At 69.9% G+C, this 57,671-nt stretch carries 45 protein-coding genes, 1 pseudogene and 1 riboswitch (1 of these 47 running past the window's edge); of the genes and pseudogenes, 10 read left to right on the top strand and 36 right to left on the bottom strand.

Annotated elements, in window-relative coordinates:
- The 8 genes from ACFYY2_RS32905 to ACFYY2_RS32870 form a co-directional block, all read right to left on the bottom strand.
- A protein-coding gene (locus ACFYY2_RS32905; RefSeq protein ID WP_388749882.1) for an ABC transporter substrate-binding protein crosses the window boundary here: on the bottom strand, positions 1-537 show its 5' portion. The gene continues 1,044 nt to the left of window position 1, outside the view; 537 of the gene's 1,581 nt are visible here — the first part of the coding sequence; its start codon is at positions 535-537; the stop codon falls past the left edge of the window.
- A 119-nt stretch (positions 538-656) separates the two neighbouring features.
- Positions 657-1,412: an SDR family oxidoreductase gene (locus ACFYY2_RS32900; RefSeq protein ID WP_388749879.1), complete on the bottom strand. Its 756-nt coding sequence runs from the start codon at positions 1,410-1,412 to the stop codon at positions 657-659.
- A 22-nt stretch (positions 1,413-1,434) separates the two neighbouring features.
- Entirely contained in the window at positions 1,435-2,196 is a 762-nt protein-coding gene (fabG, locus tag ACFYY2_RS32895; protein ID WP_327120831.1) for a 3-oxoacyl-ACP reductase FabG, read from the bottom strand.
- A 201-nt stretch (positions 2,197-2,397) separates the two neighbouring features.
- Positions 2,398-2,781 (bottom strand): DUF3037 domain-containing protein, encoded by a 384-nt coding sequence (locus tag ACFYY2_RS32890; RefSeq protein ID WP_388749876.1) that lies wholly within the window; start codon positions 2,779-2,781, stop codon positions 2,398-2,400.
- Positions 2,778-3,662 carry a HipA family kinase gene (locus ACFYY2_RS32885; protein ID WP_388749873.1) on the bottom strand — a complete coding sequence of 295 codons (885 nt, stop codon included), beginning with the start codon at positions 3,660-3,662 and terminating at the stop codon, positions 2,778-2,780. The genes ACFYY2_RS32890 and ACFYY2_RS32885 overlap by 4 nt, the downstream gene beginning before the upstream one ends.
- Positions 3,663-4,080: 418 nt before the next feature.
- Positions 4,081-5,298: an alanine--tRNA ligase-related protein gene (locus tag ACFYY2_RS32880; protein WP_388749870.1), complete on the bottom strand. Its 1,218-nt coding sequence runs from the start codon at positions 5,296-5,298 to the stop codon at positions 4,081-4,083.
- A 523-nt stretch (positions 5,299-5,821) separates the two neighbouring features.
- Complete coding sequence (locus ACFYY2_RS32875; RefSeq protein WP_388749867.1) at positions 5,822-7,162, bottom strand: helix-turn-helix domain-containing protein; 1,341 nt, start codon at positions 7,160-7,162, stop codon at positions 5,822-5,824.
- A 136-nt stretch (positions 7,163-7,298) separates the two neighbouring features.
- The gene (locus ACFYY2_RS32870) at positions 7,299-7,748 is read right to left on the bottom strand and encodes a hypothetical protein (protein WP_388749864.1); all 450 of its coding nucleotides are present in this window, start codon (positions 7,746-7,748) and stop codon (positions 7,299-7,301) included.
- A 1,341-nt stretch (positions 7,749-9,089) separates the two neighbouring features.
- Here ACFYY2_RS32870 and ACFYY2_RS32865 point away from each other — a divergent pair.
- Complete coding sequence (locus ACFYY2_RS32865) at positions 9,090-11,135, top strand: BTAD domain-containing putative transcriptional regulator (RefSeq protein WP_388749861.1); 2,046 nt, start codon at positions 9,090-9,092, stop codon at positions 11,133-11,135.
- 416 nt (positions 11,136-11,551) lie between these two features.
- On the opposite strand, the gene ACFYY2_RS32860 is transcribed toward ACFYY2_RS32865, so the two are convergent.
- From ACFYY2_RS32860 to ACFYY2_RS32815, 10 genes are all read right to left on the bottom strand, one after another.
- Complete coding sequence (locus tag ACFYY2_RS32860) at positions 11,552-12,598, bottom strand: isocitrate/isopropylmalate dehydrogenase family protein (protein ID WP_388749858.1); 1,047 nt, start codon at positions 12,596-12,598, stop codon at positions 11,552-11,554.
- Complete coding sequence (locus tag ACFYY2_RS32855; protein ID WP_388749855.1) at positions 12,595-14,598, bottom strand: aconitase family protein; 2,004 nt, start codon at positions 14,596-14,598, stop codon at positions 12,595-12,597. Before ACFYY2_RS32855 ends, ACFYY2_RS32860 begins: the two co-directional genes overlap by 4 nt.
- Positions 14,582-15,838, bottom strand: a complete 1,257-nt coding sequence (locus ACFYY2_RS32850; RefSeq protein WP_388749852.1) for a LeuA family protein — start codon at positions 15,836-15,838, stop codon at positions 14,582-14,584. Before ACFYY2_RS32850 ends, ACFYY2_RS32855 begins: the two co-directional genes overlap by 17 nt.
- 147 nt (positions 15,839-15,985) lie before the next feature.
- Positions 15,986-17,875 carry a non-ribosomal peptide synthetase gene (locus ACFYY2_RS32845; RefSeq protein ID WP_388749849.1) on the bottom strand — a complete coding sequence of 630 codons (1,890 nt, stop codon included), beginning with the start codon at positions 17,873-17,875 and terminating at the stop codon, positions 15,986-15,988.
- Between the two features lie 23 nt (positions 17,876-17,898).
- Positions 17,899-19,074, bottom strand: a complete 1,176-nt coding sequence (locus ACFYY2_RS32840) for an acyl-CoA dehydrogenase family protein (RefSeq protein WP_388749847.1) — start codon at positions 19,072-19,074, stop codon at positions 17,899-17,901.
- A complete protein-coding gene (locus ACFYY2_RS32835) occupies positions 19,071-22,238 on the bottom strand; it encodes an amino acid adenylation domain-containing protein (RefSeq protein ID WP_388749844.1) in 3,168 nt (1,055 codons plus the stop codon). Before ACFYY2_RS32835 ends, ACFYY2_RS32840 begins: the two co-directional genes overlap by 4 nt.
- A 122-nt stretch (positions 22,239-22,360) precedes the next feature.
- Positions 22,361-23,707 (bottom strand): condensation domain-containing protein, encoded by a 1,347-nt coding sequence (locus ACFYY2_RS32830; protein ID WP_388749841.1) that lies wholly within the window; start codon positions 23,705-23,707, stop codon positions 22,361-22,363.
- A gap of 54 nt (positions 23,708-23,761) precedes the next feature.
- Complete coding sequence (locus ACFYY2_RS32825) at positions 23,762-25,342, bottom strand: amino acid adenylation domain-containing protein (protein ID WP_388749838.1); 1,581 nt, start codon at positions 25,340-25,342, stop codon at positions 23,762-23,764.
- Positions 25,339-26,589: an NAD(P)H-binding protein gene (locus tag ACFYY2_RS32820; RefSeq protein ID WP_388749835.1), complete on the bottom strand. Its 1,251-nt coding sequence runs from the start codon at positions 26,587-26,589 to the stop codon at positions 25,339-25,341. The genes ACFYY2_RS32825 and ACFYY2_RS32820 overlap by 4 nt, the downstream gene beginning before the upstream one ends.
- A gap of 95 nt (positions 26,590-26,684) precedes the next feature.
- A complete protein-coding gene (locus ACFYY2_RS32815) occupies positions 26,685-27,593 on the bottom strand; it encodes a TauD/TfdA family dioxygenase (RefSeq protein WP_388749833.1) in 909 nt (302 codons plus the stop codon).
- An 888-nt stretch (positions 27,594-28,481) separates the two neighbouring features.
- Between ACFYY2_RS32815 and hisC the strand changes: the two genes are divergently transcribed.
- Positions 28,482-29,573 (top strand): histidinol-phosphate transaminase, encoded by a 1,092-nt coding sequence (hisC, locus tag ACFYY2_RS32810; RefSeq protein WP_388749830.1) that lies wholly within the window; start codon positions 28,482-28,484, stop codon positions 29,571-29,573.
- A 258-nt stretch (positions 29,574-29,831) separates the two neighbouring features.
- Here hisC and ACFYY2_RS32805 read toward each other — a convergent pair whose 3' ends face one another.
- Entirely contained in the window at positions 29,832-30,299 is a 468-nt protein-coding gene (locus ACFYY2_RS32805) for a hypothetical protein (RefSeq protein WP_388749827.1), read from the bottom strand.
- A 1,051-nt stretch (positions 30,300-31,350) separates the two neighbouring features.
- Here ACFYY2_RS32805 and ACFYY2_RS32800 point away from each other — a divergent pair.
- The 3 genes and pseudogenes from ACFYY2_RS32800 to ACFYY2_RS32790 form a co-directional block, all read left to right on the top strand.
- Positions 31,351-32,601 (top strand): cytochrome P450, encoded by a 1,251-nt coding sequence (locus ACFYY2_RS32800; RefSeq protein WP_388749824.1) that lies wholly within the window; start codon positions 31,351-31,353, stop codon positions 32,599-32,601.
- Between the two features lie 179 nt (positions 32,602-32,780).
- A complete protein-coding gene (locus tag ACFYY2_RS32795) occupies positions 32,781-33,221 on the top strand; it encodes a Rieske (2Fe-2S) protein (RefSeq protein WP_388749821.1) in 441 nt (146 codons plus the stop codon).
- 293 nt (positions 33,222-33,514) lie between these two features.
- Positions 33,515-33,970, top strand: a pseudogene (locus ACFYY2_RS32790) (pyridoxamine 5'-phosphate oxidase family protein); the annotation flags it as partial.
- A 92-nt stretch (positions 33,971-34,062) separates the two neighbouring features.
- On the opposite strand, the gene ACFYY2_RS32785 reads toward ACFYY2_RS32790, so the two are convergent.
- Complete coding sequence (locus ACFYY2_RS32785) at positions 34,063-35,394, bottom strand: aminotransferase class I/II-fold pyridoxal phosphate-dependent enzyme (RefSeq protein WP_388749819.1); 1,332 nt, start codon at positions 35,392-35,394, stop codon at positions 34,063-34,065.
- 36 nt (positions 35,395-35,430) lie between these two features.
- On the opposite strand from ACFYY2_RS32785, the gene ACFYY2_RS32780 reads away from it, so the two are divergent.
- On the top strand, positions 35,431-36,117 hold the full coding sequence (locus ACFYY2_RS32780; RefSeq protein WP_388749816.1) for a pyridoxamine 5'-phosphate oxidase family protein: 687 nt from the start codon (positions 35,431-35,433) through the stop codon (positions 36,115-36,117).
- 151 nt (positions 36,118-36,268) lie between these two features.
- On the opposite strand, the gene ACFYY2_RS32775 is transcribed toward ACFYY2_RS32780, so the two are convergent.
- The 3 genes from ACFYY2_RS32775 to ACFYY2_RS32765 form a co-directional block, all read right to left on the bottom strand.
- Positions 36,269-37,345 (bottom strand): DMT family transporter, encoded by a 1,077-nt coding sequence (locus ACFYY2_RS32775; RefSeq protein ID WP_388749814.1) that lies wholly within the window; start codon positions 37,343-37,345, stop codon positions 36,269-36,271.
- Positions 37,346-37,429: 84 nt separating this feature from the next.
- Positions 37,430-37,972, bottom strand: a complete 543-nt coding sequence (locus ACFYY2_RS32770) for a Clp protease N-terminal domain-containing protein (RefSeq protein WP_388749812.1) — start codon at positions 37,970-37,972, stop codon at positions 37,430-37,432.
- Positions 37,973-38,171: 199 nt separating this feature from the next.
- Entirely contained in the window at positions 38,172-38,768 is a 597-nt protein-coding gene (locus ACFYY2_RS32765) for a PadR family transcriptional regulator (protein ID WP_388749810.1), read from the bottom strand.
- Positions 38,769-39,038: 270 nt separating this feature from the next.
- On the opposite strand from ACFYY2_RS32765, the gene ACFYY2_RS32760 reads away from it, so the two are divergent.
- Complete coding sequence (locus ACFYY2_RS32760; RefSeq protein WP_388749808.1) at positions 39,039-39,860, top strand: PhzF family phenazine biosynthesis protein; 822 nt, start codon at positions 39,039-39,041, stop codon at positions 39,858-39,860.
- A gap of 33 nt (positions 39,861-39,893) precedes the next feature.
- Here ACFYY2_RS32760 and ACFYY2_RS32755 read toward each other — a convergent pair whose 3' ends face one another.
- Both ACFYY2_RS32755 and ACFYY2_RS32750 read right to left on the bottom strand, forming a co-directional pair.
- Complete coding sequence (locus ACFYY2_RS32755; RefSeq protein WP_388749806.1) at positions 39,894-40,673, bottom strand: CPBP family intramembrane glutamic endopeptidase; 780 nt, start codon at positions 40,671-40,673, stop codon at positions 39,894-39,896.
- Positions 40,674-40,764: 91 nt separating this feature from the next.
- Positions 40,765-42,270 carry a glutamate-cysteine ligase family protein gene (locus ACFYY2_RS32750; protein WP_388749804.1) on the bottom strand — a complete coding sequence of 502 codons (1,506 nt, stop codon included), beginning with the start codon at positions 42,268-42,270 and terminating at the stop codon, positions 40,765-40,767.
- A 493-nt stretch (positions 42,271-42,763) separates the two neighbouring features.
- Here ACFYY2_RS32750 and ACFYY2_RS32745 point away from each other — a divergent pair, with 493 nt between their 5' ends.
- On the top strand, positions 42,764-43,360 hold the full coding sequence (locus tag ACFYY2_RS32745) for a hypothetical protein (RefSeq protein ID WP_388749802.1): 597 nt from the start codon (positions 42,764-42,766) through the stop codon (positions 43,358-43,360).
- Between the two features lie 284 nt (positions 43,361-43,644).
- Positions 43,645-43,851 (top strand): DUF5999 family protein, encoded by a 207-nt coding sequence (locus tag ACFYY2_RS32740; protein WP_388749800.1) that lies wholly within the window; start codon positions 43,645-43,647, stop codon positions 43,849-43,851.
- A 70-nt stretch (positions 43,852-43,921) separates the two neighbouring features.
- Here the strand turns inward: ACFYY2_RS32740 and gcvP are convergent, their stop codons facing one another.
- The gene (gene gcvP, locus ACFYY2_RS32735) at positions 43,922-46,807 is read right to left on the bottom strand and encodes an aminomethyl-transferring glycine dehydrogenase (RefSeq protein ID WP_388749797.1); all 2,886 of its coding nucleotides are present in this window, start codon (positions 46,805-46,807) and stop codon (positions 43,922-43,924) included.
- Between the two features lie 192 nt (positions 46,808-46,999).
- A riboswitch (glycine riboswitch) is annotated at positions 47,000-47,095 on the bottom strand.
- A gap of 134 nt (positions 47,096-47,229) precedes the next feature.
- On the opposite strand from gcvP, the gene ACFYY2_RS32730 reads away from it, so the two are divergent.
- On the top strand, positions 47,230-47,610 hold the full coding sequence (locus tag ACFYY2_RS32730; protein WP_388749795.1) for a PRC-barrel domain-containing protein: 381 nt from the start codon (positions 47,230-47,232) through the stop codon (positions 47,608-47,610).
- Here the strand turns inward: ACFYY2_RS32730 and ACFYY2_RS32725 are convergent.
- The 10 genes from ACFYY2_RS32725 to ACFYY2_RS32680 form a co-directional block, all read right to left on the bottom strand.
- Positions 47,523-48,980 carry a DNA polymerase IV gene (locus tag ACFYY2_RS32725; protein WP_388749793.1) on the bottom strand — a complete coding sequence of 486 codons (1,458 nt, stop codon included), beginning with the start codon at positions 48,978-48,980 and terminating at the stop codon, positions 47,523-47,525. The two genes, ACFYY2_RS32730 and ACFYY2_RS32725, sit on opposite strands and share 88 nt — an antisense overlap.
- Positions 48,981-49,055: 75 nt before the next feature.
- On the bottom strand, positions 49,056-49,673 hold the full coding sequence (locus ACFYY2_RS32720; protein ID WP_327120781.1) for a MerR family transcriptional regulator: 618 nt from the start codon (positions 49,671-49,673) through the stop codon (positions 49,056-49,058).
- A gap of 169 nt (positions 49,674-49,842) precedes the next feature.
- A complete protein-coding gene (locus tag ACFYY2_RS32715; protein ID WP_006123076.1) occupies positions 49,843-50,316 on the bottom strand; it encodes a bifunctional nuclease family protein in 474 nt (157 codons plus the stop codon).
- Between the two features lie 53 nt (positions 50,317-50,369).
- A complete protein-coding gene (locus ACFYY2_RS32710) occupies positions 50,370-51,113 on the bottom strand; it encodes a MerR family transcriptional regulator (RefSeq protein WP_388749791.1) in 744 nt (247 codons plus the stop codon).
- A 42-nt stretch (positions 51,114-51,155) separates the two neighbouring features.
- Positions 51,156-51,899, bottom strand: coding sequence for an FHA domain-containing protein (locus ACFYY2_RS32705; RefSeq protein ID WP_388749789.1), 744 nt, complete (start codon positions 51,897-51,899; stop codon positions 51,156-51,158).
- 190 nt (positions 51,900-52,089) lie between these two features.
- Positions 52,090-52,917 carry a DUF881 domain-containing protein gene (locus ACFYY2_RS32700; RefSeq protein WP_388749787.1) on the bottom strand — a complete coding sequence of 276 codons (828 nt, stop codon included), beginning with the start codon at positions 52,915-52,917 and terminating at the stop codon, positions 52,090-52,092.
- Positions 52,918-52,922: 5 nt separating this feature from the next.
- On the bottom strand, positions 52,923-53,255 hold the full coding sequence (locus ACFYY2_RS32695) for a small basic family protein (protein ID WP_003970459.1): 333 nt from the start codon (positions 53,253-53,255) through the stop codon (positions 52,923-52,925).
- On the bottom strand, positions 53,252-54,172 hold the full coding sequence (locus ACFYY2_RS32690; protein ID WP_388749785.1) for a DUF881 domain-containing protein: 921 nt from the start codon (positions 54,170-54,172) through the stop codon (positions 53,252-53,254). Before ACFYY2_RS32690 ends, ACFYY2_RS32695 begins: the two co-directional genes overlap by 4 nt.
- Before the next feature lie 97 nt (positions 54,173-54,269).
- On the bottom strand, positions 54,270-56,765 hold the full coding sequence (locus ACFYY2_RS32685; RefSeq protein WP_388749783.1) for a sugar phosphate nucleotidyltransferase: 2,496 nt from the start codon (positions 56,763-56,765) through the stop codon (positions 54,270-54,272).
- 109 nt (positions 56,766-56,874) lie between these two features.
- On the bottom strand, positions 56,875-57,483 hold the full coding sequence (locus tag ACFYY2_RS32680; RefSeq protein ID WP_388749781.1) for a CDP-alcohol phosphatidyltransferase family protein: 609 nt from the start codon (positions 57,481-57,483) through the stop codon (positions 56,875-56,877).
- Positions 57,484-57,671 lie beyond the last annotated feature (188 nt).

Raw genomic sequence — 57,671 nt, 5'->3', positions numbered from 1 at the left:
GGGGTAGTCGCCGGGCGCGACGAGCGACATCGCGGGAGTCGCGAGGATGAAGGGGAAGGTAGCGTCCGCCTTGCCGAGGTGGAAGACGACCGTCTCGTCGCCCTGGGCCTCCACCCGGTCGAGCGAACCGAGCAGGCCCGCCGGGCCACCCTTGACCTTGATCTTTTTGATACGATCGATCGAGTACTTGACGGCGTTCGCGTCGACCTTCTCACCGTTGGAGAATTTCAGGCCGGGCTTCAGGGTGCAGCTGTAGGCCATGCTCGTGGAATCGGTGAACCCGCACGACTCCGCGGCGTCCGGCTCGGGGCTGGTGCTGCCGGTCGGGAAGCTGACCAGGGTCTGGAAGACGTTCCTCATCAGTTCCCAGGAACCGTCCCAGGCGGCCGCCGGATCGAGGGTCGAGGGCGAGCTCGTCGTCCCGACGGATATCTGCTGGTCCGTCTCGGAAGCGCTGTCCGACAACAGGCCGCAACCGGCGAGGACGGACAGGGAAGCGAAAGCCGCAGCGGCCTGCAGACTGGCCCGGTAGAACACGCGCACGCTCCTCGATCGGCCTTTGGGTCGGCAGACCATACCGCAGCGCCCCGCCGGATCAATCCGTTGGCCCGGCGGGGCACTTGAGTCAATCAGGGCCAAACCGGCCCAGGCTTCCCTCAGGCGACGCCGGCATTCAGGAAAATGCCGCCGTCGACCACGAGCGTCTGGCCCGTGACCCAGTCGGACTGCGCGGACGTGAGGAACGCGGCGGCCCCGCCGATGTCCTCGGGCACACCGAGCCGGCCGAGCGGGTAGGCGGCCGCCGCCTCCGCCTCACGGCCCTCGTAGAGGGCTTGGGCGAACTTGGTCTTCACCACGGCCGGGGCGATCGCGTTGACCCGTACGACCGGGGCGAACTCGTGCGCCAGCTGGAGGGTCAGGTTGACCATGGCCGCCTTGCTCATCCCGTAGGCGCCGATGAACGGCGACGCCGAGACACCGGCGACGGAGGCGATGTTGACGATGGCGCCGCCCTTGTCCTTCTGCCAGGCCTTCCACGTCTGCTGGGCGAACCCGAGGGCCGAGATCACGTTCGTCTCGTAGACCTTGCGCGCCACGTCGAGGTCGAGCTCGGCCATCGGCCCGAACACGGGGTTCGTTCCGGCGTTGTTGACCAGGAAGTCGACCCGGCCGAACGCCTCCATGGCACGCTCGACGGCCGCCACCTGGTGAGCCTCGTCGTGAGCCTTGCCGGCCACGCCCACCGCCCGGTCGGCGCCGAGCCTCTCGACGGCCTCCTTCAGCGCGTCCTCGCCGCGTCCGGTGATGACGACCCGGTCACCCCGGGCGACGAACGCCTCGGCGACGCCGTAGCCGATGCCCCGGCTCGCGCCCGTGATGAGCGCGACCTTGCCACTGTCCTGCACAGTCATGGTGTCCGTTGCCCTTCCGGGATCAGTTGAGCGGTCCGCCGGCGACGTACATGACCTGTCCGGACACGAAGCCCGCGGCGTCACCCGTGAAGAACGCGATGGCGTTGGCGATGTCCTCGGGGTGCCCGACGCGCTGGACGGGGATCTGGGTGGCGGCGGCTGCCTGGAACTCCTCGAAGCCCATGCCGACCCGGGCGGCGGTCTGCGCGGTCATCTCGGTGACGATGAAGCCGGGCGCCACGGCGTTGGCGGTGACGCCGAACTTGCCGAGCTCCTTGGCGAGCGTCTTGGTGAAGCCCTGGAGGCCGGCCTTGACCGCGGAGTAGTTGGCCTGGCCGCGGTTGCCCAGCGCGGACGAGGAGGACAACGAGACGATCCGGCCGAACTTGGCCTCCACCATGTGCGCCTGGACGGCCTTCGCCATCAGGAACGCGCCCTTGAGGTGGACGTTCATGACGAGGTCCCAGTCGGACTCGCTCATCTTGAAGAGCAGGTTGTCGCGGAGCACACCCGCGTTGTTCACCAGGATGGTCGGAGCGCCGAGCTCGGCGGCCACGCGCGCGACGGCGGCCTCCACCTGCGCGCTGTCCGACACATCGCAGCCGACGGCGAGGGCCTTGCCCCCGGCCTCGGTGATCTTCTCGACCGTGTCCTTGCACGCGGCCTCGTCGAGGTCGAGTACGGCGACGGCACGGCCCTCGGCCGCCAGGCGTACGGCGGTGGCGGCGCCGATGCCCCGCGCCGCTCCCGTCACGATGGCGACGCGCTGCTCGGTGGTGGACATGCTTGGTTCTCCTCGCCCTTGGATCGCGGCTCAGCGGACGTCAGGAAGTTCCCGATAACTGAGCAACCGCTTAGTACCTTCAGCAGACGAGACGCTAGAAGCCCCGGCACCCGGTGTCAACGGCACACGGGGGCACGGGCGCATGTCACACCGGACTGCACTCCCGCCGGCCGCGCACCAAGCGCCGCCCCGCACCCCGCGTCAACGGACCAGCAGATCGAGCAGCCGCTCCACCTCGGCCGCCGGGTCCGTGGTCAGACCGCTGTGCACGACACCCGGCTGGACGACCGTGGAGCGTGGTGCGATGAGCCAGCGGAAGCGGCGTCCGGCGTCGTCCTCGGCGGCCTGACCTGCGGCTCGGCCGCCTCCGCAGACCCCTTCCACCGCGCGCAGGGCGGCTCGCACGCCGACCACGTCGGCCTGCGGGTCCAGGGCCCTGAGCTTGCTCTCGTCCAGGAGGGTCCGCGCCGCCACGAAGGACTTGGCACGGCAGTACACCAGTACCCCCGCGTTGAAGCACTCGCCGCGCTCGACGCGTGGGACGACCCGCAGGACCGCGTACTCGAAGACATCGCGCTGACTCATCGGCCGCCGTCCTTGCTGTCGCGTCCTGCGGCCGCCTGAGCGTCGCGGTCCTTCTTCGTGGGATGCGGCCAGGGGGCCGCGTGCTCGGTGAGCCAGCCGGGGGCCCGCGAGGGCTGCACCGGGGTCGGCTCCCCCACGGTGATCCGCTCGTGGATGCCGGCGGCGCGGGCCAGCAGGGGCTCCGCATAGGCGCGCCGCAGCTCGTCCGTCGTCCCGAAGCCGGGCTCGCCGGCCAGCCATTCGTCGGGGACCTGGGCGATCACCTCGGTGAGCAGCCCTTCCGTGACGAGGGGCGCGAGTTCGGCGGCGGCGGACGCGATGTCAGGGGAGAAGGCGGCCAGGACGTGGTCGGAGGCGTTGTACGGCTTGGCCGCGGAGGCCTGCGCGCCCGGCCAGTTGTGGTGCCAGATCATGGTGGCGCCGTGGTCGATGAGCCACACGTCGCCGTGCCAGACGAGCATGTTCGGGTTGCGCCACGAGCGGTCGACGTTGTTGATCAGTGCGTCGAACCAGACGATGCGCCCGGCTTCGACCGGGTCCACCTCGTAGGCGAGCGGGTCGAAACCCAGTGAGCCCGGGAGGTAGTCCATCCCGAGGTTGAGGCCGCCACTGGCCTTGAGGAGCTCCTGCACCTCCTGGTCCGGCTCCGCGAGCCCGATGACGGGGTCGAGCTGGATGGTCACCAGCTCGGGCACACGCAGCCCCAGCCGCCTGCCGAGCTCCCCGCAGATGACCTCGGCGACGAGGGTCTTGCGGCCCTGGCCCGCTCCGGTGAACTTCATGACGTACGTGCCCAGGTCGTCGGCCTCGACGATCCCGGGGAGCGATCCACCCTCACGCAAAGGCGTGACATAGCGGGTCGCTACTACCTCTTTCAACACTTTCCCAGGCCACCCATCTCTTCAGCCTTACAATCCATGGACGACTTCTGCGGAGCGTTGAGGCAGGAATCACGGGTCAACCGCGCTGGGGAGAATCTGGGGAGTTTCGGCCGGCGAGCCGGTCCCCCCGCTCCCCAAGCAGACCGTCGATGGTGCCGCGCCCCTTGCTGCCAGCTTCCCGCATGAAGTGAGCATAGTAACCGAGGGTGATCGCCGGCGAGGAGTACGGGGCGGGATGACGCCGGCCTCGGCCAAGGCGGGCTTACAGGTGCAGGTGTTCACCACGCTCGCCGGTGGGCGGTCCGTCGACGCAGGGCCGGCAGCCTCCCCTTCCACCACTACTGACACGTAGTGTCCGGATGCCACTCCGTTGCGATCGCATACACATGGCGCACCGGGCAGCCGGGATGCACCGTTACTACCTCTTGGGAAGTTCCTGAAGGAGCGCCACATGCCATAGCGACACGGCGAAGTCGTTCTGCTTGCACCACTCCACAGCGATGCCGAGAGGGACGCCATGCTCGTTTCTCAACTGCAGTAACGCGTGGGCACGCTCGGCAGGACGTTGAGAAGGAATCACTCGGCTGCGGAGAAGGGTCGGTGCTCTGGCGAGCAGGTACGCGAAGCGCTCTCGCTCCTCACGCACGAGGGCGGACATCGCACCGGTGAGCGATGCGAGACCCAAGGTGGTGCGCACGGAGCCGTCCGCCACTTGCATGAGGCTGTCGAGGTGGATCAACGGCACACCCGTGAGGGCCAGTTCGGTTCCCACGCTTCTCAGTAACCGGCGCACCACATAAGCGGTGCCGCGAGGGCCGGGCTCGAAGCCGGATCTGATCAGCAGTGCGGCGGTGAACAGGCGATCGACGACGAGCCGGACACGTTGGGCTCGCGCCGCCTGACCGCCCTTCGCCGGCAACGCGTCACGAACACTTTGCACGAGAGCCTCGCAGCGATGGACACCGTACGGCTCACGCGTGCCCTGCACGGCACCGAGAAGTTCGCTTTCCAGAACGGCGATCTCCAGCAAGGAGCGCGGCTGGGATCGTGGATTGAAACGCAAATGCGCCAGCACGCGGTAGCGGCCGCATCGGCATCCCGGGCGGCAGTTGCTGCCGCACGGAGGGCCGACCGGGAACTCGATGCTCATGTGTGGACCGTCGGCCAGCAAGGCGCTGCGCATCATTGCCGCAGTGTTCCCACCGGAACCGATTCGACGGGCATCGATATCAAGGTCCCCGAGCGCTCCGAGCAGGGACTCCGCGCCCGCGGGTGATGACGACACGACGAAGGCAAGTCCGTCGGAGTCCACTCCCGCGCTGGCGAGCGCCATGGCTACATCCCCGACCGGCACGTGGAGGGGGCGCGGTCCTGCCCAGAGAGCACTCAGCACGCGCTGCGCCGTGGGGGTCATGGCTGTTGGAACAGCGTCCCAGTGACGGAACGTAATGGACCAGCGCACCGCTTGAACGCCTCCTCGCGCGCGTGACAGCGGGGCGAGGAGTGGATCGATCCAGGAGGGGGTGACGTGATCGGCGAACAGTCCGGCTCGTGCGGGTGGCACGAGAGTCGAGGGCAACTGCCAACGATAGCCGCGGGCCGCCATCGCATCTGAAACCTTCTGGATGTCCGTCACGCTCTTGACTTCCTCGTCTGATTAGTGACTGAAATCTGACAGGTGACTATAACAAAAAATTTGCGATCAGATCGCCCAGTGCATTTTAATTGGACATAAATACACATACGCTCGCCCATCAATGCCATGAAAATGGTCAAAAGCATCTTTTCGAGCTCGTATTTCAATTATTGACTGCGCAAGTCATGTGCTGCGAAGATCACTGCCGTTGAGCTTTGCGACAGAAGGTCGCAACTACCGAGAGGTGTCTTCCGTGCGCACGATTACTGCCCTCTTACTTGTCGCCGTCGCCCTCTTCATGGCCGGCCGCCCGGCCGGGACAGTGGGGGCGGGATCGCATGGCGTGATTGCCGGCAATCACGTCGATGGCGATCTCCCCCTGTGTTGCTGAGGGACTCTCGTCGCTAAGAAGAATCCAGTACGGCCTGTCGGCGGGTCGACCCGCCGGGAAGCAGCGCAAAGCAGGAAGCAGCGCAAAGCGTCCCACAAGAGATCTTGTGGGACGCTTCGGGGCGGAGTGCTCCTACTTCTGGCTGCTCTTCCGATGGTTTTGGGTGGAGATCAGGCTGCTGCGGTGGCCCATGAGCCGCATACCCTGCCGATAGGCCCAGACAGCTCGCTCGCTTTCACCGCTCTGCTCCAGGATCTCGGCGAGCTCGGACCAGGCGAATGCGGCCTGTCGGCCCGCCTCCGACGCCTCCAGCAGCAGAGCACCACGCTCATAGGCAGCCTGTACCGCCTCGCGGTCGTCGCGCAGCACGTGCGCGGCGGCAAGGACGAGGTGGACCCTCGCGCTCTCGAGGCGATGCTCCGGTCCCAGCAGACTCAATGCACGTTCCGCATGCCTGACGGCATCTTCCGGCCGGCCGAGCATCACGTCTGCCCGGGCGAGGGCGGTCTCCACATAAGCGACGTCGACATTGCTCCCGACAGCGCGGAGTGTCGTGGCACTCTGCTCCAGGAGCACCTTGGCCGCTTCGGGGTCGGGGTCGTCCGACTGCAGGAGCACGGTCGCCTGCGCGTTGCGGACCCGGGCGAGTGCTCGCTCATCATCCCCTTCCGCGAAAATGGCGACGGCCTTCTTGATGAGGGGCAGCGCCTCGAAGGAACGCCCCTGACGGTGCAGGACAGCGCCGGCGTTCCAGTAGACGCCACCCAGAGCTCTACGGTCCGTCACCACCTCGGCGCGGCTCATCGCCTGAGTGGCGAGGAAGGCGGCGCGGTGGAGGTCGCCGCGTTCGCAGTAGACACCGATCAGCGTGGACATCAATTCCAGGTACGCGACGGTGGGCGGGAGCTCTGCGGTCCTGGCGAGAGCGTCCTCCGCGACGTCTATGGCGTGGGACAGGTTCCCCAGCTCTCGATAGCAACGGCACAGCGACATGACCACGCTCAGCTGCTCCTCTGCGGTTCGCCCCTCCGTGACGCAGAGACGACGGAGGGCCTCGAAGCCTGTCGCGGCCTCCTCGAGATCGCCCCGGTGCTCCAACGACTGCGCGATGCCCAGCTCGACGGCGAACAGAAGGTCTCGACACTCGGGCGCGAGCACCTCGGGGCGCAGGTTACTGAAGGCCTCGAAGGCTGCCGCGGCGTCGCCGTTGCGCAGGACGAGTTGTGCATAGTGCACCTCCACCTCGAGGCGGACGCGGGCGGGTTTCGCGGACGGGCCGACCAGCTGAGCGACGTCGCAGCCGAGCCGTTCGGCAAGTTGCGCCAGTACGTTTTCCGATGGAATGCGCTTACCCGCTTCGAGGAGCGAGACGTAGCTCGGTGACAAATCAGGGCGGGCGAGAGCTTCCTGCGAGAGTCCAGCGGCTCTGCGAAGGCGCCGAATCCGTGATCCCAGCGACTCATCGTCCTTCACTGCGACTCCCCACTTGACAGACTTCGAGGGCAGCAAGATCTGCTATGCGCCCCAGAAATTGGGTCGTGGTGTCATGCGCTTCTCAGCGGACCTTCCCCCGAATCAAGCCGATCTGGCCTGAGAGCTGTCAAACCTATCATGACTCACTGTGGCGAGGAATTGTCATCATTGTGGTGATGATGCCCTGCCGATTCAGCGAAAACCCCATCCGAGCGGGCCGGCCCCCTCCAGTACTGCCTGAAGAATGGTGCGTCCGCGGCTCGGAGGAGTCCGATGTTTGTTGAGCGCATGACCTGCCGGTGTGGCGGCGGTCGGCTGTGCGCTCGATTGCCTTCCCGTTTATGTGGGGGCTGAACGATACGTCCAGGCCTGCTGCGCCTGCGGTCGCATCCACATCGACCACCGCGGCAACCGACTCGATCTTCACCATGCACACGGTGGCCGTGTTGAAGCTCATCACGTGAACCGGAACATCCACGAAGTAGCCGGAGGCGTGTACCGGGTTCAGGCCACTGCTCCGTGCGCGGGGGCCGGCGGCCTGCCACCGCTGCGGCGGCGTCCCGACCTTGTCGACCTTGGGCACCATGACACCCGCGGCACCAACGTCCACAACGTGCTCGATCGCCTGATGGCTGAGCCGTGGGACGCGAGACGCGCACGACCGGCGCACTGTTGGAGCCGTTCAGCGCCTGCAGCATGCACGGCCCCCGGTCGCCCGAAGTCATTCATCACCGAGCCGCCGCGGTGGCCGACAATTCCCACATTCCATAGATGGGCCGGTAGACGGGTGTTGTCGCTGTAGGCGAAGAATGGCGTGAGCGAAAAGCTGGTCTATCGGCCGGCCGCCCGGGCCATCACAGCGCACACGCTTACGCCCGGAACAACGTGCTGTCGTATTGCCGGTCCTCAGCCGTTACAACGCCGCGCATCCCGGCCGTGTTCGACATCGACCTGGGCCACACCGACCCCCAGACGGTCATCCCGTTCGGCGCGCACGTCGGAGCGGACGGCGACACGCGACGCATCACCCTTCATCCACCGAGTCGGGATCCAAAGCGCACCCCACCGGCGACCCCCCGCACCGGTTCGCATCGCCCGGACTCGGACGGTGGCCATCCCCTGGGTAAATTCTTCGCATGTTGTTCAACTCCGCACCCGACAGGAAATCGCTGGTTGTTCATCTTCCTCATCAGTTGGAATGGCTGGTTCAATTCTTAACCATGCGAGCTTATCCACTCGAACAAAGTATCGCCATTCGGGCATCTTGACTTACTACTTGACTGGCTTGTCATATAGCTGCGATGCTCCTCTCGTCCTCAGGACGTGGTCACCGAAATCAAGCAGTGGCCTTCCGTGGCCGCGTGTCGCCGATCGACGAAAGGACGGTGGTGAGCGTGGGGAACGAACTCCTCTCCGCTTCCGCTTCCTGCGCTGCGAAGGCCCCACCCGCCTCCACCGGCCCCACTGACGGGTTGCAGCTCCGCCGGCGGATCGACACCTCGATCGCAGCACTTCGCCGGTCGGCATGTCCCTGGCGGCCGGGCACCACCCCGGGCACAGGCCCCCTGTATCGCACCGTCGATACCTCCGGATCCGAGCACCGGACACCCGCAGGTCTCTTGCGCACCCCAGCCCCGTGGCACAGCAGACTGCGGCGCGCTGCACCCGCGCCGCAGAGCGCGGACTTCGACGGCGTTCATCGGACGGCCTCACACATCGCTGCCGCCTGAGTCCCGGGCGGGGGCCGTTGCCGCAGGCGCGACGCGTCGTCCGGCCGGCGCTCACCGGCGGGTGGACTCGCACCGGGATTCACCCACACAGCGCATCTCCGACCTAGGGCCGCCGCAACCACCACCACGGGCGTCAGCTGCCGGACTTCCTTCGAAACACAGCGTTGCCGTCCATTCAAAAAGCGGGCAGACCGTGGATGGCTCCCATGCGGTGGACGGGGGACGTACCGAGCGCCCGCGTCGCCTTCCGGTTATCACTAACTTCTGCACCTGGGCAGGTTGCTTTGTTCACCGTCAGCGTCTTGGGTCCGCTTGTTTTCCGTCACGCGGGAACCGAGATAGGGATAGGTAGTCCGAAACAGCGGGCGATCTTCGCTGCGCTACTCCTTACCGATGGCCGGGCACTCACCACTCGGAAACTCAGCGAGGCTCTATGGGGCGACGATCCACCGCGAACCGCCTTTGAAACCGTCCGGACCCACGTGTATCTGCTGCGTAAAGCACTGAGAACTACTGGTATAGACATTTCCAGAACTCCCGACAGTGCTTACGCACTGAACGTCGACAACGATATCGTCGATCTCGACAGGTTTCGTAGGTGCGTTTCGTCCGCAGAATCCGAGAGGTTGTCTGGTGACGCCCAGAAAGCCGCCTCCCACTACAAGGAAGGCCTCGGGTTATGGCAGGGCGAACCGCTGGCCGGGGTGCCGGGTCCCTTCGCCGAATCCAAACGGAGGTCTCTCGACGAGCTGCACCTGGCAACCCGGATCGCTCTGCTGCGGTGCAGGATGGCTCTCGGTGCGGACCACGAGGTCGCTGCCGAACTCTACGAGTTGACGGCCGAGTACCCTCTGGACGAAGGCCTGCGCGAATTACTCATGACCTGCCTGTACCGCGCGAACAGGCAGGCAGACGCGCTGACCGTCTTCAGCGACACCAGGAAACTGCTGAGTGAGCAGCTCGGCGTGGACCCGTCACCGCGGCTGTGCCTGACACAGCAGCGCATCCTCGACCGCGACGAGTCGCTGATGGCGGCGCAGGAAGAGATCTCAGCCCCGTCGACATCCCATTCCGCCGGGGCGCCAACCCCGCCCGCCGAGCCGTCCTTCCAGCCCCCGCCACCGGCGCAACTGCCCAAGGCCGCGGCCGTGACAGGACGCCGGGAGATGATCGACCACGTCGTCGACACTGTGCAGGAGGGCACGCCTGCGTTGGTCATCGAGGGCATGCCGGGTGTCGGCAAGAGCACGCTCGCTGTCCACTGTGCGCACCTTCTCGCCTCCCGTTTTCCAGACGGACAGGTCTACCTCGACCTGGGTGGACCAGGCTCGCGAGGTTCCGCCGTGTCCACCGCGGAGGCGCTGAGACGGCTGCTGACCGGTCTGGGGGTGCCGGCCCTGGCGATCCCCTCGGAGACCGAGGAACGCGCCGCGCTGTACCGCTCCCTGCTCGCCGGCAGGCGTCTGCTCCTCCTCCTGGAGAACGCCTGTGACACGGAGCAGATCCGCGTGCTGTTGCCGGGCTCCCCCGGCAGCGCCATCCTCGTGACCAGCCGCATCCAGGCCGGAGGGCTCGTGGTGACGCACGGCGTGCGGCGCGTCCTGCTGAGCGAGTTCACCCCCGCCGAGGCACGGGAATTTCTCGCTGAACGGCTCGGTGAGCGTGGTCGTGCGGACTCACCCCGCCTCCTCGACAGGATCGCTGCCCGCTGCGGCCGCCTTCCGCTCGCCTTGGCCGTCGTGGCCGCAAGGGCGAGCGACGGCGCCGGCCTGCCGCTGGAAGTCCTCGCCCGGAGTCTCGACGACGCAGCCGGGGGGCTGACCGCCTTCCGGCTCGACCAGGACATGGCGAGTGATCTGCGGAAGGCCTTCGCGGCGTCCTACGAGGCGCTCTCGGACGTAGCGACCCGCCTGTTCCCCCTGCTCGCGCCCTACCGCGACACTCCCATCACACCGGCCGACGTCGGCCTTCTGCTCGATGTGCCCGGCGCCGCGGCGGACGACCTCCTCTCCGAGCTCAGGGGGGCGTCCCTCCTGACCCGGAGCGGGCACGGCCACTACCGCATGAATCCCCTGCTGTGCGACTACGCCGCCGAGTTGTCGACCGCGACGCCCAAGTCCCCGGTCCCGTCCGCGGTGTGCGCTCCGACGGGTGTCAGGACGGACGGGCAGCCGTTGCGGCTCCGGCGGTCCCGGCGTCCGCCGGGCGGTCGGGAGCCGCACTACGAACGCAAGGGAGCATGACGGGGACGCGACAGCGGTGGGCGGTTCACAGCGCTGTGGGCCGCCGGCGCTTCCTCCGTGTTGGGCACCGGGCTTACGGCCGTGGCCCTGCGGCTCGTCGTCGAGTCACGCACCGACGCTCTTCGACGGGCGCGGCCGCGTCGGCGCTCACGCGTACGCCGCGCCGTAGCCGGCCGCGCGATTCGCGACGGCCGGCTACCCCACTCGGCGCGGTCCCGCCCGCGGCCGGGTAACACGCCGCGGGCGGGACCGACCGGAGACGGCAGGCCCCGGTCGTCCAGCGGCGGGCCGGCCGAGGGAGGGACCGCCCGGCAGGTCTGTGAGCGCGCCGGGTAGGTCACGCGGAAGGGGCGGTGACGGCATCAATGGCCGCCCGGTCGTGGGAACCCGGTGCCCGGCCGCGGCCGGGACGGGACTCAGGGGCGGGCGATCGGTCCGGCATCGGGCAGCCGCTGCTCGATGAGTGACATGACCTCCCCCATGAACCGCTCCGTGGTTCCCCCTCCGCCGAGGTCGGGTGTTGCCCCGTCTCCCGTCGCGGCCACCTGGGTGCAGGTGCGGAGCAGCCCGGCGGCAGTGCCGTGACCGAGGTGGTCGAGCAGCATCGCCAGGGACATCGCCGCCGCGTACGGGTTGGCCGTCCCCTTCCCGGCGATGTCAGGGGCGCTGCCGTGGACGGGTTCGAAGAGCGCGGCGTTCGTCTCCGGGCAGATGCTCGCGCTCGACGCGAGCCCGAGCCCTCCCATCAGGGCCGCACCGATGTCGCTGATGATGTCGCCGAAGAGGTTGGAGGCCAGGACGCCCTCGTAGGGCTTCGGGTCCCTGACCAGGTTGTAGCAGAACGAGTCCACGTACTCCTCGGAGCCCACCAGTTCGGGGAACGCTTCGAGTTCCTGTCGGAACACCTCCTGCCACAGCCGTCCGGTGTTCGGCACCGCGTTGGACTTGTGGACCAGGGTCACCTTGCGGCGGCCCTTCTCGCGCAGTCGGCCCAGGCAGTAACGGACGAAGCCCTCGATGGTGCTCCTCGTGTACACGCACTCGTCGATCGCCACCGTGACCGCTCCGAACCGGCTGACCGAGCCGCCGACGCCCGCGTACAGGCCTTGGGTGTTCTCGCGGAACAGGTCGATGACGCCGTGCTCCAGCTCGATCGGCCGGTAGTTGACGTACAGGTCGAGGCCCCTGCGCAGGCCCAGGAGAATATCGCGGCCGTGCGCCATGTCCGGGATACGCGGGTCCCCGAGCGCCCCGAGGAAGACGGCTGCGTAGTCCCGGCCGAGGCGTTCCGCCGCTCCGGTGGGCAGGCCGACACCGCTGGCCAGCCATCGGTCGGCTCCCCAGTCGAAGACCTCGTAGGACAGGCCCAGGTCGAACGCTTCGCTGAGCAACGTCAGCGCGGGCAGGGTTGCCGGGACGACTTCCTTGCCGATCCCGTCGCCGGGAATCACCGCGATCTTCATGAACGGGCCCCCGTTCCCAGCATGGCGTCGACGGAACTCAGGTGTCCGGCGATGGCCGTGGCGGCCACGACGTAGGGCGAGGCGAGGTAGACGCGTCCCGGTCCGGAACGGCCTGGGAAGTTTCGGTTCTGAGCGCTGACGGTGACCTCGTCCGGGGTCTCGGACACACCCGGGCCGGCGTTGATGCACGCGCCGCAGGAGGGCGGCAGCACCTGAACGCCGACCTCCTCGAACAAGGAGATGTAGCCGCGTTCGGTCGCGTACCGCATGACGGACTCGCTGCCGACCTGGATGTACGCCTGCACCCCCGCGGGGACGGCCAGACCGCGGGAGCGCGCCAGCTCGAAGACGCTCGCGTACATGTCCATGTCGTGGGCCTTGCCGCCGGTGCAGGACCCACCGTAGACCTTGTCGACCTTGACATGGCTGTCGACGGAGGAAAGCGGGACGGAGTTCCTCGGGTCGCCGGGAAGCGCCACCATCGGCTGCACCGTGTCCAGGGTGATGTCCACGACCGCGCTGTACGAGGCACTCTCGTCCGATGCCAGGTCCCACGCGCCCGACTCACGGGACGCCTCCTGACGGTGGGACAGGTGCTCCTGGGTCACCGGATCGGGCTCGAACAGGGCTGTCATGCCACCGGCCTCCACCGCCATGTTGCACAGGGTCGCGCGCTCGTCCATGTTCATCCCGTCGCAACCGGGCCCGGTGAACAGCAGCACCTTGCCCAGCGTCTGGCTCCCCTCGATCATCGGGTGCGCCAGCAGGGTGAGCATGAGGTCCTTCGCGCACACCCCCTCACCGAGCCGTCCCAGCAGGTTGATCCTGATGACGGCCGGTACCTTCACCAGGATCTCCCGGCTGTACCAGGCGTTCGCGATGTCGGTCGCACCGACTCCGAACGCGAAGGCGCCGACGGCACCCGCCGTGCAGGTGTGGCTGTCCGTGCCGATGATGACGTCACCGGGCCTGGCCACGTGCTCCAGGATGTAGTTGTGACAGATGGCGCGGCTGCCACCGGTGGCCGACGGCCCGACGAAGTGCCCCTTGCTCAGCGAGGCGAACTCCTGCTGCCGCCGGCCGAGGCCCTGGACGCGTTCGATGAGTTCGAGGCCGCGCGGGCGCCCGGACAGCACTTGGTCGGCCAGGGAGAGGTGGTCCTGGAAGAAGTAGCAGGAGCCCGGGTCGGTGAGCTCCGCCCCTTCGCCGAACTGCTGCTCGAACATGCCCGCGGCCATGGGCGTGACGTACTCGTGCGAGAACCTGACATCGGTCTCCACGAAGTAGGACTCGCCGATCCGCACGCTCGCGTCGGCGGGCAGCGGGTTTCGGGACGACAGCCGGCTCTGGACGATCTTCTCCACGATGTTGAGGGGCCTGCCGCCGTCGAACGCGGTACGGATCGCGGAGCCCGGCCCGCCCCTGTGCAGCCGGTTGAACCCGAACAGGCCGCCGAGGTCGATGATGGCGCGCTCGACGTGGTTGGCGCTGCGGGTGAATGCCTCGAGCGGGAGTTCCTGACCGTCCAGCAGGGCGGTCAGGACGTCGAAGTCGTCGCAGGTGATGATGCCGACGTTGCGACAGTTCTGCTGGTAGATCCGCTCGAAGGAACGCGCGAAGACGAGTTGCACCCCGGCGTACTTCTCCGCGTACACGGCGTGCTCCCGGGACGAGCCGCATCCCTTGGCCTCGCCGCTGACGATGATCTGCGGTGCGAACCGCTTCACCGCGCCCTCGCCGAACTTCCGGTCCCGCAGGCCCAGGTAGGAGTAGTCGCCCAGCTTCTCGTCGTACCAGTAGCAGCACCACCCGGGGATGATCTCGTCCGTGGAGATGTTGTCCCTGAGCGGTTCGCGCAGCAACTCGGCGGGCGTCCGGACGCCGCTGCCGTCGAGTTGGGCGCCCAGGAGCTCCGGGTCCTCCGTGATGACCAGGACGTCACCGTGCAGCCTGATGGTCTGCCGGTCAGCGGTCCCGGTCGTTTCAGACAGCGGTCGCAATGATCTCACCTATCTCGTCATCGGTCAGGGGCGCGGAACTGTTCTTCGCACGCTCCAGCACCTCCTTGATCAGGCTGGAGTCGTCCGTGGGGTAGCCGTGCACGGTGAGCCAGTACTTGACGTTGCTCGTGCCCGAGGCCGCGTCGACGAGTACCTCCTGCTCACGGCCGAGCAGGCCGGCGGGGACACCCGCGTAGACACCGTCCTTGAGCATGACGCTGCCCTTCGTGTGGGCCTTGAGGATCGCGGAGGCGTGCACGCCGGCGCTGGTCCTGAAGACGTCGCGTCCCATGGCGGGGTAGTTCTGCGGGATGTCGACGCCGAGCAACGGAGCCGCGTACTCGCAGTACTCGCGCAGGGCCGTCAGGTCGTAGGTGTGGTGCCCGTCCAGGTGGTTGTTGACCATGAGCTGATCGAGGGAGGCGTTGCCCGCGCGTTCACCGATTCCCAGGATCGTGCCGTGCACCCGGGTGCAGCCCAGGGCGAGCGCTGTCAGCGAGTTGACGAGGGCCAGGCCGCGGTCGTTGTGCCCGTGCCATTCGAGGGCCATGGGGTGTCCGCAGTCGACGAAGTACTGTTGCGTCCAGCGGATGAGCCCCGCGGTTCCGCCAGGAACGGCGGCACCCACGGTGTCGCAGAGGGTCAGCCGTCGCGTCCCGGTCTCCACGGCCACGTCGTAGACGGCGGTCAGGACCTCGGGCGTGCACCGGACCGCGTCCTCCAGCACGAGGACGAACTCCGCACCGCCACGCCGGCACTCCTCCGCGGACTGCCGGATGGTCCGCCGGATCACGTTGACGTCCCAGCCCTCGACGTACTGGCGGATGGGGCTGACGCCGATGAAGGCGTACGCCTCCACAGCGATTCCCGCCCGCTGACCCACCTCGCAGATCGCGTTGATGTCCGAGGGATGCGTGCGGCCCGCATAGCCCGGAACCAGATCGAGGCCGTTGGCGGCGATGTGCCGCGCGAGTTCGGTGCACTCCCGTGCCGCCGCCGCGTTCGAGCCGGGGAAACCGAGATCTGCGGCGCGGATGCCCGAGCGGACCATGTGGTCCACGAAGGATCGCTTCTGATCCACATTCAGTTGGCGGATGTGCGGGGCCTGGAGGCCGTCGCGCAGAGTCTCGTCGAAAAGGATCCCCGAGTACGCCTCGGCCGGCGCCTCCGCGTCCGTCGTGGCGTTCCAGGTGAACCACACGTCGTCGTGTTCGGTGCTGTTCGCTGCAGTTTCACTCACGGTGCTCTCCTGAGTAATCGTGTGGCAGGCGCGGACGCCGCTCCCACGGTTCCGCGATGGGCCGCCGCAGGGAGATGACAGCGGGTGGGTGAGGACGCCGGGCCGCCGTGGCCCTTTCCGTTCCGGGCCACGGCGGTCCCGGGCGTCTCAGACGCCGACGCCTTCGGGCGTGCCCGTGCCGAGCAGGGCCGCGATGGCGCGCAGGTCCGGCTGTCGCATCACCTGGGAGGCGCGGAGCCTGACTCCACTGTCCCGTTCCAGCGCCGTGAGCAGCCGTGCCACGTCGATGGAGGCGCCGCCGGCGAGGGAGAAGTTGTCGTCCAGACCGAGCGCGGGGTTGTCGAGGATCGTGCGGCAGTGCCCCAGTACGGCTCTTTCCTCCTCCGTGGTGGCGCCGTCATCGAGATCGGTGGCCGCGCCCGTTTCGGCGCCGGTTCGCAGTTCGTCCTCGGCCAGCAGGGCCTCGCGGTCCACCTTGCCGTTGGCGTCGTACGGCAGGGTGTCGACCATCCGCACCCGGGTGGGGACGACCTGCTCGGGCAGCCACCGTGCGGCCTGGGCGAGAAGGGCGGGCCCGTGCAGTGCGGTGCCCGGCGTGGGCAGGACGAACGCCAGGATCTTGTCCCCGCCGCGGGAGGCGACGACAGCCCTGCTCACACCCGGGTCGCGTTCCAGCGCCCCCTCGATCTCAGCGGGTTCGATGCGCACCCCGCTGATCTTCATCTGGTTGTCCATGCGGCCGAGGAACTCCAGGACCCCGTCCGCACGCATCACGACCCTGTCGCCGCTGCGGTAGACACGCCCGGTGTCCCCCGTCATCGCCGGAGCGGGCGGGAACTTCAGGGCTGTGAGTTCCTCGTCGAGGTAGCCCAGCGCCAGGACCGGTCCGCCGATGCGCAGTTCGCCCGGCGTACCCCGGGGCACGAGCGCCCCGTCGGCATCGGTTACGTAGGCGATCGCACCGCCGAGCGGCCGGCCGATCGGCGGTGCCTCCACGGTGCCCGCTTCCGCCTGGTCGAGAGGGTGGAAGGTGGTGGCGATCGTGGTCTCCGTCGGCCCGTACACATTGTCCACCCGTGCGGTGACATCGCTTCCCGGCCAGCGCCGCAACCGGTCGCCGCCGATGCACAGATACCTCAGCGGCACGCCCTCCGGCCAGGGCCGGTCGAGCACGGTCTCAGCCAGCGGTGCGGGCAGCAGAGCAGCCGTCACGCCCGCTCGCGTCCACCAGTCCGTGACCGCGGCCGCGTCGCTGCGCGCCTCCTGCGGCGCCACGACGAGGGTGGCGCCGGAGGACAGCGCGGACCACAGCTCCATGAAGTGCGCGTCGAACGCGGTGTGCATGAACAGGCCCTGCCGTGCACCGGTGCCCAGGCCCGCACGGTCCCGGTACCAAGCGACAACACGGGCGAGGGACGCGGCGCCGACGAGGACGACCTTGGGGACTCCGGTCGAGCCCGAGGTGAGGACGGCGTACCGGGCGCCCGCCGGGAGCGGTCGCGCCGAGGTGGTCCGTGCGGGCGCCCCGACCTCCAGCGTCTCCTCGGAGGCTTCGGGGCCGGGCACCCCGACGGTGGTGGTGTCGAAGGGCAGCGCCTCCCCGGGATCCCCGAGGACGAGCGTGAGGCGCACCGCGTCAGCGAGCGCGAGCAGCCGGGTGGCGGGGGGCCGTGACCCGAGCAGTACCTCGACGGCGCCCAGCCGCGCCAGCGCGATCGTGGCCGCGGCGATGAGGGCGGAGTGCCCCAGGCACATGCCCACGACGTCGCCGGGACGTACGCGCGGCCGCAGCGCGTCGGCGATGGTGTCGGCCGCCGCGTCCAGCTGCGCGTAGGACCAGGTCCGCCCGAGGTCGTCGACAGCGGGCGCATCCGGGGTTCGCCGGACCCAGCCGTCGAAGTCGGCGAGCACCGGGTCGGCGGCGGTTCGGTCACCCCCGGTTCGGCCGGCGGGGTCGGCCTCCCGTTCGCTGGGGGAGATGCTGAGGTCCGCCGGTGCCGGCGGAGTGGTCTCGGTCGCGTGCGTGATGTCGTTCATGGTTTCCTCCGGTCTCGGAGAGCTCAACCGAGCCCCATGGAGCGGGCGACGATCACCTTCTGCACCTCGGAGGTGCCTTCGATGATCGTCATCATGCGGACGTGGCGGTACAGGTATTCCAGGGGATGGCCGCGTACGTACCCGGTGGCGCCGTGCACCTGGAGTGAGCGGTCGACGACGTCGACGGCGGTCTGTGAGGCGACGAGCTTGGCAAGCGCGGCGTTCTCCCCTCCGCTGTCCTCTCCGGCTTCGACGAGTTCGGCACAGGCCAGCGTGAGCAGCTTCGCGGTCTCGACGCCGGCCCGGCCCGTGACAAGGTGCTCCTGGACGTGCTGGTAGCTGCCGATGACCTGCCCGAACGCCTCGCGCTGCTGGGCGAACTCGACACCGGCGCGCAGCGCGTACTCCGCTATGCCGTTGCACTGGGCGGCCACCAGGAGGCGCCCGTAGGCCAGGCTGTCCATGGCGAACTCCACTGAGGCGCCGATGCCGTCCTCCCCGCCGATCAGTGTGCTCATCGGCAACCGCACCTGGTCCAGGACCAGTTCGAACAGCGGCTCGCCGGCCATGCCGAAGTACCTTTGGCCGCGGCGGAGTCCGGGATGATCGAGCGGCATGATGAAGGCGGTGGCACCGCCGGCGTCGTGCTCGCTCTCCGCCACATCGGCGATGACGATCGCGTAGTCGGCGTGGCCTGCGTTGCTGACGAAGGTCTTGCGTCCGCTCAGCAGCCAGCCGTCGCCGTCCCGCTCCGCCTTGGTCGTGATGGTGAAGGCGTCGGAGCCGGAACCCGGTTCGGTCATCGCCAGGCACCGCAGCTTCTCGCCACGCACCATGGGCACGAGGTAGGTCTCTATCTGTTCGGGCGTGCCGTGCGTCAGCATCCAGCTGGGACCGTCCGGACCCGCGAGCGCATACGGGGCGAGGGCGCATCCACTCGCGCCGGCCGCGTGGTGGAGTTGCACCAGCGCGGTGAGCGGCATCCCGGCACCGCCCATGCGCTCGGGGTACTCGGCTCCGTAGAAACCGAGTGCCGCCGACCGCTTGCGCACGTAGTCGCGCAGTTCCCGGGGCGGTCCGTCCACGGGCTCGGGCACTTCCGCAGCCAGCGGCACGAGTTCCCTGCGTATGAACGACTCGAAGCTGGCGACGAGATCGCGGTGTACGCGTTCCAGGACGGAGGAGGGCAGGCTGGTCACGCGACCCCCTCGGTCAGGACGCGCGCCTGGTCGGCCAGGACCGGGTGCTGGAAGAGCCTGCGCAGCGGTGGCCGGAAACCGAGCCGCGGTTCGAGCCAGGCCGCAAGCTGCGCCGCGACGAGGGAGTGGCCGCCGATCTGGAAGAAGTGCGATGCGGGAGTGAACCGGTCGTGTCCCAGCACCTGCTGCCAGCCCTCGGCGATCAGTGCCTGTCCGGGGCCGGTGAAAACCGTCTCGGCCTCGGTGGCCGAGGGGGTCTCTTCACGCGGAGCACTGGCGGCCATCCGGACCAGTTCGGCGCGGTCCGGCTTTCCGCCCGCCAGTGAGGGCAGCGTGTCCAGGCCGATCCACCGGGCCGGCAGGAACGACGTGGGCAGCCGCCGGGCCACGGCGCTGTGCAGCGCGCTCGCATCAAGGGCGCCGGTGGTCTGCACGAATCCGATGAGGGCGGGACCGCTCTCGGGATCTTCGTGCAGGACGACGGCGCACGCACGGCCGCCCAGCTCGGCGGAGGCGGCCAGCTCGATCTCCTCGAGTTCGATCCGGTGCCCGCGGAGCTTGATCTGGTTGTCCTGGCGGCCCAGGAAGTGGACGCGGCCGTCGAGGTCCCGGTACCCGCGGTCTCCGGTGCGGTAGACCCTTGCCCCACCGAGTGCCGGCAGGGTCACGAACCGCTCCTTGGTGGCCTGCTCGTTCTCCAGGTAGCCGAGTGCCAGCGTGTCGCCGCCCAGCGCGATTTCACCGATGGCGCCGTCCGGCAGCGGGTACATGCCCTGGTCGAGGACGTGGACGTCGACGCCGGCGATCGCGGTGCCGAGCGGGGCGTCGCCGCCCTGCTCCATGTCCTCGGCGGTGACCACGTGGGTGAGGGAGGTGACCGTGGCCTCGGTGACACCGTAGGCGTTCAGCAGCCTGACGTCGGGGTGCACCCAGTCGGCGAGCGCGTCGACCGGCAGCCGTTCACCGCCGAGCACCACGGTCTTCGGCGTCCACCTGCCCTCCCGCCACGCCTCGGTGAGCTGGGGGCGCACGGTGAGGAAGTAGCTGGTCGGCAGGTTGACGACGGTCACCCTGCGGCCGGCGAGCACGGCCACGAGTTCCTCTGCCGTGGGCACCTCACGCTGCGGGAGCACGATTGCTGCCCCCGCGGCGAGCGTGCCGAGCACGTCCTCGAGGTTCTGGTCGAAGGAGGGCTTGGCGAACACCAACACCCGGTCGACGGAGGTCAGCGCGAGCCGCTCACCGATGCCGGCCAGGTAGGTTTCGAGCTCCTTCCTGGCGACCATCACCGGCTTGGGCAGTCCGGTCGAGCCGGAGGTGTGGACGATGTACGCGGCGTGTTCGACGAGTCGGCCAGGGGACGCCTTCGGGAACTCGCCGCCGTCCAGCAGCCCCACCGGCGGACCCTCGGCGGGCAGCGAGAGGGCGCTGTCCGCCGTCGCCAGGACCAGCGCGGGCTGGAGCCGTTCGAGTAGCTGGGCCAAGCGGGTCCGGGGGTCGTCCGGCGAAAGCGGTGCGTACACGGCACCGGTGCGCAGACAGGCGAGGAGCGCCGTGACACTCTCCACGCCACGGGGCAGTACCACCGCCACCGGGCGCCCCGGGGCCACACCGGCACGGATCAGCCGGTCGGCCAGTGCCGTCACCTCCCGGTCGAGGTCCGCGTACGTCCACGTCCGGAGGCCGCTGACCACCGCGGTGGCCGCCCCGTCCTGCTCCGCGGGGTCGAACGACGCGGAACGGGAATCCGGTGCCACTGGGCGGGCGGCTTCCCCCTGCTCCACGCAGGGCACCCGCGCGGACGCTCCGTCGTGGGAGTCAGTGGTCAGCGAGGCGAGCGCCGAGTCCGGGCGGTCCAGGTAACTCTCCAGCAGTGCCGCGAACCGCTGGGACAGCAGCTCGATCGACTCCTCGGCGAGGACGTCGGCGTCGTAGTCCCACACCAGGGTCATGCCCGCCCCCGGCTGCCCGTCACCGGTGAGGGTGCGATCAGCGGGAATGGCGACCACGTCGAGGTCGAAGTCCCGGGTGGTTCCCGCGTTGAAAGCCTCCACCATCGACATCTCGAGGCCCGGCAGGTCGATCCGGGGCAAGGGAGTGTCGTGGGCACTGAACATCACGTTGAACATCGGGTTGCGTGAGCCGTCGGTGTGCAGCCCCAGCGCCCGGGTGAGTTCCTGCACCGGCACGTCCTGATGGGGCAGACCCCGCATCAGCACTTCCATGACCTCGTCCACCGTCGCCTCGGCCGAAGCGTCCGGGTCCAGCCGCAGGCGCACGGGGATGGTGTTGACGAACATGCCGACGCTCTCCTCCCAGCCCGGCCGGCGGTTGCCCGCGGCGGTGCCCACGAGGAAGTCCTGCCGACCGGTGTGCCTGCGCAGGAGTTCCCCGAAGAGGGAGAGCATGGTCGTGTACGGCGTGTGCCCGACTCCTGCGCAGTGGGTGTTGAGCCGCTCGACGAGCGCGCGGTCGAGACTCTGGCGCAGCTGTGCCCCGTTGTGCCGCCTTTCGGCATCGGGCCGGCCCAGCCCCGGGAAGGCGATGTCGTGCGTGGCGTTGCGCAGCTCCTCCTTCCAGTAGCGCCGGCTCTCCTCCGACACCGACGTTCGGGCCTGCTCACGCAGGTGCTCCTCGTAGCTCCGCGGTTCGGGCAGCACGGGCGTCTCGTTCAGCACACGCGCGCGGTAGAGCGTGAACAGGTCCCGCAGGGCGATGACCCAGGACCGGCCGTCGTGCACCAGATGGTGTTCGACATGGATGAGTCGGTGGTGGGAGGGGCCCATCCGCACGAGGCACCAGCGCACCAGCGGTGCCTCGTGGGTGTCCATCGGTATTCCGGCTTCCTCACCGACGAGTTCGGCGAAGGCTGCCTCCTGATCGGGCACCGCCGACAGGTCCACCTCACGGACGCGGGGCACGGCCTCCTCGCTGATCCGCTGGCGGGGCAGGCCGTCCTCCTGTTCGACGAGCTCGAGCCGCAGTCCAGGGTGCCTGCGCAGCACCTCGGCCCAGGCCTCCACCAGGGCCTCCTTGTCCCACTCTCCTCGGAGGTCCAGGGCGGCGGTGGAGTTGTACGCGTGGCTGTCGGGGAGCATCTGCTCGTGCAGCCACACAATTTCCTGAGAGGAGGAAAGAGGGTAGATGGTGGCCTTTTTGGGCATGGTGCCTTCCTTGAGCTCGTGTCTGAAAGAAGAGCCGGTCACACGACTGCGTGTGGTGCCGGGCCGCGCGCCGGATCGGGGTCGTATGCCGATCCGGGGTCACGGTCAGGGCTGGTGTGCTGTCAGGAGACGGGCGTGCGGTGATCGGCCGCTTCCGAAGCCGGGTCCAAGTGCCCGTCGAGCGTGGTGCGCAGCGCGCCGAAGGCCGAGTGCGCCTCCGTCTGCCCCACGCGGTGGCGGTTCCACCCCATGCGGACGAGCAGATCGCTCTCGCCCTGGGAGACCGACACCGCCAACGGGGACTGCAGGGCCGGTCCGCGCAGGTGCGTTTCGACGCCCTCGACCCCGCCGAGCTCCAGGGGCGGACGTCGAGTGGTGTCTTCAAGGGTGAGCAGCGCACCGACCGTGCCGGACCACGCGCTGCCGTGCCTGCGTGCGGCTCGCAGGACCTCGTCCAGGGGCGTGTCGGCGTGATCGAGGTCGTCCCACCACCTGTCGCAGGCGTAGTCGAGGTCGGCGGGTGCGTCCGTCGCGAAGAGAACCGTGTTGAGGAAGCAGCCCAGCACGGGGGCGGCGCCCAGCGGTCGCCCGCCCCAGGGATAGCCCAGCAGCGGGTCCAGAGGGCGTCCAGCCGGAGCGGACGGCAGGGACGCCACGGCCGAGGCCGTGGCATCGAGCAGGGCAGGGAACAGTGAAGTGCGGGCGGCATCGGTGGGACCGGGGCGCCGGTACCGCAACATACCGGTGGGGTCGTCGACGTTCTCGGGTCGGGAGGGGGCGTTCGCGACGGGCGGCCCGGCGGGGACGAAGCCGGCGAGTCGGCCGGTCCAGTAGTCGAGGTGGTCCGGTGTCGACGCCGCGGCTTCTACCGCGAGCTGGCGTTCCACCGCGTCCCGGTAGTCGTCGACGGCCCGCACACCGGTCTCGGCGTGTGCCTCCCGGGCAGTGGTGCCCTCCCGGTATGCGCGGCTGATGCCGTCGGTGATCAAGCCGAGCGACTGCTCGTCGCAGGCTGCGTGGTCCACGACGACCGCGAGCGTCTCGTGCTCCGGCCGCTCGTCCGACGTGGCCAGCATGAAGCGCAGCACGGGGCCTTCGGCCGTCCAGGCCAGCAGTTCCCTGCGCAGGGCGTCCGCCGCGCTCTCACCGGGCCCGGCAGCCACCTCCCGCACGAACCCCTGGGGCTCGGTGAGCCGTTGCACGGGGATGGTGTCGGCCACGTCGAAACGCATGCGCAGGGCGGGGTGCCGGGCCGCCAGGCAGGCGGCGGCCTCCTCCAGCCGTCCGCGCTCGACGGTGCCACGCGGAAATTCGAAGTACAGGGGCACCACGATCGGGGCGACGCCGTGCGAAAGGCGGCGCAGGGTGAGGAAGCGCCGCTGCGCACCGGTCACGGGAAGGATGTCGGGGGCGTCGGCCGCGAGAGCACGGAACCGCGCCAGATAGCCGTCGGTGATGTTGTAGCCCAAAGGAAACTCCAGCTGCTCGGAAGGGGAGGTGGAACCGTGCACCGTGGCAGCGCGTCAGCGACCTGCGGTGGGGATGCCTGTCGGAGCGGAGAAGCCGGCCAGGAGGGCGCGTCTGTCCACCTTTCCGTTGGCCGTGACGGGCAGGGACGGGACGACCTGCCACCTCCTCGGCACCATGTAGCCGGGCAATGTGCGGGCCAGTGCGTCGCAGAGCGTGCGAGGGAGCGTGTCCGCCGCCGCGCCCGCCCTGTCCTTCGGTACGACGAAGCCGACCAGGCCCGCCGCCATCCCCTCGCCGGCCCTCTCGATCACCACCGACTCGACGAGGCCGGTGGCCGTGACGGCCCGTTCGACCTCCTCCAACTCGATGCGGAACCCGCGCAGCTTCACCTGGCGGTCCTTGCGGCCCACGAACTCCAACGCGCCGTCATGCCGCCGTCTCACCAGGTCGCCACTGCGGTAGGCCCGCTCTCCGTTCGGCAGGACCACGAACCGCTCGGTCGTGAGGTCCGGTTGTCCGAGGTACGCGGTGGCGATACGCGGGCCGCCGATGCACAGTTCGCCGGGCTCGCCGTCGGGCACGGGCGTGAGATCCGGACCGAGGACGCGCAGCGTGGTGTCCTGGAGCGGGAATCCGATGGGGACGCGGTCGATCCCGGCGAGGTTCGCGGTGGTGCAGTGGAAGTAACTGGCGAACGTGGTGGTCTCGGTGGGCCCGTAGACGTGCAGGACCTGACCGGGCGGGCGCACTGCGCACAGCCCGCGCACCATGTCCGGGTCCACCGCCTCCCCGCCGAACAGCAGGGTGCGCAGGGGGGCGAAGGCCCCCGGCGCTGCCCGGTGAACCATGTCGACGAGTGCCGTGGTGAGGAACATGACGGTGATGCCGTGCCCAGCCAGGGCCTCGACCCACTGCTCCAGCGGCACTTCGGTCGCGGCGGGCAGGATGACGACGGTGGCCCCGGCCGCAAGGGTGTTCCACACCTCGAAGGTGACCGGATCGAACGACGGGTTGGCGACCTGCGCGACGCGGTCACCGGGGCCGACCTCGCAGTAGGAGGCACCCGTGACGAAGCGCTCGATGGCCAGGTGGCTGAGCATGACGCCCTTGGGCCGGCCGGTTGACCCCGACGTGTAGCCGATGAACGCGGTGTCCTCGGGGGCGACGGCACGGGACGGCCCGCTTCCCGGGGCCGGCACACCCTCCCTGGACGGTCCACGCACCGGCAGCCACGGAGGGCGGTCCGCGGAGGGCTCGGGACGCGGATCGATCGTCCCGATCACCGCGTCCGCCTGGCAGTCCCCCAGGACGGTGTGCTGCCGTTCGCGGGGCGCGTGCGGATCGAGTGGCACGTAGGCCGCGCCCGTTCGCAGGACACCGAGCAGGGTCGCCACCAGGTCGGGGCTCCGCTCCATCGCCACGGCCACCCGTGCTCCGGCACCGACGCCGCGGTTCTCGAGGCGCAGAGCGATGTCGCCGGACCGCTCCCACAGCTGCGCGTAGGTCAGTTCGTGTCCCTGGGTGTCCCGGACAGCACACGCGTCCGGGGTACGAGCGACCTGTCGCGCGACGAGCCCGTGGACGCCCTGGCTGGTTCCCGGGACGCTCGCCGCCTCGTGTGCCGACCCGCTCATCGCACTGCCTCCTGTGTGTGAACGGCGGGGGGCTGTCCCGTGCCGGGGGCCCTGTCCTGATCGTTCGCGGTCAGTGTCGCGGCCAGCAGGGAACGCCAGTCCTCACTCGGACCGGGCTCCCGCCGGGCGTCGAACACGTCGGTGCTGTAACGCCACGGGCGACGGAGTTTCTGCGGCGCGGCCGGGCCGGTGGAGACCCGGCTGTCGCTCTTGAGCAGGGTCACGAGCTCCGCGAGGTACTCCTCCATCCCGATGTGGCCGCCGATGGTGTGGACCACTCCGCGCGCGGGGTGGTCCAGGAGGGAGGCCACATCTCGTGCCAGGGCCGCCGCAGCCACCCAGGGGAAGCCGTACCAGCCGGCCTCCGTGCCCTCCGGGTCGGGAAGGAGAATCGATTCTCCTCGCACGACGGGCTGGTAGAAGAGGCCGAGAGCTCCCCAGCGCAGCTGGTCGCGCAGACGCTGGTGCGGCCCCCAGATGAGCGGTGCACGGACCAGGCTGACCGCGCCACGAGCTCCGAGCCGATCCGCTGCCTCGAGCAGGACGCGCTCGCAGCGGACCTTGCCCAGTCCGTAGTCGCTGATCGCTCCCTCGGTAGCCTGGCCCTCACGTACCACGGGGTGTGAGGGCGTCCCGTAGGCGTCGACGCTGCTGACGAAGACGAACGGGCCTCCCCCCCAACCGTCGGCCAGGACGCGCATAGCGGCGACGTCGACGTCGGGTCGGGTGAAGGTGCAGGCGGCGTGGACCACTGCGTCCACCCCGTCGACCGCTTCGCGCAGGCTCTCCGGCCGGGTCAGATCCCCCTCCACGACGTCGGCTGCGGTGTGCTGCAGCGCACCGATGGACTCGGGTCGCACGAGGGCTCGCACCCGGTCGCCCCGGGCGAGGAGTTCCTCCACCACGAAGCTGCCCACGCCACCGCTGGCGCCGGTCACCAGGACCGTGCGGCGGTCGTCGGCGGTGGGGTGGGTCCGAGGACCAGCCTGTTTCGGGACGGCCACGCGCTCATGCAACGCGGCGATGAGCGCGCGCGGCGTGACGTGCTCCATCACATCGAGTCCGGCGACGGGGACTCCGAGCTGCTGGCGAAGGCGGTCCGCGAGCATGACCGCTGTGAGCGAGTGGCCGCCCGACATGAAGAAGTCGGCGTCCAGGGTGATGTCGGTGGACAGCACGTCGGAGTAGGTAGCCAGGATCCGGGACGTATCCCAAGCAGGCGATGCGGTGGGCGGGACGTCGTTCATCAAGCGCTCCGGAGGGATGGGGGCTCGGGAAGGGGCACGAGTCGGTGCTCTCGGTGGCGGTACAGCCGCCGTGGGGATCCTGCGCGGAGCAGATGTCACATGCCGGCGCAGAACGGGTTGATGACCGCTTGGCCGTAGCCGTGTTCGACGCGTTCCGAGGCCGGCCTGCTGTCACGGTCCGGCACGTGCACGAGTGCGCGCTTCAACCAGCGGTCCGTGCCGTCGTAACGGGGTCGGAACGGTACCCGGCCGTGGACGACGACATCGTTGTCCACGACCAGCACGTCTCCCGGCTGCAGCACCAGGCTCTGCGTGACCCGGGTCAGTTCCGACTCCAGCCGGGCGTAGGCCTTGCGGTAGGCCGGGTCGGCGTCGTTCAGCCGGGTGTAGGCAGGGTCGAACCGGATCTGGAGCCCCTCCGGCGTTCGCCACAGGGTGCGGACCGGCAGGGGCGTGTCAGCAGAGCTGGAGGTGTAGGCGTCGTCAGGGAGGATGGGGGCCATCGGCCGGGCCAGCGCATCGACTTCGTCGTCCGTGAGATCCGTCATCCGGACGCTCGACGCGGTTGTCGCCACCCGGTCGTGATTGCGCATGCAGCAGAGAAGCAGCAGGTTGGCCCTGCGCGGGTGGAAGGCGTCCTCGGTGTGCGGGGCGAGCAGCACGGCGCTGCTGGCGCCGGTCTGCTCGTCCTCGTGCCCCGGCGTCGGCACGATGTTGTTGACCATGCGGCCGTTCTGCTGCCCCTGCCACGCGATGGGCTGGCCCATGGCGGACGCGAGCAGAAGCAGGGTGACGTCCCACAGCGCACCGGCGGATCCGGCGACCCGCCAGCTGGCAGGTGTTGGCCCCAGGTCTGCGTCGTCGACGGAGAGCCCGCGCAGGACGTACATGCCGGCGGCGGAGAAGGTCGGAGCGATGATCTCCTTGAGCTGCTCCGGTAAGTCGTCCGCCTCTTTCGCCAGTGAGGCGAGCAGGTCCGGGCTGTCCGGGAGCGAGTCGTCCATGAGTGATTTCGATGCGCTGACCAAGTGATCAGCGAGGCGCCGGTCGAGTGCACGGACCAGCGGACTCGGCGGGGGCATTCGTCGTCTCCTTCAGCAACCAACAGGACGCCTGACGGACCATCAGGTCATGGGGGCGGGAGTAACCGGCACAGCAGGGGCCTTCATGTGCCGACGTGCTCCGACAGTGGTCGGGACTGCTCTTCCTGCAGGTGAGCAGGCCAAGGATTGCTTGTGTTCGATCAGCACCGCTGCTGACGACGCCAGTGAATCAGCAGGTCCGTCACGGCTTCGTCAACGCGTCATAGAGGCGCCGTGAAGGTGGCCGACCGTGCGATCGGCCCAGTCCACTGCGACCACCACCGGGGCACGGGTTTCCGTGCGGGAACTGTCGGCAGGGCCCGGGGTTCCGCGTGCGGGTTCCCCGGGAGCCCTCCGCCCCGGGCCCGCTCGCCCCTGGCCCGGCAGGCGCCGGCTCGTGCGCCGGGACGGCCGACCGGAGTTCCCGGCGCGTCGCGCGAGGGGTGCGCGTGGTCACTGCGCGACGCCGGCCACACCACCCGCCCGCGACGGCCGCGACCGCGCGGCCGGTGCGTGAGGGGAGACGGCACCTTGCGATGCGAAGGCAGTCCGCCGGCCACCCTCCGTCTCCTGCCTTCACGCTGCTTCTACGTTGCGCCGACGCGGCCACGACATGCCCCTGGTTCACTTGCGGATGCACGGCGGTGGTGATCAATGAAGTCCACGGCCGCTCTGCCATGAAGGGCACGGACGTACGGGCGTGCCGCCGCCCCGCATCGCGACTGCGCGGGGGCCTCCTGCGGCAGTCAACCGCGGTCAGTTGCACGGTCCGTGATGCCCCGTCGAACCAGCGGAACGCAGGAGGACCCGATGACCACGAAGAACCCGAGACTGCGTGCCACGTTGGCGGGCATCCCCGCCTACCGGGCGGGCACCGCCGCCGCCGCGACGGATGGAGCCGAGCCTCACATGCTGTCCCGGAACGAGAGTCCGTACCCTCCCTTGCCCGGAGTCATGGAGACCGTGGCCGCGACGGCCGCCTCCGTCAACCGCTATCCGGACCTGGCCTGTACGCGATTGGTACGCGAGCTGTCGGAGCACTTCGGCGTACCCCTGTCCCACGTCGCGACCGGTACGGGATCGGTCGGCGTCGCCCAGCAACTGTTGCAGGCCACGAGCGGACCCGGTGACGAGGTGCTGTACGCCTGGCGGTCGTTCGAGGCGTACCCGATCATCACGCAGATCAGCGGTGCGACTTCAGTGCGGGTCCCGCTCTCCTCGGACGGCAGGCACGACTTGGACGGGATGTTGTCCGCCGTCACCGAACGGACCCGGTTGATCTTCATCTGCAACCCGAACAACCCGACCGGCACAGTCGTCCACAGAGCCGAGCTGGAGCGCTTCCTCGACCAGGTTCCGGACGACGTGCTGGTCGTACTCGATGAGGCCTACCGGGAGTTCGTCTCCGACACACGGGCACCCGACGGCATCGAGCTCTACCGCGAACGCCCCAACGTCTGTGTGCTGCGGACCTTCTCCAAGGCGTACGGTCTTGCCGGCCTGCGTGTCGGCTACGCGATCGCACACGACCCGGTCGCCGAGGCCCTGCGCAAGACCGCCGTGCCGTTCGGGGTGAGCCAACTGGCGCAGGATGCCGCGATCGCATCGCTCCGTGCGGAGGAACAGATCCTGCGGCGGATCGACGTTCTGGTGCGCGAGCGCGCACGCGTCAGAGACGCGCTCAGCGCCCAGGGCTGGACCACGCAGGACACCCAGGCGAACTTCGTGTGGCTGCCGCTGGGTCGGCACTCGGCGGACTTCGCGACAGCGTGCGGCACGGCCGGCGTGATGGTGCAGCCGATACCCGGCGAGGGCGTGCGGGTGACGATCGGCGAACGGGAAGCCAACGACGTCTTCCTGAAGGTGGCCGCCGACTTCAGCAGGCGGCCGGGAGGCCGGTGAGCCGCCGACTCCGTGCCCGTGAACACCGGGATGCCCGCGGCGAACGCGAGGTGGCCGTCGACCGGCACGCGCCTCCTCTCCGGGTACGCGCGACCCGGAGTGTCCCTACGAATGAGCAGGGGCATGTCCGGCTGCTCAAGTCGGATGCGGCATGACTCCCTGAAGACCGCGGACCGATGACCTGCTCGTACGAGCCCCGCGGATGCCCCCGCCACTGTTGCGGGGAACATCCGCGGGGCCTCCCGTCCAGCACCGCTGTCAGGCGCTCAGCACCTCGAAGGCCTCCTCCGCCGCGTCCTTGAGCCGCCCGACCGCCTCGCCGAGACGCTGCTCGTACCGGCCGCGCTCCGAGGCGGCTACCGGCACCGGCAGATCGACCACCTCGGTGATCGCCGCCTCGACGGCGGCGATCTGCGGCACCTTCTTGTTGACCTTGGCCAGGCGCCTGAAGGTGGGGCGGAGCCGCCGGACCGCGGCGACGTCGGCGGGCGTGACGAGTCGGTCCGTGCAGTCGTCGAGGATCTCCTGCAGCGCCAGGACCTGGGTCCGGGCACGTTCCGCCTTGTTGTTGTACGACGTCTTGATCCCCAGGACCGCGCTGAGGCCCACGCCGAGCACGGCGGCTCCGGCAGCAACCCAACTGGCCACACTGCCCGGGTCGGCGGACGCGGTGGCGACGACGGCAAGCGCTTGGCTGGATATGCCAATAGGAATAGCGGTACCCATTAGTCTGTTCTCCGTGTAGAGCCGTACGTCGCCCCAACTGTCCGGTATCGACCGGGACGGCGCGGTTTGAATGAAGGGCCGCTCATGCGCGCTCACGCATGAGCGGACGCTTAGAACTGTGGCCCCGAAGAACTCACTCTTCGGGGCCACAGTCGTGCGTGATCGGGGCGTAACTCGCCCGGCGCACAAGTGGAACGTGAGGACGACCGTTCATCAACACACCTCCTTGGCGGGATCCGCGCCGGCGCTCTGCGCCGCACACGCTCCGGTGGCGCACCTTCACGAAGCGCCCCCGGCGCCGTCAGCGAGGTGCGCCGCGCGCCGGTCACCCGACTCTACTGGGCCGGAGGCCCCTGTCCGCGACCTGGCATCCCGGCCCGACGAGGCGGCACATGAGGGGCGGTCAGGTCCCGTTCGTAGAGATCCGACAGTGCCCCCGAGCGATTTTTGTGGTGGCCGCAACGCGCATTTTCGTCGGCCCGCACCCCCTGCCCCCGCACGCGGTCCCGCTCATCTGAAAATGCCCTGCTCAGGCGTGCGGCGAGTGAAGCGAACGCGTCAGGGCCGTATACGGCCGGTGTGCCGAGGATGGCGACGCGCTGAAGACGGGAGGGCGCCCGAAGTGTGACGTGGTTCACGGTGCGCATCGGGCAGAACATGCCAACTGCGCGCGCACTGCGTGCACATACCGGATCTTGTAGACCGTCAGCCGTGGGCCGTCTCCACGAAGTGGACCGGGGGCGCAGCCGAGGGTTCCGTCTCCACGCGCCACGCGCCCGGCGGATCCGCCGCGCCCGGAAGGTCCCTGCATACACCCCTGTCCGCATCAACGTGTCCCGCCCCGGTCCCCGGCGTCCGCCCACCGGGTGCACTCGGTCGCCGACCGGATCGGCCCCCCTTGGCCTACGCTGGCCATGTTCCGTGCACAGCAGCAGAGTTCGCCCGGCGCATACGCGCCGGCTCATTCTCGGACCCACACCTCGACGTGCCGCCACAGACCGGGGCGGTCCGGGGGGCCGGTCAGTCACTCGTCGTTCCGTCAGGAGCCCTGTTGAACACGCCGCCGGAGAACCTCGCAACCGACACGCCGCACCGCCTGGACCCGTCCGGTGGGTGCCCCCACGCAGCCAACGCGCGGTTGCTGGCCGGGGGCGCCGTCTCGTCGGTTGTCCTGCCGGGTGGGGTGACGGGCATGGCGGTGCTGGGCCATGACGCCCTCAGGGAGTTCCTCGCACACCCCGACGTCGCGAAGGACGCGCGGCACTTCGCCGCTCTGCGGGACGGGGAGATTCCCGACGGCTGGCCTCTGAAGACCTTCGCCACCGTGCAGGGGATGACCACCGCGGACGGGCCGGACCACCGGCGGCTGCGGTCCCTCATGAGCAGGGCGTTCACCGCGCGGCGGGTCGAGGAACTGCGCCCACGCGTCGAGGAACTGATCATGTCTCTGCTGGACGACCTGGAACGCGAGGCCGTTGCGCACGACGGCGTCGCGGACCTGCGCAGGCACTTCGCCCTACCGCTCCCGATGAGCGTCATCTGCGAACTGCTCGGCGTGGACGCGGAGCACCACGACAGGCTGCACGACCTGTCCAACCGGATCGTCGCCACCGACATCGGCCCCGCTGAGGCCATGGCCGCGAACCGGGAGATGGTGGAGGTGCTCGGCGCGGTCGCCGCCGCCCGGGCCGAGAACCCGCGTGACGACCTGATCAGCGCACTGATCGCGGCCCGGGAGGCGGACGGCGACCGACTCGGTCCGCACGAGCTGATCGGCACTCTGATGCTGACCGTCATCGCGGGACACGAGACGACGCTCAACCTGATCACCAACGCCGTGCGCGCCCTGTGCACCCATCGTGACCAGCTCGCCCTGGTCCGGGCGGGCACGGCGAGCTGGGCGGACGTGGTCGAGGAGACGCTGCGCTGGGACAGCCCGGTCAGCTACTTCCCGTTCCGCTATCCGATCCGCGACCTGACACTCGACGGCACCCTGATCCCGAAGGGGACCCCGGTCCTGGCCGGATACTCGGCGGCGGGGCGCGACACGAAGGCGCACGGCCCCGATGCCGGACGCTTCGACGTCACACGCCACGGCAAGGCCCGCCACCTCTCGCTCGGCCATGGCGCGCACTTCTGCCTGGGGGCACCGCTCGCCCGGATGGAAGGCGCGGCAGCACTCCGGCATCTGTTCACACGCTTCCCCGCGCTCACTCTCGCGGTTCCGGACACCGAACTCCCGAGGCACGCCTCGTTCGTGGGGAACAGTGTGCGCGAACTGCCGGTGCGCGTGCACGGCTGATCCGTCCGTGCCGCGCGCACAGCGCCGGACTGCCGGGTCGTCAGGAAGTCCCGGTCACCGCTGTGTACGGCCGTGAAACCCTCGAACCCGGGAAGCCGGTCGGCGTGGGGCTGAACGCCGGGCCGCGCGGGTCCGTATCCCCGTGCGAAGACTCGTACACCGATGAAGGGAATGCCGGCATGAGCGCATCGCAGGAGCGTCAGGTCCACCTCGGGCGTCGTACCGTCGTGGCGGCGGTCGGCGCGGCGGGGGTGGCCGCCGCTCTCACCGCGTGCGGCGGCTCGAAGGACGGCGAGGGCTCCGACACGGTGCAGCCGGCCGGAAAGGGCGGCGGTGAGGTACTCGCCAGGACCAGCGACATACCCGAGGGCGGAGGGGTCGTCTTCGCCGACAAGGGCGTGGTGGTGACCCAGCCGACCGCGGGCACGTTCAAGGCCTTCTCCTCGAAGTGCACGCATCAGGGCTGCGCGGTCAAGGGCGTCGCGGACGGATCGATCAGCTGCCCGTGCCACGGCAGCACCTTCGACGCGACGACCGGAAAGGCCACGGCCGGTCCCGCGACACAGCCACTGCCCGAGACGCCGATCAAGGTGGCGGACGGCTCGATCACCCTGGCGTAGCAGGGGGGCGGCTCCCGGGACTCCGCCGGAACGCCTGCGCGTGCCCGCACGCCACTCCTGCGGCGACGGTCGTCAGGTGTTCCGGCCCGCGGCGGAGGCCCCGCCCCGTCCCCCGGCCGATGCCCGCGCGTCCCCTCCGCCGGGCATCCTCATCCGTCACGCGGCCGGACCCCGCACCGCGGGCTCACGACGGAGGTGTCTGCACCGGCGCTGGCCATTGCCCCAGGGCCGGCGGCAGCTCCATGCTGTCGGGCATCCGCACGATCCCCGGCGAACGCAGGAGGGCCCCGCCCATGTCCGTCACCCAGCGCCGAGGCCGCCGGATCATGATGACCGCCGCCGAAAGGGACGCCTACCTGACCGGTCAGCGCACATGCCGGGTGGCCACGGTCTCCGCGGAAGGGCTCCCGCACGTGGGCGCGCTGTGGTTCGTGTGGGACGGCACCTCGCTGTGGCTCTACTCCCTCACACGCAGTCGGCGCTGGACACAGTTGCGGCGGAACCCCGGCATCGCCGTCGTGATCGACGACGGAGAGGGGTACGGCGAACTGCGCGGCGTGGAGCTGTCGGGCCTGGCGGAGTTCGTCGGCGAAGTCCCGCGCACGGGTGAGGACTGCGCCGAACTTGCGCTTCCGGAGCGGCTGTTCGCCGTGAAGTACTTCGGTCTGGACACACTGCCGCACGATTCCCGGCATGCCTGGATCCGGCTCACCCCGGAAGCCGTCACCTCGTGGGACTTCGGGAAGCTGACCATTCCCCGGACCGGTCAGCCGGCAGACGATTCTCCGGACCGGTCAGCCGGCCGCCGGCCGGCGCCGCCCGCGGGAGATGCGCGAGGAGATCAGCCGTAGCTGACCGGGCGGGCGGGCCGTGCCGCCACCGCGACCGCGTCCGCCAGCGGTCCGATGTCGGCGGCGGACAGCGAGGACACGGTCAGCCGCACCCCCTGCGGCGACGCCATCCGGAAGCGTGCCCCCGGGGCGACCGCCCAGCCGGCGTGCAGCATCCGGGCCACTGCCCCGGTCTCGTCGCTCACGGGCACCCACACGTTCATCCCGGTCCGCCCGTAGGCCGGCACCCCCCGCTCACCCAGCGCCCGGATCAACGCGTCCCGCCGCTCCCCGTAGGACCCGGCGACCTCCACCGGATCCACGGTGCCGGACGCCCACAGATGGTGCACGGTCCGCTGGAGCAGACCGCTCACCCAGCCGGGACCCAGTTGCTGACGCCCCGCCACCCGGTCGACCGTCAGCGCGTCACCGGTGAGCACGGCGAGCCGCAGATCGGGGCCGTACGCCTTCGAGGCGGAACGGACGAAGGCCCAGTGTTGCGTGACGCCCGCGAGCGGGTGCACCGCGAGGTCGACGATCGCATGACCGTGGTCGTCCTCGATCAGAAGCACCCGGGGGTGCTCGGCGAGGACCGTCCGCAGCGCGGCGGCCCTCGCGGAACTCACCGCGGCACCGGTCGGATTCTGCGCCCTGTCGGTGACCACCAGAGCCCTGGCGCCCTCCCGCAGAGCCCGCTCCACATCGCCGGGCAGAGGACCTTCGTCGTCCAGCGCGACCGGGACGGGCCGCATGCCGAGCGCCGGGATCAGATCGAGCACGGCGCCCCACCCCGGATCCTCGACGGCTACCGGGTCACCGGGCCTGAGGTGCGCGGTCAGCACACGCTCGATCGCGTCGAGCGACCCGGACGCGAGCGCAACCGGCCCGGCCGGGACACCGTCGGCGTCCAGCTCCGCCCGCACGAGGCGTTCGAGTTCGGGAAGCACGGGGGCATCACCGTACAGGCCGGGCCTGTCGGCGTACGCCCGCGAGGCCGCCGCCAGTGCCGGACCGAGGTCGGGCAACAGCTCCGGGTCCGGATTGCCGTCACCCAGCTCCCGCACGCCGGGCGGGGCTTCCACCCGGAGGGAACCGCGTGCCGTGCCGGCCGGTCGCGGACGCACCCGGCTCCCCCGCCTGCCCGCCGTCTCGATGACTCCGCGCTCGCGCAGCATGCGGTACGCGGCGGCCACCGTGTTCGGGTTGACCCCGAGCTGGAGCGCCAACGCCCGCATGGGCGGGAGCACATGACCGGGCGCGAGGTCACCGGAGGCGATCCCGCGTTCCACGCTCGCCGAAATGTCCGCTGCGCCCCGCCCACTGATCCGATACTCTTCTAGCACAAACATGATTATGCACTAGCGCAATGGAGTGAGCAAATGCCGGACACCTGTACACCCGCCGCCTCCGGAGCCGCCGCCTACGAACCGACGGAGCGCACGGTGCCGAGCCGCTCCAGGGAGCGCGCCTCGTACGACAAGGAGACCGTCCACGCGATACTCGACGCGGCCTACCTCTGCCATCTGGGCTTCGTCCGCGACGGCGCGCCGGTGGTACTGCCCACGCTGTTCGGCCGGATCGGCGAGCGGCTGTACGTCCACGGCTCGACCGGATCGCGCCCGCTCCGCGAGGCGGGTGCGGCCGACCCCGGCATCGCGGTCTGCCTGACGGTCACGCATGTCGACGGCCTCGTGCTGGCCCGCTCCGCCTTCAACCACTCGATGAACTACCGCTCCGTGGTGGTGCACGGAACCGCCCGCACCGTGACGGACCCGCAGGAGCGCCGCGTCGCGCTCGACGCCATCGTCGACCAGGCCGTGCCCGGCAGGTCCAAGGACTCGCGTCCCGCGGACAGGAAGGAACTCGCGGCGACCGCGGTGATCCGCCTCGACCTCGACGAGGTCTCCGCGAAGATCCGCACGGGTGGCCCGAGCGACGATCCGGACGACGTCTCCCTCCCGTACTGGGCGGGCGTCGTCCCGGTGGCCCGGACCTACGGGACACCGGTGCCGGCCGACGACCTGGACCCGGCGGTCCGGGTGCCGGGCTACCTCGGCGCGCTCTGAGCCGCCGTCGACGGAACGCGGAGAGCAAGGGCGCCGGGCCCCGGTACGCGGAAGGCAGAGGTGCCCGACCCAGGTACGCGGAAGGCAGTGGCGCCGGGCCCCGGTACGCGCGAGGCCACCTCACGCCCGGCCAAGGGCGGCCGATGCAGCGTCATCGGCCTGGACCGGACCCGGCCGCATCGGCCCGGAACGAGCCCGGCCGCTCGGACAGTTCGCCCTCGGGGCCGGCCGGCTCCCCGGCCTCCACCGCTTCCGTGCCCAGCGGGCCCGGCCCCGACGCGACCGGCCCCGTTGGCGCCTTGGGCGGCTTGGGCGCGGACGACTGGGCGATGACGGCCCCGATCAGGACGACGGCGCCGCCCGCCAACTGCGGTAGGGAGAGGTGTTCGCCCAGCAGCACCCGGGCGAGCACGGTCGCGATGACCGCCTCCAGGCATGCGACGACCCCGGCCACCTGGGGCGAGAGCAGCCGCACCGAGACGACGCCGGTGACATAGGCCAGGACCGTCGCGAGCAGCACGATCCAGCCCAGGAGCACCCAGGCCGGGACGCCGCGCCCGTTCATGACCGCATCGCCGCCGAGCACCGCCCAGTCCATCCCCCACGGCCTGGCGGCGACGGTCATCACGACCGTTCCCACCAGCAGCCCGTACGCGATCACACCGAAGGGGTGCGGAGGTGCGGCATCCGCCCTGTCCCCGCGACCGGCGCCTTGGTCCGACAGGACGAAGTAGCCCACCTGGCAGCAGGCCGCACCGAGCGCGAGCAGCAGTCCCACCGCGTCGAAGCCGAGCCCGGACCACACCTCGACGACACATGCGAGCCCGCCGACCGCGAGCACCACGCCGACGGCGGCGGCCCTGGTGACGGCCCGGCGCTGGACGAACCGCACCCAGCCGAGGACGAGGGCGGGAGCCAGGTATTCGACGAGCAGGGCCACCCCGACCGGGATGCGCGAGATCGCCGCGAAGTAGCAGGCCTGGACACCGGCGACGGCGAACAGCCCGAAACCCGCCAGCAGGACGGGCCGCTCGCGGACCAGAGCCCGATGCCGCCACGCGACGGGCAGCATGACGAGAGCGGCGCCCGCCAGCCTGAGCCACACCACGTGCAGCGGGTCGAGCCCCGCCTCGATCAGCGGCTTGGCCGCCACCCCTGAACCACCGAACGCGAGAGCCGAGGCCAGGGCCAGGCCCAGTCCGGCGCTTCTCCCCTGAGACGCATGCATCGGCACATCATGGCAGCAGCGGTCAGCAGCGTCACCCCCTGATGGACCTGACCTCTGCGTGCCCCGACCTCCACGCGCCCATGATCACCACGGCTGCTCCCCCGCGACCAGCCGCTCCTGGGTGCGGGCGGCCAGCCGCGTGACCCCGACCCCGGCCCGCTCCAGGACCTCGACCGCACGACAGCGGGGATCGGCGAGCAGCGCGGCCAGCAGATCCAGGCCGTCCGCGTGGGCCCGTCCGCGCCGGGCGGCATCCCGGCCCGCCCGTTCCAGCGCCGCCGCCGCGGGCGGCGACCAGCCTTCACCGCCGGGCTCGGGTACGACCGGCACCGCGCCCGAATCCTCCCGCGCACCCTGCCACCGGAGGCCGTAGCCGATGCTGCGCTGCACGAGGTAACCGAGGACTCTGGCCAACTGCGGCGCCCCGTCGAACACTTCCCGGACCGCGATGTCCGACTCGACGAGCGAGTGCAGGAGATGGGCGGTGTCGACGTGGCGGTCGCCGTCCCGCAGCGCGCGCCGGCGCGCGCCGCTCGCCACAGCGGTCATGGCGGGGCTCAGCGCGGCGCCTTCGCCGGGCCGGTTCGGCGGAGCCTGCTCGGGGAGATCTCGTGTCCGGAACTGCACCACTCCACCCCATCAGTCCCGAGCGGCGAAAACATCCCCGGTACGGCTCATCCCGCATCCCGCGAAAGGCGGGGGCCGTCGGGGGTTCCTCATCCTTCTGGATGAGATCAGGCCATCACGGAGAGCATTTCCCGCCGCCCGACGCAAAAGGGGCCCCGCGGACGGGGCCCCTCTCGGACGTTCGGCGGAGCCTCACGGCTCAGTCCTCGTCGGCGAGGATCAGGTACAGCTTCTTCCGGGCGTCCCCGATCACCGTCAACGCCTTCTGCCGCTGGTCGGCCGATCCGGTCTTCCAGACCTGGCCGAACGCCTCCATGAGCCCGAAGCCGGCCTGCCGGATCTCGTTCACGCCCTCCCAGTCGACACCGCGCCCGGCTTCCTCCCAGGGCGCCTCGGGGCCGGACTCGGCTTCCGTGCGGCCGGTCTCGGTCAGGGTGAACAGCTTCTTGCCGCCCTCGCTCGCGCTGATGATCAGCCCCTCGTCCTCCAGCAGCTGGAGGGTGGGGTACACCGAGCCGGGACTGGGCCGCCAGGCCCCTCCGCTGCGCTCACCGATCTCCTGGATCATCTCGTACCCGTGCATCGGACGGTCCTTGAGCAGCGCCAGGATCGACGCACGTACGTCACCACGCCTGGCCCTGCCTCTGCCGCCTCCCCGGCCACGCCCGCCGCCGAAGGGTCCGCCGCCGAAGGGCGGGCCGAAGGGGCCGAACGCGGGGCGGCCTCCGTCGAAATCCCCCCTGCCGGCGCCTCGGCGCCCGGGGCCACATCCGTGTTCGTTTCCATGTGAACGCATGGCTGCGCTCCTCTCTCGTACCGAAACGCGATCCTGTCGTTGAGCTGTCGCGATAACTCAACGATATATCGGAAACTATCGGCTGCCAAGAACCCGTGCCCTGAGCGAAGCGGCAGGGACGCCACCGCCCAGGACGCAGACGGAGCAGAGACGGATCCCGGACGTCCGGCATCCTCGGAAAGCGTCCGGGACGTGCCGCACGCTCGGGCGAGCCGCACGTCCGTGATTGGCCTTGGACCGCACCGAGCCGTCACCTCTACCGTCGGCGGCATGAAGATCCGCATCGTCGACGCCTTCACCGACCGCCCCTTCGCCGGGAACCCCGCCGGGGTGCTCCTCCTCGACGCCGGCCCGTTCCCCGAGTCGGCCCGCCTCCAGCTGATCGCCTCCGAACTCAACCTCTCGGAGACCGCCTTCGCGCACCCGCTGCCGCCCGGCGGTGAGGCGGACTGGGCGCTGCGCTGGTTCACCCCGGCCACCGAGGTGGACCTGTGCGGACACGCGACACTCGCCGCGGCCCACGTCCTGCACACCACGGGTACAGCGAGCGGCACCGTGCGGTTCGCGAGCCGTTCCGGCGTCCTCCGTACGGTCGCGCACACGGACGGCACCCTCACGCTGGACTTCCCCACCGCACCCCTGACGCCGGTCCCCGCTCCCGCGGGACTCGCGGATGCGCTCGGCGCGGCACCCCTCTCCGTGCACGACACGGGGGAACACGTCGGCGACCTCCTGGTGGAGCTGGCCGACGAGTCCGCCGTACGCGCACTGCGTCCGGACTTCGCCTCACTCGCCGCGTGTTCCCGCCGCGGTGTCATCGCCACGGCCGCTGCCGACGACCCGGCGGGCGCGTACGACTTCGTGTCGCGCGGCTTCTTCCCGCGGGTCGGCATCGACGAGGACCCGGTGACCGGCAGCGCGCACACCGCCCTGGCCCCCTTCTGGTCGGCCAGGCTCGGCCGCGAGGACCTCACAGGCCTTCAGGCCTCCGCCCGCTCGGGTCTGGTCCGCACCTCACTGCGGGGCGGGCGCACCCTGCTGACCGGCAGCGCCGTGACGGTCGTCGACGGCGAGCTGCTCACCTCGCTCTGAGCACGCCGGAGCCGAGCCGGCCCGGGCCGCGTGTCAGGGGGTGGGCAGCCAGCCCACCTTCCCCGCGAGCAGGGCGTATCCGACGAACGCCCCGATGTCGAGCAGCGCGTGCGCGACGACCAGCGGCCCGACCCGTCCCCAGCGCCTGTACAGCAGCACGAAGACCACGCCCATGACCACGTTGCCGATGAACCCGCCGATCCCCTGGTAGAGGTGGTACGAGCCGCGGAGCACGGAGCTCGCCACCAGCGCGGCCATCGGCGTCCATCCCAGCTGCCCGAGCCGGCGCAGGAGGTAGCCGATGACGATGACTTCCTCGACGAGGGAGTTCTGCACGGCGGAGAGGATCAGGACGGGGAACTTCCACCAGACCTCGGGCAGCGACTCCGGGACCACGGTCAGGTTGAAGCCCCCGGCGCGGGCCGCCAGATAGAACGCCAGCCCGGCGCTGCCGATGGCGGCCGCGACCAGAGTGCCCCGGCCGAGGTCCTGCCGGGGCCGGGTGCGGTCCAGTCCGAGGGTCCGCAGACCGGCCCCCTCGCGCATGAGGAGGTGGGCGACCAGGGCGACCGGCACCAGCGCGGTCGCGATGCCGAACAGCTGCCAGGCGAGGTCGAGCCAGGGGCGTCCCGGTGCGTACGACCCGTTGAGCGTCGCGGCCTGGTCCTTGAGGCCCCCGGGTTTCGTCAGCGATCCGACGAAGCTGATCAGGGCGGAGACGCCGCTGGCCCCGAGGGAGAGAGCCAGCACGAGCAGGGTCTCCGGCCTCAGGACCCGCGGGGACGCCTCCTCCCGGGGAATGGTTGCAGTCACGCGACCCGCCTTACCTGTACGCCTGCCGTCGGTTGTGCGTCCTAGCTTGCCCGACGGCCCGGCGGTGGCGGGACACCGGGCGGCCCGCTCGTCAGGGGGCGGGAAAGCCGACGGGCCAGGTGTGGACCGGCTCGCCGACCTGCATCAACTCGCCGTAGCGCCGGGTGGTGGCCGCGAGCGCGCCCTCCCGTTCGAGACCGGCGTCCAGCGCGCGGTGGTAGGTGTCGACCTGCCACGAGGCACCGTTCACGCGGAGCCGGCAGCGCTCCTCGATCACCCCCAGGTAGCGGTCGCGGTCGGAGGGCTCGATGTTCCAGGCGTCGAGTCCGGCAGCGGCGAGGGGCAGCAGTTCGTCCCGTACGAGCTTGACGGCGGGCACCTTCGCCACACCTCCCGAACGGCCCGGTCGGGGCCACAGCAGTTCGGCGTCGATGCCGTGACGGCAGGCGGCGTCGAAGTTCTCCTCGGCCGCCTCGAAGGACAGCCTGGTCCAGACGGGCCGGGACTCGTCGGCGAGCGCGCGCACGAGCCCGTAGTAGAAGGCGGCGTTGGCGATGACGTCGGTGACGGTCGGCCCCGCGGGCAGGACCCGGTTCTCCACCCTGAGGTGCGGAACGCCGTCGGCCAGCCCGTACACGGGCCGGTTCCACCGGTAGACCGTGCCGTTGTGGAGGACGAGCTCGCCCAGGGCGGGCACCCCGCCCTCGTCGAGGACCCGCAGCGGCTCCTCGTCCTCGCAGATCGGCAGCAGGGGCGGGTAGTAGCGCACGTTCTCCTCGAAGAGCTCGTACGCCGAGTCGATCCAGCGCTCTCCGAACCAGGTGCGGGGCCGTACCCCCTGGTTCCTGAGCTCGGGCGGGCGCACGTCCGTGGCCTGCTGGAACAGCGGCGGCCTCGACTCTCGCCACAGTTCCTTGCCGAAGAGGAACGGGGAGTTGGCGCCGAGGGCGATCTGCACGGACGCGATGGCCTGCGCGGCGTTCCAGACGTCGGAGAAGCGGTCCGGTGTCACCTGCAGGTGCAACTGCACCGATGTGCAGGCCGATTCGGGGGCGATGGAGGCGGAGGTGGAGACCAGTCGTTCGACACCTTCGATATCGAGGACGAAATCCTCTCCGCGGGCCGCCGCCATTTGATCGTTGAGCAGGGTGTAACGATCGACGTCCGAGAGGTTCGCCGACACCACGTCGTCACGTCCGAGCGTCGGCAGGATACCGATCATCACGATCCCCGCGTCGACCTCGGCCGCCTTGCGATGGGCGTATGCGAGCCCGGTGCGCAACTCCTCGGCGAGCTGATCGAATACCCGGCCGCTCAACCGGTGCGGAAGAATGTTCACTTCCAGATTGAACATCCCCAGTTCCGTCTGGAAATCCCGGCTGGCGATGCGCTGGAGCACCTCAGCATTCCGCATCCTCGGCATGCCGTCAGAACCCGCGAGATTCAGCTCGATCTCCAGCCCCATGAGATTCCGGGGCCTGTCGAACCTCTGCTCCGACAGGAGCCTCTCCAGCCCGCTCAGGCACTGGACGAGCTTCTCGCGGTACGCCTGCCGATCGGACGGGGCGAAGGCACCCGCCACGATCTTCTCGCCCATCGAAGGGTCCCTCCTCGAGTGGGCGGCCCACGGCACAGGCCGCTCGTATCAGGATCGATAATGCCCCGCCGAGATGATCCGTAACGCCCCCGCGGCCCGCGGACTCCCAGTAGTGTGTCGACTGAGACCGGAGGCACATTCCTTCGGCATGCGGCATATGCAGTGTGCGGTGTTGCACCACAGGTGGAAACACCGATGGGTTTCAGCCTACCGCCGTGGAGGGAAAATACCTGGCGGCAGAGGTCCGGACCGGACCGAATCCACAGGAACTCCGCAATTCAAAGGCTCGAATCCGCCTTGCGCGCAATACGCGGGAAGGCTAGCCGAAACATCGTGTGAACATTTGTCGTATAAACTCTGCGAACGAGGCAGAGAGTTGACGCATCGGCCAGTCCGCCCGTCACCGGCCTTCCTCTGGCCCCGTTGCACGCCGACAGCGCCGTCTGCACCCGCCCACGCACCACCGTGTCTCCGAAGTGAGAGGCGACCCACTATGCCGCTGCATGTTTCACCGGCTCCCGCGCCCGCACTGCGCAGCGTTCTCGCGGCACTCGGTTCTCCCACCGCCGTCCGCGAAGCCCATACGCCCGCTCTCCGGTCCGTCCAGGGATCAATGAGCCCCGAACTCCCGCTCCCCGTGCACGTGCTGGACCGGATCGCGCCGCAGGAGGCGGCACCCCTGACCCGCCTCGCGGGCTGGCGGTTCCTGATCCGGGGCAAGGAACGCGCCGTCGCCGCCGCGGACACCATGCTGACCGCCGACGGCTGGACCTTCTCCCATTTCTTCGAGGGCCCGTACATCGTCTCCACCGAAATCGCCGTACGCCAGGCGGAGTCGTCGACGACGCACTACCAGCCGCGCCTGCTCTCGATCCCCGAGCTGTACATGCTCACGCTGTGGCTGCACCGCGACACCGAGGACGACGCCGGCTCCGGAGCACTCGCACCGAACGACGTGCTGGTGCCCCTGGCTCCCGCGCCTCCGGGCATCACGCCCCATCGCCCGCACCGGGTCGCCGACCTCCTGCCGGTCATGACCCTGCGCGTCACCCCGGCTCCGCTGCCCGGCCTCCTCGGCACTCCGGCCTGATCCTCGTCACCACGCCCCCGCCGGACATCCGGCGGGGGCACACGTGTACCCGGCCGGACTAGTCCGGCCGGGTCACCCCGAACCATCCGAACGGACAGTGCAGTTGGATTGAACCGTCCGGCCGGGTGATGCGTCATGGGAGGAGAACAGCAGCTGCCGCGAAATCCCTGCGGATCGACGCCCGTAGGGCAACACTGGGAACGGACCGACTTGATACGGGGACGGCCATGAACACCTCGTCCAGCCGCAGGACACTCGAATCGACGCAGCGAAAGAACCCATCCATGTGCCAGCACCAGCCACCCTGCCCGACCGCCGAATCCAACGACCGGGAGGCCGCACGCCTGATGGCCCACCACCCGGAACAGGGATGGAGCCTGCTGTGCAACGGCGTCCTGCTCTTCGAGGACACCGGCGAGCTGCTCCCGGACGGCCAGATCATCGCACCCCACCGGCCGCTGAAGAGCGGTCAGGTGGTGAAGGCCGCCTGACGGCGGCCCGGGAACACAGGGGCCGGCCCGGAGAAGTCTCCGAACCGGCCCCGACGCGTGTCCGGCCGCCCTACTGGTCGTAGGCGTCCAGCGGCGGGCAGGAGCAGACCAGGTTGCGGTCGCCGAAGGCACCGTCGATCCGGCGCACCGGCGGCCAGTACTTGTCCGAAGGCGTGACGCCCGCCGGGAAGACCGCCTCCTCACGGCTGTAGGCGTGCGTCCACTCACCGCCGAGCGCGGCCGCGGTGTGCGGGGCGTTGCTCAGCGGGTTGTCCTCGCCGCTCCAGGTGCCGTCGGCGACCTTCTCGATCTCGCCGCGAATGGCGATCATCGTGTCGCAGAACCGGTCGAGCTCCGCGAGGTCCTCGCTCTCGGTGGGCTCGATCATCAGGGTCCCCGCCACCGGGAAGGACATGGTCGGCGAGTGGAAACCGTAGTCGATCAGCCGCTTGGCGACGTCGTCGATGCTGACGCCGGTCGCCTTGGAGATGGGCCGCAGGTCGACGATGCACTCGTGCGCGACCAGACCGGCCGGGCCGTTGTACAGGATCGGGAAGTGCGGCTCCAGACGCTTGGCGATGTAGTTGGCCGCGAGCACGGCGACCTGCGTCGCCCGCTTCAGGCCCTCGCCCCCCATCAGGCGTACGTAGGCCCACGAGATCGGCAGGATGCCGGCCGAGCCCCACGGGGCGGCCGAGATCGGGCCGACACCCGTCTCCGGGCCCGCGGCGGGCTGCAGCGGGTGGTTGGGGAGGTACGGCGCCAGGTGGGCGCGCACACCGACCGGGCCGACGCCCGGGCCGCCGCCGCCGTGCGGGATGCAGAACGTCTTGTGCAGGTTGAGGTGCGAGACGTCGCCGCCGAAGTGGCCCGGCTTGGCGAGACCGACCAGGGCGTTGAGGTTGGCGCCGTCCACGTAGACCTGGCCGCCGGCGTCGTGCACCTCGCCGCAGATGTCGGCGACGTGCTCCTCGAAGACCCCGTGCGTGGAGGGGTAGGTGATCATGAGGACGGCGAGCTCGTCGCGGTGCTTCGCGATCTTGTCCCGGAGGTCCGCGATGTCGACCTCGCCGTCGTCGGCGGTCTTGACCACGACGACCTTCATTCCGGCCATCACGGCGCTCGCGGCGTTGGTGCCGTGCGCCGAGGACGGGATGAGGCAGACCGTGCGTCCGTGGTCCCCGTTGGCGCGGTGGTAGGCGCGCACGGCCAGGAGGCCGGCGAACTCGCCCTGCGAGCCGGCGTTCGGCTGGATGGAGACGGCGTCGTAACCGGTGACCTCCGCAAGGCGCTCCTCGAGCTCACGGATGAGAGTGAGGAAGCCCTGAGCCTGCTCGGCCGGCGCGAAGGGGTGCAGCGCCCCGAATTCGGGCCAGGTGATCGACTCCATCTCGGCGGTCGCGTTGAGCTTCATGGTGCAGGAGCCCAGCGGGATCATGCCGCGGTCGAGCGCGTAGTCGCGGTCGGCGAGCTTGCGCAGGTAGCGCAGCATCGCCGTCTCGGAGCGGTGCTGGTGGAAGACCGGGTGGGTGAGGACGGCGTCGGTGCGCAGCCGGGACTCGGGGAGCGCGTCGGGGGCCGAGGCGTCCAGCGCCTCGATGTCCCCCTCCGCCCCGAAGGCGGCCCAGACCGCGGAGAGCGCGCTCCGGGTGGTGGTCTCGTCGCAGGCGACGGAGACGTGGTCGGCGTCGACGAGGCGCAGGTTCACGCCACGGCCGCGCGCGGCGGCGACGACGTCGGCCGCCGCGCCGGGGACGCGGACGGTGAGGGTGTCGAAGTAGGCGTCGTGCACGACGTCGATCCCGGAGGCACGCAGTCCGCCGGCCAGGATGGCGGCGAAGCGGTGCGTGCGCCGCGCGATCGTGCGCAGACCGTCCGGCCCGTGGTAGACGGCGTACATGCCGGCCATGACCGCGAGCAGCACCTGGGCGGTGCAGATGTTGCTGGTGGCCTTCTCGCGGCGGATGTGCTGCTCGCGGGTCTGCAGGGCCAGGCGGTAGGCCTTGTTGCCGTCCGCGTCGACGGAGACGCCGACGAGGCGGCCCGGCAGGCTGCGGGCGAACTTCTCGCGGACGGCCATGAAGCCCGCGTGCGGTCCGCCGAAGCCCATGGGGACGCCGAAGCGCTGGGTGGTGCCCACCGCGATGTCCGCGCCCAGCTCGCCGGGTGACGTCAGCAGGGTCAGCGCCAGAAGGTCCGCGGCGACGGAGACGATCGCCCCGAGCTCGTGCGCCTGGTCGATGACGGGCTTGATGTCCCGCACCGCTCCGGACGCGCCCGGGTACTGGAGCAGCACGCCGAACACGCCCCGCTCGGCGATCTCGGCGGGGATGCCGGCCGAGAGGTCGGCGACGACCACCTCGACGCCGGTCGGCTCGGCGCGGGTCTCGATCACGGCGACGGTCTGCGGCAGGGTGTCGGCGTCGACCAGGAAGACACCGTCCTTCACCTTGCCGACACGCCGCGCGAGGGCCATGGCCTCCGCGGCGGCCGTGCCCTCGTCCAGGAGCGATGCACCCGAGGTCGGCAGCCCGGTGAGGTCGGCGACCATCGTCTGGAAGTTCAGCAGGGCCTCCAGCCGGCCCTGGGAGATCTCGGGCTGGTACGGCGTGTACGCCGTGTACCAGGCGGGGTTCTCCATGACGTTCCGCAGGATGACCGGCGGGGTGAACGTGCCGTAGTAGCCGAGCCCGATCATCGGGGTGAGCACCTGGTTACGGTCCGCGAGGCTCCGCAGCTCGGCCAGGACCTCGGCCTCGGTGCGCGCCGAGGGAAGATCCAGGGCCTCGGCGCTCCGGATCACGTCGGGCACGGCGGCGGCGGTGAGCTCGTCGAGGGAGCCGTAGCCGACCTGGGCCAGCATCTTCGCCTGAGCCTCGGCATCGGGCCCGATGTGACGCTGCTCGAAGGGGATGCCCTGCTCCAGCTGGGAGAGCGGAGTGCGACGGGGGGTCATGATGGAGGCCTCCTGGTCTGTCACGACCTGCGAGGGGCGCCACGGCGTGGCTGCCCGAACGGCCTCCCCCTCTGTCATCTCGACCTGAGAGCTTCACCGGCGCGCCTGCGGCACACCGGCTTTCACCGTCGGTGAGGGCGGTGCCCGTCCCGGCGCGTGCCGTACGGATTCCGTCCTGCTTTCCAGAGTGGCCTCATCCGTGCGGTACGGGGGCCTGAGAGATTCCGGGGAGGAGTTGCTCCTTCGGCGCCTCCGGATCGCTCCGAAGGACTCTCCCGCGCGGGGTCAGCAGCCGTGTTCCAGCCTACCAGCGGGCCGGGCGATGCCCGTCTCGAGTGGCCGATGCCACGGATCTGGCCTTGTGTAGTGCCTGTGGAGCAGTCGCGACCACCCCGACGCAGTTGCGAGCAGTGGGAGGCACCGTGCAGACCGACATCGATCCGCGCAGCCTGATCGGCCGCAAGGCCTTCGACCGCCTGGGGGCCAAGATCGGAACCGTGGACGAGGTCTATCTCGACGACGCGACGGGTGTACCCGAGTGGGCCGCGGTCCGCACCGGCCTGTTCACCCGGGACGCGTTCGTCCCGCTGGAGCCGAGCGAATTCGTCGACGGGACTCTCGTGATCCCCTTCGACCGGGCGCTGATCAAGGACGCTCCGGACTTCGGGGTGGGCCGCCATCTCTCCCCCGAGCAGGAACTGCAGCTCTACCGCCACTACGGGCTCGACGCCGCCCCGCCGTCCCCGTCCGCCCCGTCCGCGCCCGACAAGGACTTCGGGAAGCTGGCCGGCCAGGAGGAGTAGTCCACCGGGTCCCTCACCAGGGGAAGCGGATCGGCCGGCCGCAGCTCCGGGTCGTCGACGCGGAACGTGCGCACCCTACCCGGCGCCGTCCACGGTTCCTCGAACCGCACGGTGACCCGGCCGACGCCGCTGCCCTGCACCCAACCGTGTCCGTGCGCCTCGTGGCGCACGTCGTGCCCGGCGGGCCAGCGGCGGGCGGCGAGTGACGCGGCGCCGTCCGGGGCCGCGTCCTCGGTCGTGACGACCGGGTCGGCGGTGACGGTGTCGGCCGCGGCGGACACCTCGGCCTGCTCCGCCTCCGCGGCCTGGGCGAACAGATCCTCCTGCGTGAAGTCCGCGAGCCCCGTGACACCGACCCCGAGCAGCCGTACGCCGCCGGTGGTGTCCACGGCCTCCAGGAGCCTCGCCGCGGCCTCCCGGACCACCCCTGGGTCGTCGGTGGGGCCACGCAGGGTCTCGGATCTGGTGAGCGTCGAGAAGTCGTAGCGGCGCACCTTGAGCACGACGGTCCGTCCGGACCGCCCGGCACCGCGCAGCCGCTGCACACAGCGGTCCGCCAGACGCTCCACCTCGGTCCTGACCCGCACACGGTCGTGCAGGTCGACGTCGAAGGTGTCCTCGACCGACACGGACTTCGCGTCGCGCTCGGCGACGACGGGCCGGTCGTCGAAGCCCTGGGCCATGCGGTGGAGGGCGACCCCGTGGGCCTTGCCCAGCAGGCGCACGAGCTCCGCCTCACCGGCTTCCGCGAGGTCCTCGACGACCGTCATCCCGGCACGCCGGAGATGGTCGGCGGTGGCGGGCCCCACGCCGGGGAGGATCCGCACCGGCTTCGGCGCGAGGAGCCCGCGCTCGGTGCCCGGCTCGATCAGCATCAGTCCGTCGGGCTTCGCCTCCTCCGAGGCGATCTTGGCCAGCATCTTGGACCCGGCCAGGCCGACTGATCCGCTGAGTCCGGTGACCGCCCTGATGACCGTGCGCAGCTCCACGCCGAGGGCCCGGGCCGAAGCGGAGTCGTCGGCGACTCCGCCGGCCTCCAGATCGACGAAGGCCTCGTCGAGGCTGAGCGGCTCGACGAGCGGTGAGAGCCGGCCGAGCAGTTCCATCACCTGGTCGCTGACGGCCCGGTACAGCGAGAAGCGCGGGACCAGGTACGCCGCGTTGGGGGCCAGCCGCCTGGCCTGCGCCATGGGCATCGCGGAGTGCACACCCAGGCGCCGGGCCTCGTAGGACGCGGTGGCGACGACGCCGCGCATGCCGAGACCGCCCACCACCACCGGCTTGCCGCGCAGGCTGGGCTTCGCCGCCTGCTCCGCAGAGGCGTAGAAGGCATCCATGTCCAGATGCAGGATGGTGGGCACGGGTCTCACAGGGACCGATGCTGCCCTACGCCACTGACAACCGCCCCGCACGGCACGTGCGGGGCGGTCGGGGAAGGTGCCTCGTCAGCCCGCGCGGTTGCGCCGCCGGGCCAGCTCGTCGGCCGGGTTGTTGCCGACCAGCGTCTCGCCGGTGTCGATGCGCTCGCCGTGGAGCTGTGAGAGCGCCACGTCCACGTCCCGCCAGACGACGCCGACGGCGATGCCGAAGACCCCCTGTCCCCCCTGGAGAAGACTGACGACCTCGTCCGGCGAGGAGCACTCGTAGACGGTCGCCCCGTCGCTCATGAGGGTCATCCGCTCAAGGTCCGTGAACCCACGGGCCCGCAGATGCTGAACGGTCGTGCGGATGTTCTGGAGCGCCACACCGGTGTCCAGGAACCGCTTGACGATCTTGAGGAGTACGACGTCCCTGAAACTGTAGAGACGCTGCGTCCCGGAGCCGTACGCCGGACGCACGCTCGGTTCCACGAGCCCCGTGCGCGCCCAGTAATCGAGCTGACGGTAGGTGATCCCGGCCGCCGCGCACGCTGTGGGCCCCCGATAGCCGATGTCCCCTGCCACTGCCACACCGTCCGCTGCCACCACCGCCGGCTGAACCGGCTGTCTGATGGAGTGGCCGGCCGCACTGCCGTGCTGCCGGTACGGCCCACCCTCAGCCGTACCGTCGCCGCTGCTTCTCACGCCGACCTCCGTCCTTGACCTGCCATCTCGAAGGTAGGCAGTCACCAGGGGTGCGTCAACGATCGCCACACTCGGCACGCCGAGTGATAATCACCCTGAGGGTGGTTTCCCGTGACTGATTTGCGGGAACGGCTTGTCGGATGCGCTGATGCCGGCCGCCGACGCACGGTCACTGGCTGTTGGTACCGAAATCCTCCGGCGAGATCTGGTCGAGGAACTCGCGGAACTTCTCCACCTCGTCCTCCTGCTCGTCGGGAATGGCGATGCCGGCGTCGTCCAGCACACCGTCACTGCCGTAGATCGGCGTGCCGGTGCGCAGGGCGAGCGCTATGGCGTCGGAAGGCCGCGCGCTCACCTCGACACCGCTGGCAAAGACCAGCTCCGCGTAGAAGACCCCTTCCCGGAGGTCCGTGATCCGGACCTCGGTGAGCTCCTGGCCCACGGCCTCGAGCACGTCCTTGAAGAGATCATGGGTCAGCGGCCTGGCCGGAGCCATGCCCTGCTGGGCGAAGGCGATCGCGGTCGCTTCACCAGGGCCGATCCAAATAGGGAGGTACCGGTCGCCTCCCACTTCACGCAGGAGCACGATCGGCTGGTTGGAGGGCATTTCCACCCGGACACCCACAACGTCGAGCTCGTTCACACAGCAACCCTAGGACGTGCTCGCCATGTTTGGATAGTCGGGCTCCTCCGGGCTCAGTGGAACCCGGCTTTCAGCGCCGTCTGCACGAGCGCGGCATGGAGCCGGACCGACAGATCCGCGAGCTCCCTCGCGGTGGCCTCCGCGTGTGCCCTGGTCTGCGGATTCCTGTGGCGGCGCAAGGGTGCGACCACCTGCTCGACCAGGCCGGCCTCACGCTCGGCCGCGGCCTTCACGGCCCGCAGATGCCGAGGTTCCAGGCCGAAACGGCCCAGATCCGCCACCAGCCTGGCGACGGTCACCGCTTCGGCGTCGTAGCTGCCCCCCGCCGCGGGGACGACGAGGCCGTACGCCTCCCACTCGACGAGCTGCTCCTCGCTGATCTCGGCGGCCGCCAGGAGCTCGGAGCGCCCGACACGGGAGGCGGTGACCCGTCCGGCGTCCTGGTCCCACGGGGCGTCGCCGGGCTCACCGGGGCCGCCCCCGGAGGGCAGAGATGCCTGCTCACCGCGCTCCAGGGCGTCCAGGTGCTCCCGGATGACCTTGAGCGGCAGATAGTGGTCCCGCTGCATCCGCAGGACCTGGGCCAGCCGCTCGACGTCGGCGGGACAGAACTTCCGGTAGCCCGATGGTGTCCGCTCCGGCTCGACGAGCCCTTCCGCCTCCAGGAAGCGGATCTTGGAGATGGTGACTTCGGGGAACTCGTCGCGCAGCTGGAGGAGCACCGTGCCGATGCTCATCGCGCGCTCGACCGCGGCGGCGGTGCCGTGACCGGCACCGCCTGTCGGTGTTCGCAGCATGGACCTTCCTGGGGGTCCCCCCGGACCGGGTCCGGGGAAGGGTCACACGCCGCGCTGGCTCGCGTAGAAGACCAGTCGGTACTTCCCGATCTGGACTTCGTCGCCGTTGGACAGCGCGACGGAATCGATGCGCTCACGGTTGACGTAGGTGCCGTTGAGGCTGCCGACGTCGCCCACGGTGAAACTACCGTCCGGATTCCTGTGGAACTCCACATGGCGCCGCGACACGGTCACGTCGTCCAGGAAGATGTCCCCCTGCGGGTGCCGGCCGGCCGTCGTCAGGTCGCCGTCCAGCAGGAAGCGGCTGCCTGAGTTGGGGCCGCGCCGGACCACCAGGAGGGCGGATCCCGCGGGCAGGGCGTCGACCGCGGCCTGGGCCTCCGGCGAGAGCGACGGAAGGACCGTCTGGCCCGTCGCCTCGGCCTCGTACGCCTCGATGCCGGAGATCGAGATCGTCGACGTCGTCTCCGAGGCGCGCTCGGGGATTCCGCCCCGCAGCGGCGCACCGCAGTTGGAACAGAAACGGCCGGCCTCGGCATTGCCGTGCCCGCACCTCGGACAGACCAGCCCTCCGCCTGCTGACGGGCCCCCGAAGCCTATGCGCCCTGCACCGGCGGGACCGCCGGACGACGCGCCTGACCCGCCGGGGGCACCCGGCATCTCATCGCGGAAGAGCGGGCGCTCCGTGCCCTGCTCCTCGGCTCCCTGGCGCGGGGCGCGGTGGCGGGCAGCACTGCCGCTGTCCTCGCGGGAGCTCTTTCCGAACAACTTCGCAAACAACTTCACGGGCGTTTCCCCTTGACCGAAATAGACCCGCCCGTGGGGCAGGACGAACCCTGAACGAACACACCTGCCGACCCGGACATCTTCACAACGTCCGTGTCCACCCGACAGTTTCCACCACGGGCCACCGATCCGTTGCGCCGACCCCCCGCAACCTCGTACCCATGTCCTTCGACCACTGTGCACCAGGTCCTCACCGGGACGACGACCGAGCGTAATCAGGCTGCTTCGCCGGACGCAAGGCATCGACGACGATGTCCTCGGCGCGGGCCACTTCCGCCGTGGCCTGCTCCTTCTCCAGCGTCTGGACCACACCGCCGGGGATGTTGAGGGCGGGCTCGAGGTCCTGCGGCTTGCCGATGACCTTGAATTCGTACGGAGCCTCGATCCTGCGGCCGTCGATCCTCAGGTCTCCCCCGTCACCGGAGAAGTACGTGTTGGCGACCACCCGGACCCCGTTGATCTCGATGGCCTCCGCACCCGCGGCACGCAGTTCCTGGATGGTGTCCAGGAGCATGTCGGGCTCGACCGCACCGCTCGGGTCGCTGATGGTCAGCGTGATCCCGGGGCCGTGCGCCGCCACCGTACCGGCGAGGATACCGAGCTGGCGCTCCTTCTCCAGCGTCTGCTTACGGGCCTCCTCCGCCTGGTCGGAGCTGTTCTCCAGCTCCGTGCGCTGGTCGTCGAGGCGCTGCTTCTCGTCCTCCAGGCGCTGCGTGCGGTTGTCGAGCTCGTCGAGGATGCGCACCAGGTCCTCCTGGCGGGCGCCCCGCAGCGCGCTGTTGTCGCTGTTCGACCGGACCTGGATCGCGAGACCCAGACCGAGGACGAACAGGAGGAGAGCGACGATCAGTTGGGCCCTGCTCACTCTGGGTGGCCAGAGCCCGGCCCTCAGCCGCTGACGGCCGGAGACGCCCTCGGCCGGAGACGGCGGCGGAGGCGGGGGCGGCGGGGGCTCGGGCGCCTCGGGAGGGAGCGCGCCGGGCCGATCCTCACTGCTCGGGTGCTGTTCGCTGCTCATCGGCCTCAAGCCCGGAAGACGTGGCGGCGGATCGCCGCGGCGTTGGAGAAGATACGGATACCGAGCACGACCACCACACCGGTGGAGAGCTGCGCGCCGACACCCAGTTTGTCGCCGAGGAAGACGATCAGGGCCGCCACCACGACGTTCGACAGGAACGACACCACGAAGACCTTGTCCACGAAGATCCCGTCGAGCATGGCCCGCAGGCCGCCGAAGACGGCGTCCAGTGCCGCCACGACGGCGATCGGCAGGTACGGCTCGACCACCGCCGGCACTTCGGGCCGGACCAACAGTCCGACCACGACTCCCACGACGAGGCCCAGTACGGCGATCACGATGTGCCCTTCCCTGAGTCTGCCGCACCACTGCCCGTGTCTGCGGCCTGAGGCTCTGCTGTACGTACGATCAGGCTGGGCGCGGCAGGCAGACGCACCTTCTCCTGGGCGGAGATGCTGGTGCGGATGTCGAAGCTCTCTTGCAGCGCCTGCAGATAGAGACCGTCCGCGCTGTCGCGGAACGTGCTGACGAGCTTCTTCCCGTCCCCCACCGCGAGCACCGTGTACGGCGGTACCAGCGGCCTGTTGTCGACCAGTATGGCGTCGCCCGCGGCGCGGATCGCCGACAGGGCGGTCAACCGTTGCCCGTTGATGGCGACGGCCTCCGCTCCGGACTGCCAGAGGCCGTTGACGACGCGCTGCATGTCCCGGTCGCGCACCCGCCCGGTGTCGGCGAATCCGGTGGACTCACGCGGACCGCCACCCCCCTGGTCGGTGTCCTCGGCGTCGTCGACGACCAGTTTGACGCCGGGCCCCTCGACCGGGGTCGCACCGGAGAGCAGGGCCACGAGCCCGCCCTGGTCTCCGCCGTGCTGTTCGAGGGCCTTGCGCTGCCGCTCGCCGACGTCCTCGCGCAGGGCCTCGACGTCCTTCTCCAGCGCGTCCGCCGTGGACGTCTCGGCATTGACGCGGTCGATGAGCTCCTCGCGCTCCTTGGCCAGGACCGGCGCCGCGACCCGGGCCTCGGCGGCGCCGAGGGTCACCACGAGGGCGGCGAGCACCAGACCCGCGCCGAGACCGAGCTTCGCCTTGAGCGTGCGCGGCAGCCCGGCGCTTCCGTCCGCCCTGCGGCGTGCCGAGGCCTCGGCGTATCCCTCGTCGAGGCTGTGCTCCATCACCGTGGTCAGCAGCGACATGGACGCGTCGGGGCGGGGAGGCGGCGTTGCGCTACTCCGATCGGGGGGCGGCTGCGACATGCCGCACATCGTCGCACGTCATGGCTGCCGCCGCCGAATGCCCCCGCCATCGGCCCGGAAGCCGCCCTGCAGGGGCCTCCGGGCCGTGCTCACCGGCTCAGTCGCCCGCGCTGTCCACGACGGCCGCCCACTCGTCGAGGAGCGCCTGCGTAGCCGCTTCGTCGGGTCCTTCGGCCCACAGGTGGGTGACCGCCTCGGACGGGTCCGGAAGCACCATCACCCAGCGGCCGTCGGTCTCGACGACCCGGACACCGTCGGTGGTGTCCACGCTGCGCTCACCGGCCGCCTCGACGACCCGGCGCATGACGAGGCCCTTGACCGCCCACGGGGTCGCGAGGTCCCGGCGCAGCACATGGGCGCGGGGAATACGTGCGTCGATCTGGCTGAGCGTGAGCTGCGTCCTCGCCACCAGACCGATGAGCCTGACGAAGGCGGCGGCACCGTCGAAGACGCTGCTGAACTCCGGGACGATGAAACCGCCCCGGCCGTCACCGCCGAAGATGGTGGAGTCCTCCCGGCCCACCCGGGTCAGGTCGTCGGGGGACGTGGTCGTCCACTCCACCTGCGTGCCGTGATAGGCCGCGACCTGTTCGGCGACGCGCGTGGTCGTCACCGGCAGCGCCACGCGTCCGCTCCGCCGTTCCGCCGCCACGAGGTCGAGCATGACCAGCAGCGCCCGGTCGTCCTCGATGATGCGACCGCGCTCGTCCACCAGCGAGAGCCGTTCGCCGACCGGGTCGAACCGCACGCCGAAGGCGGCACGCGCGGACGACACGATCTCGCCGAGACGCACCAGGCCGGCCCTGCGCGACTCCGCGGACTCGGTGGGCCGGGACTCGTCGAGCCCGGGATTGATCGTGAGGGCGTCCACGCCGAGTCGACCGAGCAGGCTGGGCAGGACGAGCCCGGCACTGCCGTTGGAGGCGTCCACGACGACCTTGAGCCCGGCGTCGGCGATGCCCGCGGTGTCCACGTTGCGGAGCAGGGAGCCCGTGTAGGAGTCGAAGACGCTCGACGGGAAGTACAGGTCCCCGATCTCGCCGGGGAAGGCCCTGCGGTACTCCTGACGTGCGTAGACCCGGTCCAGCTTGCGCTGCCGCGCCTGGGAGAGATCGGCTCCCCGCTCGTCGAAGAACATGATGTCGACCGAGTCGGGCACGCCCGGTGACGTACGGATCATGATCCCGCCGGCACTGCCCCTCGCGGTCTGCTGACGCGCGACGGGCAGCGGCACGTTCTCGAGGTCGCGCACGTCGATGGCGCTGGCCTGCAGTGCCGAGATGACGGCTCTCTTCAGTGCGCGGGCGCCGCGGGAGTGGTCACGCGCGGTGGTGACCGTCGCGCCCTTCTTCAGCGTCGTCGCGTACGCACCGGCGAGCCGGACGGCGAGCTCCGGCGTGATTTCGACGTTGAGGATTCCGGAGACCCCGCGGGCTCCGAAGAGATGGGCCTGTCCGCGGGACTCCCAGATCACCGACGTGTTGACGAAGGCGCCGGCTTCGATGGTCTTGAACGGATAGACCCGGACGTTGCCCTGGATGATCGATTCTTCGCCGACGAGACACTCGTCGCCGATGACCGCGCCGTCCTCGATGCGGGCGGCCCGCATGACATCGGTGTTCTTCCCGATGACACAGCCGCGGAGATTGCTGTGCTCACCCACGTAGACGTTGTCGTGGACCACCGCCCGGTGCAGGAACGCACCGGATTTCACCACGACGTTCGATCCGATCACGGTGTGCTCGCGGACCTCGGCGCCCGCTTCGACCTTGGCGTAGTCACCGATGTACAGCGGGCCCCGGAGCACGGCGTCCGGGTGGACCTCGGCACCTTCCGCGACCCAGACCCCGGGGGAGATCTCGAAGCCGTCCAGCTCCACGTCGACCTTGCGCTCGAGCACGTCGGCCTGGGCCTTCACGTAGCTCTCGTGCGTGCCCACGTCCTCCCAGTAGCCCTCCGCGATGTAGCCGCAGATGAGCTTTCCGTCCTTCATGAGCTGGGGGAACACGTCGCCCGACCAGTCCACGGAGGTGTCGGCCTGGACGTAGTCGAATACCTCGGGCTCCATGACGTAGATACCCGTGTTCACGGTGTCCGAGAAGACCTGGCCCCAGGTCGGCTTTTCGAGGAAACGCTCTACCTTGCCCTCCTCGTCCACGATGGTGATCCCGAATTCCAGGGGGTTCGGGACCCGGGTCAGGCACACCGTGACGAGTGCGCCCTTCTCCTTGTGGAAAGCGATGAGATCGGTGAGATCGAAATCGGTGAGCGCGTCGCCGGAAATGACGAGGAAGGTGTCGTCCTTGAGGGCTTCCTCGGCATTCTTCACGCTGCCCGCGGTGCCGAGTGGCTTCTCCTCGTTGGCGTAGCTGAGCTCCATCCCGAGTTCTTCGCCGTCGCCGAAGTAGTTCTTGACGAGAGAGGCGAGGAACTGGACGGTGACGACGGTCTCATTGAGCCCATGGCGTTTGAGCAGCCTCAGCACGTGCTCCATGATGGGCCGATTGGCCACGGGCAGGAGCGGCTTGGGCATGCTCGAAGTCATGGGGCGAAGGCGTGTGCCTTCGCCGCCTGCCATCACGACGGCCTTCATGTCGGTAACGTCCTCCTCGAAGAGACGACGGTCGAGCCGACTTCACCCGTCGGGGCAGCACCGGCGGGCGGTGCGGGCCGGCGACTCTGCACGGCGCCACGACAACGGGCTAGTCGGCTGCTGCGTCCGCCTTGACCAGACGGCGGACCTGGACCACGTAGAGGATCCCTGCCCACCAATAGAGGGTTGTACCCCATCCGGCGAACGCCCATCCGAAAATCGTACCCAGCGAAGCCAGCCAACCACTTCCGTCACTGAGCAGCAACAAGGGGAAGGCGTACATCAGGTTGAAGGTCGCGGCTTTGCCGAGGAAGTTCACCTGGGGCGGCGGGTAGCCGTGCCTGCGCAGGATTCCCACCATGACGAGCAACATCAGCTCGCGGGCGAGGAGTGCGGCCGTCAGCCAGAGCGGCAGGATCTCGCGCCAGGTGAGTCCGACGAGGGTGGACAGAATGTAGAGGCGGTCGGCAGCCGGGTCCAGGAGCCGGCCCAGACTGCTGATCTGATTCCACTTACGGGCGAGCTTGCCGTCGAGGTAGTCACTGACACCGCTCAGCATCAGTACCAGCAGGGCCCAGCCATCGCTGTTGGGCCCCCCGAACACGGGACGCAGAATCAGCCACAGGAAAAGCGGTACGCCGACGAGGCGAGCCATGCTGAGGATGTTGGGGATGGTGAGTACTCGGTCCGTCTGAACTCGAGTCTCCTGGACCTCCACCCGGGGGCCTCCTGTGAAGAACGTGCCAATGATGCCCCCTGACCCTACCCTCAGTCCTCGGGCGCCGGTGCACAGGGGGGCGACAGCCGGCCCGGAACGCAGAAAAGCCCCGTGCCACAAGGGCACGGGGCTTTCCCGGAATAATTGTTCGGCGGCGTCCTACTCTCCCACAGGGTCCCCCCTGCAGT

The sequence above is a fragment of the Streptomyces sp. NPDC001822 genome (assembly GCF_042892135.1).
GTDB lineage: Bacteria > Actinomycetota > Actinomycetes > Streptomycetales > Streptomycetaceae > Streptomyces.
Note: the sequence above shows the minus strand (reverse complement) of the source record. Positions and strands in the feature narration are given on the sequence as shown.

Bases quoted from the DNA above. Each gene is read 5' to 3' on its own strand.
- ACFYY2_RS32860 (WP_388749858.1), bottom strand. From the start codon at position 12,598: ATGAAGATCGCGGTGATTCCCGGCGACGGGATCGGCAAGGAAGTCGTC.
- ACFYY2_RS32690 (WP_388749785.1), bottom strand. From the start codon at position 54,172: ATGTCGCAGCCGCCCCCCGATCGGAGTAGCGCAACGCCGCCTCCCCGC.
- ACFYY2_RS32700 (WP_388749787.1), bottom strand. From the start codon at position 52,917: ATGAGCAGCGAACAGCACCCGAGCAGTGAGGATCGGCCCGGCGCGCTC.
- ACFYY2_RS32760 (WP_388749808.1), top strand. From the start codon at position 39,039: ATGAAGATCCGCATCGTCGACGCCTTCACCGACCGCCCCTTCGCCGGG.
- ACFYY2_RS32745 (WP_388749802.1), top strand. From the start codon at position 42,764: ATGCCGCTGCATGTTTCACCGGCTCCCGCGCCCGCACTGCGCAGCGTT.
- ACFYY2_RS32780 (WP_388749816.1), top strand. From the start codon at position 35,431: ATGCCGGACACCTGTACACCCGCCGCCTCCGGAGCCGCCGCCTACGAA.
- ACFYY2_RS32740 (WP_388749800.1), top strand. From the start codon at position 43,645: ATGTGCCAGCACCAGCCACCCTGCCCGACCGCCGAATCCAACGACCGG.
- ACFYY2_RS32685 (WP_388749783.1), bottom strand. From the start codon at position 56,765: ATGAAGGCCGTCGTGATGGCAGGCGGCGAAGGCACACGCCTTCGCCCC.
- ACFYY2_RS32775 (WP_388749814.1), bottom strand. From the start codon at position 37,345: ATGCATGCGTCTCAGGGGAGAAGCGCCGGACTGGGCCTGGCCCTGGCC.
- ACFYY2_RS32825 (WP_388749838.1), bottom strand. From the start codon at position 25,342: ATGAGCGGGTCGGCACACGAGGCGGCGAGCGTCCCGGGAACCAGCCAG.
- ACFYY2_RS32890 (WP_388749876.1), bottom strand. From the start codon at position 2,781: ATGAGTCAGCGCGATGTCTTCGAGTACGCGGTCCTGCGGGTCGTCCCA.
- ACFYY2_RS32870 (WP_388749864.1), bottom strand. From the start codon at position 7,748: ATGGTGCCCAAGGTCGACAAGGTCGGGACGCCGCCGCAGCGGTGGCAG.
- ACFYY2_RS32845 (WP_388749849.1), bottom strand. From the start codon at position 17,875: ATGAACGACATCACGCACGCGACCGAGACCACTCCGCCGGCACCGGCG.
- fabG (WP_327120831.1), bottom strand. From the start codon at position 2,196: ATGTCCACCACCGAGCAGCGCGTCGCCATCGTGACGGGAGCGGCGCGG.
- hisC (WP_388749830.1), top strand. From the start codon at position 28,482: ATGACCACGAAGAACCCGAGACTGCGTGCCACGTTGGCGGGCATCCCC.
- ACFYY2_RS32765 (WP_388749810.1), bottom strand. From the start codon at position 38,768: ATGCGTTCACATGGAAACGAACACGGATGTGGCCCCGGGCGCCGAGGC.
- ACFYY2_RS32795 (WP_388749821.1), top strand. From the start codon at position 32,781: ATGAGCGCATCGCAGGAGCGTCAGGTCCACCTCGGGCGTCGTACCGTC.
- gcvP (WP_388749797.1), bottom strand. From the start codon at position 46,807: ATGACCCCCCGTCGCACTCCGCTCTCCCAGCTGGAGCAGGGCATCCCC.
- ACFYY2_RS32750 (WP_388749804.1), bottom strand. From the start codon at position 42,270: ATGGGCGAGAAGATCGTGGCGGGTGCCTTCGCCCCGTCCGATCGGCAG.
- ACFYY2_RS32835 (WP_388749844.1), bottom strand. From the start codon at position 22,238: ATGCCCAAAAAGGCCACCATCTACCCTCTTTCCTCCTCTCAGGAAATT.
- ACFYY2_RS32820 (WP_388749835.1), bottom strand. From the start codon at position 26,589: ATGAACGACGTCCCGCCCACCGCATCGCCTGCTTGGGATACGTCCCGG.
- ACFYY2_RS32900 (WP_388749879.1), bottom strand. From the start codon at position 1,412: ATGACTGTGCAGGACAGTGGCAAGGTCGCGCTCATCACGGGCGCGAGC.
- ACFYY2_RS32710 (WP_388749791.1), bottom strand. From the start codon at position 51,113: ATGCTGCGAACACCGACAGGCGGTGCCGGTCACGGCACCGCCGCCGCG.
- ACFYY2_RS32865 (WP_388749861.1), top strand. From the start codon at position 9,090: ATGGCTCCCATGCGGTGGACGGGGGACGTACCGAGCGCCCGCGTCGCC.
- ACFYY2_RS32805 (WP_388749827.1), bottom strand. From the start codon at position 30,299: ATGGGTACCGCTATTCCTATTGGCATATCCAGCCAAGCGCTTGCCGTC.
- ACFYY2_RS32815 (WP_388749833.1), bottom strand. From the start codon at position 27,593: ATGGACGACTCGCTCCCGGACAGCCCGGACCTGCTCGCCTCACTGGCG.